Annotated in this window: 59 protein-coding genes and 1 tRNA gene (2 of these 60 cut by a window edge); 28 read left to right on the top strand and 32 right to left on the bottom strand. The window is 68.6% G+C overall.

What is annotated here, in order from left to right:
* Window positions 1-292: the end of a PQQ-dependent sugar dehydrogenase gene (locus ACZ5BU_RS30575; protein ID WP_465703897.1), read on the top strand. It extends 1751 nt beyond the left edge of the window; 292 of the gene's 2043 nt are visible here — the last part of the coding sequence; its start codon lies beyond the left edge, outside the window; it ends in the stop codon at window positions 290-292.
* Window positions 293-297: 5 nt separating this feature from the next.
* Here ACZ5BU_RS30575 and ACZ5BU_RS30570 read toward each other — a convergent pair whose 3' ends face one another.
* Window positions 298-1104 (bottom strand): zinc-binding dehydrogenase, encoded by an 807-nt coding sequence (locus ACZ5BU_RS30570; protein WP_465703896.1) that lies wholly within the window; start codon window positions 1102-1104, stop codon window positions 298-300.
* 138 nt (window positions 1105-1242) lie between these two features.
* Here ACZ5BU_RS30570 and ACZ5BU_RS30565 point away from each other — a divergent pair, with 138 nt between their 5' ends.
* Window positions 1243-1590 carry a helix-turn-helix domain-containing protein gene (locus ACZ5BU_RS30565; protein ID WP_465703895.1) on the top strand — a complete coding sequence of 116 codons (348 nt, stop codon included), beginning with the start codon at window positions 1243-1245 and terminating at the stop codon, window positions 1588-1590.
* Window positions 1590-2192 (top strand): mobile mystery protein B, encoded by a 603-nt coding sequence (locus ACZ5BU_RS30560; RefSeq protein ID WP_465703894.1) that lies wholly within the window; start codon window positions 1590-1592, stop codon window positions 2190-2192. The genes ACZ5BU_RS30565 and ACZ5BU_RS30560 overlap by 1 nt, the downstream gene beginning before the upstream one ends.
* A 77-nt stretch (window positions 2193-2269) precedes the next feature.
* Here ACZ5BU_RS30560 and ACZ5BU_RS30555 read toward each other — a convergent pair whose 3' ends face one another.
* Complete coding sequence (locus ACZ5BU_RS30555; protein ID WP_465703893.1) at window positions 2270-2779, bottom strand: NUDIX domain-containing protein; 510 nt, start codon at window positions 2777-2779, stop codon at window positions 2270-2272.
* A gap of 179 nt (window positions 2780-2958) precedes the next feature.
* On the opposite strand from ACZ5BU_RS30555, the gene ACZ5BU_RS30550 reads away from it, so the two are divergent.
* The 3 genes from ACZ5BU_RS30550 (at window position 2959) to ACZ5BU_RS30540 (ending at window position 8886) form a co-directional block, all read left to right on the top strand.
* A complete protein-coding gene (locus ACZ5BU_RS30550) occupies window positions 2959-5199 on the top strand; it encodes a PQQ-dependent sugar dehydrogenase (RefSeq protein WP_465703892.1) in 2241 nt (746 codons plus the stop codon).
* Window positions 5200-5295: 96 nt separating this feature from the next.
* The gene (locus ACZ5BU_RS30545; protein ID WP_465703891.1) at window positions 5296-5718 is read left to right on the top strand and encodes an iron chaperone; all 423 of its coding nucleotides are present in this window, start codon (window positions 5296-5298) and stop codon (window positions 5716-5718) included.
* A gap of 60 nt (window positions 5719-5778) precedes the next feature.
* Window positions 5779-8886 (top strand): AfsR/SARP family transcriptional regulator, encoded by a 3108-nt coding sequence (locus ACZ5BU_RS30540; protein ID WP_465703890.1) that lies wholly within the window; start codon window positions 5779-5781, stop codon window positions 8884-8886.
* Here the strand turns inward: ACZ5BU_RS30540 and ACZ5BU_RS30535 are convergent.
* A complete protein-coding gene (locus ACZ5BU_RS30535) occupies window positions 8870-9613 on the bottom strand; it encodes an ABC transporter permease (RefSeq protein ID WP_465703889.1) in 744 nt (247 codons plus the stop codon). The genes ACZ5BU_RS30540 and ACZ5BU_RS30535 overlap by 17 nt on opposite strands.
* Complete coding sequence (locus tag ACZ5BU_RS30530) at window positions 9610-10548, bottom strand: ATP-binding cassette domain-containing protein (RefSeq protein ID WP_465703888.1); 939 nt, start codon at window positions 10546-10548, stop codon at window positions 9610-9612. Before ACZ5BU_RS30530 ends, ACZ5BU_RS30535 begins: the two co-directional genes overlap by 4 nt.
* A 140-nt stretch (window positions 10549-10688) precedes the next feature.
* Here ACZ5BU_RS30530 and ACZ5BU_RS30525 point away from each other — a divergent pair, with 140 nt between their 5' ends.
* Window positions 10689-11363, top strand: coding sequence for a DUF4097 family beta strand repeat-containing protein (locus ACZ5BU_RS30525; protein WP_465703887.1), 675 nt, complete (start codon window positions 10689-10691; stop codon window positions 11361-11363).
* An 88-nt stretch (window positions 11364-11451) separates the two neighbouring features.
* Here ACZ5BU_RS30525 and ACZ5BU_RS30520 read toward each other — a convergent pair whose 3' ends face one another.
* Window positions 11452-12318, bottom strand: coding sequence for a helix-turn-helix transcriptional regulator (locus ACZ5BU_RS30520; RefSeq protein WP_465703886.1), 867 nt, complete (start codon window positions 12316-12318; stop codon window positions 11452-11454).
* Between the two features lie 125 nt (window positions 12319-12443).
* Between ACZ5BU_RS30520 and ACZ5BU_RS30515 the strand changes: the two genes are divergently transcribed.
* The 4 genes from ACZ5BU_RS30515 to ACZ5BU_RS30500 all read left to right on the top strand — a co-directional run bounded on the left by ACZ5BU_RS30515 (window position 12444) and on the right by ACZ5BU_RS30500 (window position 15926).
* Complete coding sequence (locus ACZ5BU_RS30515; RefSeq protein ID WP_465703885.1) at window positions 12444-13658, top strand: multidrug effflux MFS transporter; 1215 nt, start codon at window positions 12444-12446, stop codon at window positions 13656-13658.
* A complete protein-coding gene (locus ACZ5BU_RS30510; protein WP_465703884.1) occupies window positions 13643-14665 on the top strand; it encodes a zinc-dependent alcohol dehydrogenase family protein in 1023 nt (340 codons plus the stop codon). The genes ACZ5BU_RS30515 and ACZ5BU_RS30510 overlap by 16 nt, the downstream gene beginning before the upstream one ends.
* An 88-nt stretch (window positions 14666-14753) precedes the next feature.
* On the top strand, window positions 14754-15335 hold the full coding sequence (locus ACZ5BU_RS30505) for a hypothetical protein (RefSeq protein WP_465703883.1): 582 nt from the start codon (window positions 14754-14756) through the stop codon (window positions 15333-15335).
* 24 nt (window positions 15336-15359) lie between these two features.
* Window positions 15360-15926 carry a dihydrofolate reductase family protein gene (locus tag ACZ5BU_RS30500; RefSeq protein WP_465703882.1) on the top strand — a complete coding sequence of 189 codons (567 nt, stop codon included), beginning with the start codon at window positions 15360-15362 and terminating at the stop codon, window positions 15924-15926.
* A 9-nt stretch (window positions 15927-15935) separates the two neighbouring features.
* Here the strand turns inward: ACZ5BU_RS30500 and ACZ5BU_RS30495 are convergent, their stop codons facing one another.
* Entirely contained in the window at window positions 15936-17372 is a 1437-nt protein-coding gene (locus tag ACZ5BU_RS30495; RefSeq protein WP_465703881.1) for an MFS transporter, read from the bottom strand.
* Between the two features lie 110 nt (window positions 17373-17482).
* On the opposite strand from ACZ5BU_RS30495, the gene ACZ5BU_RS30490 reads away from it, so the two are divergent.
* Window positions 17483-17809, top strand: coding sequence for an ArsR/SmtB family transcription factor (locus ACZ5BU_RS30490; RefSeq protein ID WP_465703880.1), 327 nt, complete (start codon window positions 17483-17485; stop codon window positions 17807-17809).
* Between the two features lie 82 nt (window positions 17810-17891).
* Complete coding sequence (locus ACZ5BU_RS30485) at window positions 17892-18629, top strand: phosphotransferase (protein WP_465703879.1); 738 nt, start codon at window positions 17892-17894, stop codon at window positions 18627-18629.
* A 42-nt stretch (window positions 18630-18671) separates the two neighbouring features.
* Here ACZ5BU_RS30485 and ACZ5BU_RS30480 read toward each other — a convergent pair whose 3' ends face one another.
* A complete protein-coding gene (locus tag ACZ5BU_RS30480) occupies window positions 18672-19454 on the bottom strand; it encodes a maleylpyruvate isomerase family mycothiol-dependent enzyme (RefSeq protein WP_465703878.1) in 783 nt (260 codons plus the stop codon).
* 118 nt (window positions 19455-19572) lie between these two features.
* On the opposite strand from ACZ5BU_RS30480, the gene ACZ5BU_RS30475 reads away from it, so the two are divergent.
* Window positions 19573-20532 (top strand): GlxA family transcriptional regulator, encoded by a 960-nt coding sequence (locus tag ACZ5BU_RS30475; protein WP_465703877.1) that lies wholly within the window; start codon window positions 19573-19575, stop codon window positions 20530-20532.
* On the opposite strand, the gene ACZ5BU_RS30470 is transcribed toward ACZ5BU_RS30475, so the two are convergent.
* Window positions 20517-20882 carry a hypothetical protein gene (locus tag ACZ5BU_RS30470; protein ID WP_465703876.1) on the bottom strand — a complete coding sequence of 122 codons (366 nt, stop codon included), beginning with the start codon at window positions 20880-20882 and terminating at the stop codon, window positions 20517-20519. The genes ACZ5BU_RS30475 and ACZ5BU_RS30470 overlap by 16 nt on opposite strands.
* A 435-nt stretch (window positions 20883-21317) precedes the next feature.
* On the opposite strand from ACZ5BU_RS30470, the gene ACZ5BU_RS30465 reads away from it, so the two are divergent.
* Entirely contained in the window at window positions 21318-21899 is a 582-nt protein-coding gene (locus ACZ5BU_RS30465; RefSeq protein WP_465703875.1) for a P-loop nucleotide/nucleoside kinase family protein, read from the top strand.
* Window positions 21900-21919: 20 nt separating this feature from the next.
* Here ACZ5BU_RS30465 and ACZ5BU_RS30460 read toward each other — a convergent pair whose 3' ends face one another.
* Window positions 21920-22480, bottom strand: coding sequence for a GNAT family N-acetyltransferase (locus tag ACZ5BU_RS30460; protein WP_465703874.1), 561 nt, complete (start codon window positions 22478-22480; stop codon window positions 21920-21922).
* A gap of 375 nt (window positions 22481-22855) precedes the next feature.
* Here ACZ5BU_RS30460 and ACZ5BU_RS30455 point away from each other — a divergent pair, with 375 nt between their 5' ends.
* Window positions 22856-23395, top strand: a complete 540-nt coding sequence (locus ACZ5BU_RS30455; RefSeq protein WP_465703873.1) for a hypothetical protein — start codon at window positions 22856-22858, stop codon at window positions 23393-23395.
* 111 nt (window positions 23396-23506) lie between these two features.
* Here the strand turns inward: ACZ5BU_RS30455 and ACZ5BU_RS30450 are convergent, their stop codons facing one another.
* Together ACZ5BU_RS30450 and ACZ5BU_RS30445 are read right to left on the bottom strand one after the other, a co-directional pair.
* Window positions 23507-24157: a hypothetical protein gene (locus tag ACZ5BU_RS30450; protein ID WP_465703872.1), complete on the bottom strand. Its 651-nt coding sequence runs from the start codon at window positions 24155-24157 to the stop codon at window positions 23507-23509.
* A gap of 159 nt (window positions 24158-24316) precedes the next feature.
* A complete protein-coding gene (locus ACZ5BU_RS30445; protein WP_465704258.1) occupies window positions 24317-25144 on the bottom strand; it encodes a phosphotransferase family protein in 828 nt (275 codons plus the stop codon).
* Between the two features lie 349 nt (window positions 25145-25493).
* Here ACZ5BU_RS30445 and ACZ5BU_RS30440 point away from each other — a divergent pair, with 349 nt between their 5' ends.
* Entirely contained in the window at window positions 25494-26051 is a 558-nt protein-coding gene (locus ACZ5BU_RS30440; protein ID WP_465703871.1) for a dihydrofolate reductase family protein, read from the top strand.
* Window positions 26052-26210: 159 nt separating this feature from the next.
* On the opposite strand, the gene ACZ5BU_RS30435 is transcribed toward ACZ5BU_RS30440, so the two are convergent.
* From ACZ5BU_RS30435 to ACZ5BU_RS30410, 6 genes are all read right to left on the bottom strand, one after another.
* Window positions 26211-26283: transfer RNA gene (locus ACZ5BU_RS30435), tRNA-Ala, on the bottom strand.
* An 853-nt stretch (window positions 26284-27136) separates the two neighbouring features.
* Entirely contained in the window at window positions 27137-27781 is a 645-nt protein-coding gene (locus ACZ5BU_RS30430) for a histidine phosphatase family protein (protein WP_465703870.1), read from the bottom strand.
* Entirely contained in the window at window positions 27778-28224 is a 447-nt protein-coding gene (gene rsfS, locus ACZ5BU_RS30425; RefSeq protein ID WP_465703869.1) for a ribosome silencing factor, read from the bottom strand. Before rsfS ends, ACZ5BU_RS30430 begins: the two co-directional genes overlap by 4 nt.
* A 7-nt stretch (window positions 28225-28231) precedes the next feature.
* Window positions 28232-28843 (bottom strand): nicotinate-nucleotide adenylyltransferase, encoded by a 612-nt coding sequence (nadD, locus tag ACZ5BU_RS30420; protein ID WP_387665400.1) that lies wholly within the window; start codon window positions 28841-28843, stop codon window positions 28232-28234.
* Between the two features lie 20 nt (window positions 28844-28863).
* A complete protein-coding gene (locus ACZ5BU_RS30415; protein WP_465703868.1) occupies window positions 28864-29022 on the bottom strand; it encodes a hypothetical protein in 159 nt (52 codons plus the stop codon).
* An 87-nt stretch (window positions 29023-29109) separates the two neighbouring features.
* Window positions 29110-29238 (bottom strand): hypothetical protein, encoded by a 129-nt coding sequence (locus ACZ5BU_RS30410; protein WP_465703867.1) that lies wholly within the window; start codon window positions 29236-29238, stop codon window positions 29110-29112.
* Between the two features lie 143 nt (window positions 29239-29381).
* Here ACZ5BU_RS30410 and ACZ5BU_RS30405 point away from each other — a divergent pair, with 143 nt between their 5' ends.
* Window positions 29382-29831: an Lrp/AsnC family transcriptional regulator gene (locus ACZ5BU_RS30405; RefSeq protein WP_465703866.1), complete on the top strand. Its 450-nt coding sequence runs from the start codon at window positions 29382-29384 to the stop codon at window positions 29829-29831.
* Here the strand turns inward: ACZ5BU_RS30405 and ACZ5BU_RS30400 are convergent.
* On the bottom strand, window positions 29764-30963 hold the full coding sequence (locus tag ACZ5BU_RS30400) for an MFS transporter (RefSeq protein ID WP_465703865.1): 1200 nt from the start codon (window positions 30961-30963) through the stop codon (window positions 29764-29766). The two genes, ACZ5BU_RS30405 and ACZ5BU_RS30400, sit on opposite strands and share 68 nt — an antisense overlap.
* An 88-nt stretch (window positions 30964-31051) precedes the next feature.
* Between ACZ5BU_RS30400 and ACZ5BU_RS30395 the strand changes: the two genes are divergently transcribed.
* On the top strand, window positions 31052-31930 hold the full coding sequence (locus ACZ5BU_RS30395; RefSeq protein WP_465703864.1) for a winged helix-turn-helix transcriptional regulator: 879 nt from the start codon (window positions 31052-31054) through the stop codon (window positions 31928-31930).
* 76 nt (window positions 31931-32006) lie between these two features.
* Here the strand turns inward: ACZ5BU_RS30395 and ACZ5BU_RS30390 are convergent, their stop codons facing one another.
* Complete coding sequence (locus ACZ5BU_RS30390) at window positions 32007-32894, bottom strand: alpha/beta hydrolase (RefSeq protein WP_465703863.1); 888 nt, start codon at window positions 32892-32894, stop codon at window positions 32007-32009.
* A gap of 66 nt (window positions 32895-32960) precedes the next feature.
* On the opposite strand from ACZ5BU_RS30390, the gene ACZ5BU_RS30385 reads away from it, so the two are divergent.
* The gene (locus ACZ5BU_RS30385) at window positions 32961-33539 is read left to right on the top strand and encodes a PadR family transcriptional regulator (protein ID WP_465703862.1); all 579 of its coding nucleotides are present in this window, start codon (window positions 32961-32963) and stop codon (window positions 33537-33539) included.
* A gap of 11 nt (window positions 33540-33550) precedes the next feature.
* The gene (locus tag ACZ5BU_RS30380; RefSeq protein ID WP_465703861.1) at window positions 33551-34177 is read left to right on the top strand and encodes a 4'-phosphopantetheinyl transferase family protein; all 627 of its coding nucleotides are present in this window, start codon (window positions 33551-33553) and stop codon (window positions 34175-34177) included.
* Between the two features lie 15 nt (window positions 34178-34192).
* Here ACZ5BU_RS30380 and ACZ5BU_RS30375 read toward each other — a convergent pair whose 3' ends face one another.
* Window positions 34193-34780 (bottom strand): TetR/AcrR family transcriptional regulator, encoded by a 588-nt coding sequence (locus ACZ5BU_RS30375; protein WP_465703860.1) that lies wholly within the window; start codon window positions 34778-34780, stop codon window positions 34193-34195.
* Window positions 34781-34878: 98 nt separating this feature from the next.
* Here ACZ5BU_RS30375 and ACZ5BU_RS30370 point away from each other — a divergent pair, with 98 nt between their 5' ends.
* The gene (locus ACZ5BU_RS30370) at window positions 34879-35928 is read left to right on the top strand and encodes an aldo/keto reductase (protein ID WP_465703859.1); all 1050 of its coding nucleotides are present in this window, start codon (window positions 34879-34881) and stop codon (window positions 35926-35928) included.
* A gap of 19 nt (window positions 35929-35947) precedes the next feature.
* Here ACZ5BU_RS30370 and ACZ5BU_RS30365 read toward each other — a convergent pair whose 3' ends face one another.
* The 8 genes from ACZ5BU_RS30365 to ACZ5BU_RS30330 all read right to left on the bottom strand — a co-directional run bounded on the left by ACZ5BU_RS30365 (window position 35948) and on the right by ACZ5BU_RS30330 (window position 45860).
* Complete coding sequence (locus ACZ5BU_RS30365) at window positions 35948-37192, bottom strand: glutamate-5-semialdehyde dehydrogenase (protein ID WP_465703858.1); 1245 nt, start codon at window positions 37190-37192, stop codon at window positions 35948-35950.
* Window positions 37193-37384: 192 nt separating this feature from the next.
* Window positions 37385-38497, bottom strand: a complete 1113-nt coding sequence (gene proB / locus ACZ5BU_RS30360; protein WP_465703857.1) for a glutamate 5-kinase — start codon at window positions 38495-38497, stop codon at window positions 37385-37387.
* Window positions 38498-38501: 4 nt separating this feature from the next.
* Window positions 38502-40085: a GTPase ObgE gene (obgE, locus tag ACZ5BU_RS30355; RefSeq protein WP_465703856.1), complete on the bottom strand. Its 1584-nt coding sequence runs from the start codon at window positions 40083-40085 to the stop codon at window positions 38502-38504.
* A gap of 112 nt (window positions 40086-40197) precedes the next feature.
* Window positions 40198-40458 (bottom strand): 50S ribosomal protein L27, encoded by a 261-nt coding sequence (rpmA, locus tag ACZ5BU_RS30350; RefSeq protein ID WP_130381076.1) that lies wholly within the window; start codon window positions 40456-40458, stop codon window positions 40198-40200.
* A gap of 12 nt (window positions 40459-40470) precedes the next feature.
* Window positions 40471-40785 carry a 50S ribosomal protein L21 gene (gene rplU, locus ACZ5BU_RS30345; protein WP_141859825.1) on the bottom strand — a complete coding sequence of 105 codons (315 nt, stop codon included), beginning with the start codon at window positions 40783-40785 and terminating at the stop codon, window positions 40471-40473.
* Window positions 40786-40950: 165 nt separating this feature from the next.
* Complete coding sequence (locus ACZ5BU_RS30340; RefSeq protein ID WP_465703855.1) at window positions 40951-44370, bottom strand: Rne/Rng family ribonuclease; 3420 nt, start codon at window positions 44368-44370, stop codon at window positions 40951-40953.
* 155 nt (window positions 44371-44525) lie between these two features.
* Complete coding sequence (locus ACZ5BU_RS30335) at window positions 44526-45353, bottom strand: TIGR03936 family radical SAM-associated protein (protein WP_465703854.1); 828 nt, start codon at window positions 45351-45353, stop codon at window positions 44526-44528.
* Between the two features lie 12 nt (window positions 45354-45365).
* Entirely contained in the window at window positions 45366-45860 is a 495-nt protein-coding gene (locus ACZ5BU_RS30330) for an anthrone oxygenase family protein (RefSeq protein WP_465703853.1), read from the bottom strand.
* 287 nt (window positions 45861-46147) lie between these two features.
* On the opposite strand from ACZ5BU_RS30330, the gene ACZ5BU_RS30325 reads away from it, so the two are divergent.
* From ACZ5BU_RS30325 to ACZ5BU_RS30315, 3 genes are all read left to right on the top strand, one after another.
* Window positions 46148-46945: a lysophospholipid acyltransferase family protein gene (locus ACZ5BU_RS30325; protein WP_465703852.1), complete on the top strand. Its 798-nt coding sequence runs from the start codon at window positions 46148-46150 to the stop codon at window positions 46943-46945.
* Window positions 46946-46984: 39 nt separating this feature from the next.
* Window positions 46985-47863 (top strand): prephenate dehydratase, encoded by an 879-nt coding sequence (locus tag ACZ5BU_RS30320; protein ID WP_465703851.1) that lies wholly within the window; start codon window positions 46985-46987, stop codon window positions 47861-47863.
* A 180-nt stretch (window positions 47864-48043) separates the two neighbouring features.
* Window positions 48044-49024 carry a GNAT family N-acetyltransferase gene (locus tag ACZ5BU_RS30315; protein WP_465703850.1) on the top strand — a complete coding sequence of 327 codons (981 nt, stop codon included), beginning with the start codon at window positions 48044-48046 and terminating at the stop codon, window positions 49022-49024.
* Between the two features lie 9 nt (window positions 49025-49033).
* On the opposite strand, the gene ACZ5BU_RS30310 is transcribed toward ACZ5BU_RS30315, so the two are convergent.
* Complete coding sequence (locus ACZ5BU_RS30310; RefSeq protein ID WP_465703849.1) at window positions 49034-49330, bottom strand: hypothetical protein; 297 nt, start codon at window positions 49328-49330, stop codon at window positions 49034-49036.
* A complete protein-coding gene (locus ACZ5BU_RS30305; protein WP_465703848.1) occupies window positions 49327-49938 on the bottom strand; it encodes a DedA family protein in 612 nt (203 codons plus the stop codon). Before ACZ5BU_RS30305 ends, ACZ5BU_RS30310 begins: the two co-directional genes overlap by 4 nt.
* Window positions 49939-50143: 205 nt before the next feature.
* On the opposite strand from ACZ5BU_RS30305, the gene ACZ5BU_RS30300 reads away from it, so the two are divergent.
* Window positions 50144-51460 carry an HAD-IA family hydrolase gene (locus ACZ5BU_RS30300; RefSeq protein WP_465703847.1) on the top strand — a complete coding sequence of 439 codons (1317 nt, stop codon included), beginning with the start codon at window positions 50144-50146 and terminating at the stop codon, window positions 51458-51460.
* A 46-nt stretch (window positions 51461-51506) separates the two neighbouring features.
* Window positions 51507-51878 carry a hypothetical protein gene (locus ACZ5BU_RS30295; RefSeq protein ID WP_465703846.1) on the top strand — a complete coding sequence of 124 codons (372 nt, stop codon included), beginning with the start codon at window positions 51507-51509 and terminating at the stop codon, window positions 51876-51878.
* Between the two features lie 18 nt (window positions 51879-51896).
* On the opposite strand, the gene ACZ5BU_RS30290 is transcribed toward ACZ5BU_RS30295, so the two are convergent.
* Complete coding sequence (locus tag ACZ5BU_RS30290; RefSeq protein WP_465703845.1) at window positions 51897-52523, bottom strand: ComEA family DNA-binding protein; 627 nt, start codon at window positions 52521-52523, stop codon at window positions 51897-51899.
* A 270-nt stretch (window positions 52524-52793) separates the two neighbouring features.
* Here ACZ5BU_RS30290 and ACZ5BU_RS30285 point away from each other — a divergent pair, with 270 nt between their 5' ends.
* Complete coding sequence (locus ACZ5BU_RS30285; RefSeq protein WP_465703844.1) at window positions 52794-53705, top strand: hypothetical protein; 912 nt, start codon at window positions 52794-52796, stop codon at window positions 53703-53705.
* Window positions 53706-53710: 5 nt separating this feature from the next.
* Here ACZ5BU_RS30285 and ACZ5BU_RS30280 read toward each other — a convergent pair whose 3' ends face one another.
* Window positions 53711-54614: the final stretch of a TIGR03960 family B12-binding radical SAM protein gene (locus ACZ5BU_RS30280; RefSeq protein WP_465703843.1), read on the bottom strand. Its footprint extends 1028 nt past the window's final position; 904 of the gene's 1932 nt are visible here — the last part of the coding sequence; its start codon lies off the right edge, out of view; it ends in the stop codon at window positions 53711-53713.

Genomic DNA, 54614 nt, shown 5'->3' with positions numbered 1-54614 from the left:
ACCGAAGCGCACCTGGCCGACGTCCCAGGCCGGCCCGAGCGGGATCGCGATCGTCAACGACTGGATCTACATCGCCGGCGTCACCGGTGAGCAGTTGTGGGTCACCAAGATCAACTCGGCCGGCAACGGCGTCGGTACTCCGCAGGCACTGTTCTCCGGTCGTTGGGGCCGCCTACGAAGCGTCACCCATTCCCCGGACGGCGGGCTCTGGCTCACCTCCACCAACGACGACAAGAACGGCGGCACACCGTCAACAATCGACAACGTAATCGTCCGCCTGAAGTTCTCCTGACGCGGTCAGGGCAGCAGCAGCGTCTTGCCGACCGTCCGGCGATCCTCGATCGCGGCATGCGCTGCTGTTGCCTCTGACAACGGGAAGGTCTGCCCGACGGTGGGAGCGATCCGGTACTGCGCCAACTCGTCGAGCGCCCGCCGGGTCAGCTCCCGCCACTCGCCCGGATCCGGCTGGAAGATGCCGACCAGCGTCACGTCGTCGCGATCCTCGACCGGCGCGGTGAAGTCACCACTCGCCGCACCATACCCGAGGAACCGGCCGCCCGATCTGGTGATCCCGTACGCGGCCCGGCCGATCGCACCGCCGGTGCCGTCGAAGACCACGTCCACCGGCTCCAGCCCGTCGGCCCAGTCCGGCGCCGAGTAGTCGACCACCTCATCGGCACCGAGTTCCTTCGCACGCTGCAGCTTGGCCTCCCCGCGAGCAGCGGCGACGACCGTCGTACCGGTTGCCGAGAGCAACGGGATCAACCAGCTGCCGAGGCTGCCCGCGGCGGCCGTCACCAATACCCGCTCACCCGCCACGGCCTTGCCCCGCTCGAACTGCGCGAAGGCCGTCGACCCGTCGTGCAAAGCCGCCAGCGCCACTCCGAGCGCCACACCGTCCGGCACCTCGAAGACTTCCGTCGCCGGTACGACAGCCTGCTCGGCATATCCACCACCGTTGTACGTCCCCACACCGCCGGTGCCCGCGATCACCCGCTTGCCGATCCACTCCGCGTCCACACCGGCTCCCACCGAGCGCACCACTCCGGCGACGCCGGCTCCAGGCACGAACGGCGGCTCAAGCGCGAACCGAACAGCCCGCACGTCCCACCACATCCTCGACTCGACAGACCTCCGACGCTAAGACCTCACCTTTAGTTGAGGTCAAGCCGAGCGATAAGTACGGGCTGGCCTGCGATGAGATATCCTGTGACAGTACCGTCACATTGGAGGGAGCCGGAGATGGCGATCGGCCAGATGCGGGAGCTCGGCGCGGAGGTGCGGGCCGAGCGCCGCCGGCGTGGCCTGACCCAGGCTGAGCTGGCCGCCCGGGCGGGCGTCTCGCGCGAGTGGCTCGGCCGGCTCGAGAACGGTGCTCGCCGGCTGGAGGCCGACAAAGTACTCGGCGTGCTGCGTGTGCTGGACTTCAGCGTGCTCTCCCAGAACGAGCAGCCGACCCAGGAAGACGTCGCGAAGGCGCAGAAGATCGCCTGGACGATGGGACTGGAGGCGCAGCCGATCTCCGACCAGGGCTTCCAGCGGGTGCTCCGCAAGATCGTCGAGCATCGGCTTGCCCGGCCTGCCGCCTGATGGAGCTCGGCGGATCGGCAGACGGGCAGACTCCGGTCGACGCCGATGACGCCCAGTACCTGACCGAGGAGTACTCCTGGATCTCCACCCGGGAGGAGTTGAACGACGCCGAAGCGGCGAACATCGCCGACGCGGTGCTCTGGCTGGGCGACCAGCAGCCGACGGCGGACGACGTATTGCAGCATGCCTTCCTCCGGGAGTTGCACCGGCGGATGTTCGGGGACGTATGGACCTGGGCCGGGAAACCGCGGCAACGCGACACGACGATCGGCATCGCACCCGCACGTATCCCGGAGGAGCTGCACCTGCTGCTCGGGGACGTGACCTACTGGATCGAGCGGAACACCTATGAACCATTGGAGATCTGTGTCCGGTTCCACCACCGTCTTGTGTTCGTTCATCCGTTCGTGAACGGCAACGGCCGCCATGCCCGGCTGATCGCCGGCGCGCTCGCCGAGTCGCTAGGTCTTGGTTCCGAGGCGTTGAGCTGGGGAGCCCGGAGCGGCGCTGCCGCGAGCACCGCGCGATATCAGTACCTCGACGCCTTGCGGACCGCGGACGCGGGCGACTACACACCGCTCCTCGCCAACGCCGTCAGCTGATCACACCTCCGTCAAGACGAACTGCCTGCAGCACGAATGAAACCCTGCCGCGCCGAACGGCTTCGGGATGTGCGGGATCAGCGGGGGTGGCCGAAGTCGGCGTAGGTGGGGGTGCCGGTGGTGAGGGATTGTTGGGCGAGGGTGAGGCGGCGGGCCATTGAGGGGCGTAGGTGGGGGGTGGCTTCTTCGAGGGTGAGGAAGTGGTGGGAGCGGGCTTCGGTGGGGTCGAGGGTGAGGAGTGGGGTGTCGAGGACGCCGCCGTCGAAGATGAAGGCGAGGGAGTCGGTCCACGGGCCGTGGGCGGGGACCCAGTCGACGACGAGGAGGCGGCCGATCTCCAGGTCGAGGCCGATCTCCTCCTTGACCTCGCGGCGGCAGGCCTCGTACGGCGACTCGTTGGGCTCGACGACGCCGCCGGGGATGTCGAGGGTGGGTTTGTAGGTCGGCTCGAGGAAGAGGATGCGGCCGGCGCGGTCCCGGATCAGCGCGCCGCCCGCGGCGGTCTTGCGCGGGAAGCGGGCAGCGATCCCGGGGTTGAACTCCTTCTCCGGCTCACCCTCGGCGGCGAGATCGTCCTGTCGGTTCACACCTCCAGTGTCGTCCAGAGCGACCGGCTGGTTGCGGGCAGCTACCCCCTCGACGGTTGGCGCGGGGCATGCTGCAATGAGCGGACAGCGCGCGGAGGGGTCTGAAGCGCTGACAAGTGGGGGGCGAGATGTTGCGTCTGGGTAGGACTACGCGCGGGCGGATCAGCATAGTGGCCGCGATGCTTCTGTTCGCGGCGATACTCACGCAAGGCGCGGCCCGGGCGGAGACGTTGCCCGCCGGGTTCCGCGACTCCGTCGTCCTGAGCGGGCTGACCAACCCGACGGTGCTGCAGTTCGCGCCGGACGGGCGGATCTTCGTCGGTCAGAAGAACGGCGTGATCAAGGTCTTCCAGAGCCTGACGGATACCAATCCGGTCACTGTCGCCGACCTGTCGACGCAGGTCGACGACTTCTGGGATCGCGGCCTGCTCGGCCTCGCCGTAGCACCCAACTTCCCCACCGATCCGTACATCTACGTGCTCTACGCGTACGACGCCGCGATCGGCGGCACCGCGCCGCGCTGGAACGACGGCTGCCTGACACCGCCCGGCCCGACCACCGACGGCTGCATGGTGTCGGCCCGGCTGTCCCGGCTGCAGATCAGCGGCAACGTGATGACCGGTACGGAACAAGTACTGATCAACGACTGGTGCCAGCAGTTCCCCAGCCACTCGATCGGCACGCTGCTGTTCGGGCGCGACGGCTACCTCTACGCCAGCGGTGGCGACGGGGCCAGCTTCAACAACGTCGACTACGGTCAGTACGGCGCGACGTACACCGGCGACCAGGCAAACCCCTGCGGAGATCCGCCGGGCTCGGCCGGTACTGCGCTGACTCCACCGACCGCGCAGGGTGGCGCGCTGCGTAGTCAGAGCGTCCGCCGTCCGAGCGGTCCGGCGACCCTCGACGGCGCCATCCTCCGCGTCGACCCGACCACGGGCGCCGGCGTACCCGGCAACCCGTTCTTCTCGTCGACGGATCCGAACGCGCGGCGGATCGTGGCGTACGGCGTACGCAACCCGTTCCGGATCACGCAGCGCCCGGGGACCGACGAGCTGTGGATCGGCGATGTCGGGTGGAACACGTGGGAAGAGATCAACCGGGTGGTGTCGCCGACGACAGCGTCCAACTTCGGCTGGCCTTGCTACGAGGGCACGGACCCACAGGGCGGGTACCAGGGCGCCGGGTTGTCCCTGTGCTCGTCGCTCTACTCGACTCCGGGTTCGGTCGTCGCGCCGTACTACACCTACAACCACAGCGCCTGCGTGGTGAACTACACCGGCTGCCACACCGGCGGCTCGTCGATCACCGGGATCGCGTTCTACCAAACCGGATCGTATCCGTCGGCGTACAACGGCGCGCTGTTCTTCGCCGACCACACCCGGGACGAGATCTGGGCGATGCTGCCCGGTACGAACGGCTTGCCGGATCCGGCCAGGCTGCAGTCGTTCGTCGGTGTCGACTCGACGGGGGCCGCGGCCGGGCATCCGGTCGACCTGAAGATCGGTCCGGGCGGCGACCTGTTCTACGTCGACATGGAGAACGGCGCCGTACACCGGATCACCTACACGGCCGCCAACCAGCCGCCGACCGCGGCGTTCACGGCGACCCCGTCGAGCGGAGCCGTCCCGCTGACAGTGAACTTCGACGGCACCGCGTCGTCCGATCCCGAGGGTTCGCCGCTCAGCTACTCGTGGGATCTCAACGGCGACGACACGTTCGGCGACGCGACCGGCGCGACTGCGACGTACACCTACAACACGGCGGGGACGTACCACCCGAGCCTCCGCGTCACGGACAACCACGGAGCGACGGACACGACCTCCGTCACGGTGACGGCCGGCAACACCGCCCCGACCGCGGTGATCGACACCCCCAGTCCGAGCCTGACCTGGAAGGTCGGTGACCGGATCGACTTCAGCGGCCACGCGACCGACCAACAGGACGGGACGTTGCCAGCGTCCGCGCTGAGCTGGAAGCTGACGCTGCAGCACTGCATCACGCCGTCCGACTGCCACGCACACGACCTGCAGACCTTCAGCGGTAGTTCGGGATTCTTCAACGCACCGGACCACGCCTATCCGTGCTGGCTCGAACTGAGTCTGACCGCGACCGATTCCGGAGGCCTGTCCTCGACGACATCGGTCCGCCTTGACCCGCGGACCGTCGTACTGACGTTCCGGACCACTCCGGGCGGCCTCAACCTGACCAACATGGTCGTCAACGAGGCACCGCGCTCGACCCCGTTCTCCGTCACCGTCGTCGTCGGCTCGGCGAACTCGGTCAGCGCGCCGTCACCACAGCAGTTCAACAAGTTCACGTACAACTTCTCCTCGTGGTCCGACGGAGGTCCGCAGAGCCACACGATCACCGCACCGGCGGTGAACACCACCTACACCGCGGTCTATCGCAAACGCTGACTCTTCGTCGGTTCTCCGATCGATCAGGATTCGAGAAGCGGCAGGTGCCGGGCAGCTCCTAGTGTTTGGAGCACCGACGAAGAGAGAGGCAGTCCGATGGCTACCACGAAGGCGAAGTCGTACGACGGGTTCACCGCCGCCGAGCGGGACGCGATGAAGGAGCACGCGAAGGACCTGAAGAGCAAGGAGGACCCGGCGGAGGCGCAGCTGGCGAAGATCGCGACCATGGCGGACGGCGACCGCGAGATCGCCGCCCGGCTGAACGAGCTGATCCTCGAGGCGGTGCCGGAACTGACGCCGAAGCTCTGGTACGGCATGCCCGGCTGGGCCAAGAACGGGAAGCTGATCTGCTTCTTCCAGGACGCCGCGAAGTTCAAGTACCGCTACGGAACCCTGGGCTTCAGCGACAAGGCCCAACTCGACGACGGCGACATGTGGCCCACCTCCTACGCCATCACCAAACTGACCCCGGCCCTCGAGAAGAAGATCGTTGCCCTGGTCAAGCAGGCCACCCGCTGACCGTCGCCGACCCCGTGGCCGAGGGGTTCGGCGGCGCGGAGGCGTGGCAAAATCTGGCGGGTGCTGATTGGGATGCTGGGGTCGTTCGAGGTACGTGGTGACGACGGGGGCGTCGTCGACGTGCCGGGGGCTCGGCTGCGGGGGTTGTTGGTCGCGCTGGCGCTGGATGCGGGGCGGGTGGTTCCGAAGGGGACGCTGGTCGACTGGATCTGGGGGGAGCAGCCGCCGGCCGACGCGGCGAACGCGTTGCAGCGGCTTGTCTCCCGGCTGCGGAAGGTGCTGCCGGTCGAGGGGAACACGGACGGTTACCGGCTGCGGATCGACCCCGACGACGTGGACGCCGTACGGTTCGAACGCCTCCTGACACAGGCACGCACCAACCAGGACGTCCAAAAGCTCCGCGAGGCGCTCGCACTCTGGCGTGGGGCTGCGATGCAGGACATCGGGCTCACCGAGAGCGGCGCGTTCGACGCCGCAGTCACGCGGCTCGACGGCCTGCGGCTGGCCGCGATGGAGGACCGGTACGACGCCGAGATCGCGCTCGGCAACGGCGCCGACCTGGTCACCGAGCTGACCGACCTGGTCGCCGCGCACCCGGTCCGGGAACGCCTGGTGGCCGCCCTGATGCGCGCGCTGGTCGCCTCCGGCCGCGACACCGAGGCGCTCCGCGTGTACGAGCGCACCCGCGAAACCCTCGCCGACGAACTCGGCGTCGACCCCTCCCCCGAACTGTCCGCGCTGCATGTCGCCCTGCTCAGAGGCGAGCTGGTACGGCGCGACGAGAAGCGCAGCACCAACCTGCGCGAGGAGCTCACGACGTACGTCGGCAAGGACGCCGACGTCCGTACCGTCCGCGACCTGATCGCCGAGCACCGCCTCACCACGCTGATCGGGCCGGGTGGATCGGGCAAGACCCGCCTGGCGACCGAGACCGCCCGGACCGTCGTCCGCGACTTCCCCGACGGTGCGTGGATGGTCGAACTCGCCGCGATCGGCGCGGACGGGGACGTGGCGCAGGCGACGCTCGGCGCGCTCGCGCTGCGGGACGCGCTGCTCGGCGACGTACCGGAGACGGATCCGACCGACCGCGTGATCGCCGCCCTCCGCGAGCGGGCGATGCTGCTGATCCTGGACAACTGCGAGCACGTGATCGACTCGGCCGCCCGGTTCGCGCACCGGGTACTCGGCGAGTGCCCGCGGCTGCGGATCCTCGCCACCAGCCGCGAGTCGCTCGGCATCACCGGCGAGGCGCTCTGGCCGGTCGCACCGTTGGTACTCCCAACGGCAACGGCGGACTCCGCCGAGATCGGCGCCTCCCCGGCGGTACGGCTCCTCCAGGATCGCGCGAGCGCCGTACGTGCGGACCTCGCTCCGGATCCCGCGACGATGGCGCGGATCTGCCGCGCGCTCGACGGGATGCCGCTGGCGATCGAGCTCGCGGCGGCCCGGCTGCGCACGATGTCGCTCGAACAACTCGCCAACCGTCTCGACGACCGCTTCCGGTTGCTGACCGGAGGCAGCCGTACGGCCCTCCCCCGGCACCGCACGCTCCGCGCGGTGGTCGACTGGAGCTGGGAGCTGCTCTCCGACGCAGAGCGCGCGGTACTGCGCCGGCTGTCCGTCTTCGCGGGAGGTGCCGGCCTGGAGCCGGCCGAGCACGTCTGCGCCGGTGGAGAGGTGGAGTCGTGGGAGGTCCTCGACCTGCTCACGGCGCTGACCGAGAAGTCGCTCGTCGTCACGAAGGACGACCAGCGGTACCGGCTGCTCGGCACGATCAAGGAGTACGCCCAGCAACGTCTCGAGGAGGCGGGCGAGACCGACACGACCAGGCGTACCCATCTCGTCTACTTCACCGAGCTGGTCGAGACCGCGGACCCGCACCTGCGCCGCGCCGAGCAGCTCGACTGGCTGGCGATCCTCGAACCGGAGCACGACAACATCGCCGCGGCGATGCGGGCGGCGATCGCGGCCGGCGACGGCGTCGGCGCGATGCGGCTGGCTGCGGCGGCCGGCTGGTACTGGTGGTTCGCCGGGCACAAGGTCGAGGGCAACGAGTTCCTGCTCGCGGCGCCCCTGCTCCCGGGCGAGGTACCGGACGAGGTCCGCGCCGTGGTGTACGCGTTCGTCACCGGGATCATGTCGTCGGGCCGCGGCCGCGACCAGTACGACGCGGAGGAGTGGATCCGGAAGTCGGCCGAGATCAGCCGCCGGATCGACAACCCGCACCCGGCCGTGACGATGTCACAGGCACTGGAACGCCTGCTCGACGGGCCCAGTTCGTTCGTCGCGGCGTTCGAGGAGCTGCTGACCGAGGACGATCCGTGGGTGCGGGCGTTGGCGCGGCTGCAGACCGGGAAGATGAGGATCATGCTCGGCGACGGCGATCTGGACGCGGACGTCGCCCTGGAGACCGCACTGGCGGAGTTCCGTTCGATCGGCGAACGCTGGGGTATGTCGTTCGCGCTGACCGAGCTGGCGGACAGGCTCGCCGTCCGCGGGCAGTTCGCCGAGGCCTGCGAGTACTACGAGCAGGCGGTCGCGGTTGCCGCGGAGGTCGGCGCGACCGAGGACGTCGTACGGATGCGGTCGCGGCAGGCCCAGCTGTACTGGCTGGCGGACGATCAGAAGGCGAGCGCAGCCGCGATGGAGGAAGCGCAGCAGAAGGCGGAGCGGGTCGCCTGGCCGGAGGCGCTCGTCGAGCTGGCGCTGTCCAAGGCGGAGCTCGCGCGCTGGGAGGGTGACCCAGAGGAGGCCCGCCGGCAGCTGGACCGCGCGACGGCCATGCTCGGGCGCGACGCGGAAAGTCCCAACCTGCGGGCGATGATCGAGGACCAGCTCGGCTACCTGACCGCGGATCCGGACGAGGTCTGGCAGCACCGGAGCGCGTCGTTCCAGGCGGCGGCCGAGGGCGGGCACGTCCCCGGTATCGCGCAGATGCTGGTCGGGATCGCGGACCTTGCCTTGCGCACCGACCAGGACGAGCAGGCCGCACGGCTGCTCGCCGCCAGTGCCGCCGTCCGCGGGCTGCCCGATCGCTCGAACCCGGACGTGGCGCGGAGCGAGCAGGAAACGCGGCGCCGCCTCGGTGACGCGAAGTTCACCGAGGCGACGGAGGAGGGCCGGCAGGCGAGCTGGCGAGAGCTCGTCGAGGTCACGCTCGCTTCTTGAACGTCGAGGTCGCCCAGATGTAACCGACGACCGCGATCCCGAGGCACCAGGCGAACGCGGCGATCAGGTCGCCGGTGTGCGGTGCGCCGTTCAGCAGGCCGCGCAGCGACTCGATGATCGGCGTGAACGGCTGGTACTGCGCGAACTGCTTCACGCCCGGGCCCATCTTGTCCGCCGGCACGATCGCGCTGCTGAAGAACGGCAGCATCACGAGCGGTACCGAGGCGAGCCCCGCGGTCTCCGGGCTCTTCGCGAACAGCCCGAGCGCGACGGTCAGCCACGCGGTCGCGATGCCGAGCAGTACGACGAGACCGATCACGCCGAGCCACTGCATGAAGCTCGCCGACGGGTCGAACCCGAGCGCGAACGCGACCCCGATGATCGCGGCGATCGCGATCAGGTTGGTCAGCACGCTGGCGATCACGTGCCCGGTGAGGACCGCGCCGCGCGGCACGTCCATCACCTTGAAGCGGTTGATGATGCCCTTGGTCATGTCGGAGTTCACCGCGGTCGCCACCGCGCCGAGCCCGTAGCAGACCGCCAGCAGGAGCATGCCGGGCGTCGCGTAGTCGACGTACGGTACGCCGACGCTGAAGGCGTCACCGAGCATGTAGACGAACATCAGCATCACCACGACCGGCATCAGCACGGCGTTGAACACCGACGTCGGGTTGCGGGCGATGTGCTTGAGGTTGCGGCGCAGCATCACCATCGAGGGGTTCTTCATTTCGCGACTACCTCCGCGGTGTCGTGGCCGGTCAGGGCCAGGAATACGTCATCGAGATCAGGGGTGTTGACGGAGAACTCGTCGGCGTTCAGCGAGTACTCGTCGAGTCGGTCGAGCAGGGTGCGAACGGACCGGGTACCGCCGTCGCTGGGGACCCGGAGCGCGAGCGCGTCGTCGTCGCGGGTCGCGTCGGGGAAGATCCGGGCGGCGGTGTCGAGCTCCTCGATCGAGCCGAACCGGAACCGGACGTGGGTGCCGGGGAGCTGCCGCTTGAGCTCCTCGGGGGTGCCCTCGGCAACCAACCGGCCTTTGTCGAGGACCGCGATCCGGTCGGCCAGCTGGTCGGCCTCGTCGAGGTACTGCGTGGTGAGGAAGATCGTCACGCCGTCGGCCAGCAGTTCGCGGATGATCGTCCACATGGTCCGCCGGCTGCGCGGGTCGAGACCCGTGGTCGGCTCGTCGAGGAAGATGATCTGCGGGTCGCCGACCAGCGTCATCGCGAGGTCGAGCTTGCGGCGCATACCACCGGAGTACGTCGCCGCCGCCTTGTCCGCGGACTCGACCAGGTCGAACCGCTCCAGCAGATTGTCGACAATCCGCTTGTCGACGTTCGCCGGGCTCAGATCCACCATCAGCTGGAGGTTCTCGCGGCCGGTGAGCAGCTCGTCCACGGCCGCGAACTGACCGGTGACGCCGATCGCGGCCCGGACCGCCTTGGCCTCGGACGCGACGTCGTGGCCGGCCACCCGGACCGTACCGCCGTCGGCCTTCGTCAACGTGGTGAGCACGTTGACCGTTGTCGTCTTGCCGGCCCCGTTCGGGCCGAGCAGGGAGAAGACGGTGCCCACGGGGACGTCGAGGTCGATGCCGTCGAGCACGGTCTTGTCGCCGAATGCCTTGCGCAGTCCTGTGACCGCGATCGCCGAAGTTGTCATGGGACAACCTTCGGCAGGACCCCTGACACGCACCTGACACGCCGCCTACACCGTGCCGCCCCCGTGTCAGAGCCGGTCGCAGGGCCTTGTCAGCGCGCTCGGCCAGTGTTGCCGGTACCAACGATTCTGGGAGCGATCACATGTCTACCTTCGACACCCCCGCACCGATCTCCGCCGCGATCGACATCATCTTCGGCACCATCACCGTCCGGGCGGGCGACCGGACCGACACTGTCGTCGAGGTCCGCCCGGCCGACCCGTCGTGGGACCTCGATGTGAAGGCCGCCGAGCAGGTGGTGGTCGAGTACGCCGACGGGAAACTGCAGGTCAGGCACCCGAAGCTGCGCTCGATCTTCAGCAAGCGGTACGGCGCGGTCGAGGTCCTGATCGAACTACCGGCCGGCTCCGACCTGCAGGGCTACACCGCGAAGGGCGACTACGTCGTCGAGGGCCGGGTCGGCGCCTGCGAGCTGAAGACCGCGAACGGCGACATCCACGTCACCGCCGCCACCGGCAACGTCCGTGCCAAGTCGGCCACCGGCAACGTCACCGTCGACGAGGCAGCCGCCGAGGTCCACGTCCGCACCGCCAACGGCGACATCCGCGTCGGCACCTGCGGCACCGGCCCCGTCGACCTCTACACCGCCACCGGCGAGGTCGCCGTCACCGTCCCCGCCGGCACCACCGCAGCCTTGGACGCTCGTACGTCGGTCGGCCGCGTGTTCAACCACCTGGACAACACGGACGCCGCACCCCGCACCGTCCCGGTTCGCGCCCGCACCCACGGCGGCAACATCACCCTCACGCAGGCGTGATGCGGGGCCGAACGACAGGAGGTATCCCGCTGCTGGCTAGTGCACCTGAGCGTGGATGCATCCACGCGTACACCGTCCCGCAGGTGCACTACCTGTTGCTCGGCACGCTCTTGGCCAGCGAGCCCAGCAACTGGAGCTTCTCCGCGGACGGTGAGCCGGGCTCGGCTGTGTAGAGCATCAGGATCAGACCCGGCTCGGCGGTCACCGCGAGTTCTTCGTACGCGAGCGTGAGCTCCCCGACCTCGGGATGGTGGAACCGCTTCGTGCCGGCGCCGTGGGTCCGGACGTCGTGCGAGCCCCACAGCCGGCGGAAGGTCTCGCTCTGGGTGGACAGTTCGCCGACCAGATCCTGCAGCCCGCGGTCGTGCGGATCGCGGCCGGCCTCGGCCCGCATGATCGCGACACACATGTGCGCGAACAGGTCCCAGTCGGGGTAGAAGTCCCGCGACGCCGGATCGAGGAACTGGAACCGGGCCAGGTTCGGGGTCCGGCCGCCCTCCCCGATCACCGGCGAGTAGAACACCCGCCCGAGCGCATTCGTCGCGAGCAGGTCCTGCGCGGGGTTGCGGACGAACGCGACCCCGTCGGTGATTGCCTCCAACGCCCATTGCAGGCTCGCTCGCGAGGTGGTTGGTGCGGCCGGACGACGGCGGCGCCGCCCGGAGGTCGGGATGCCGTCGGCAGCCCGGGCGAGGTCGAGCAGGTGCGCGCGTTCGGTGTCGTCGAGCCGGAGCGCCTGCGCGATCGCCTCGAGCACCGCGGACGAGGCCCCGGCGATCGCGCCACGTTCGAGCTTCGCGTAGTACTCGATGCTGACTCCGGCGAGCATGGCGACCTCGTGCCGCCGCAGCCCGGGCACCCGCCGCCGGCCCACGTTCGGCAGTCCGACCTCCGACGGCGTCAGCTTCGCCCGCCGCGAGGTCAGGAACTCCCGCACCTCGGCCTTGTTGTCCATGTCATCGACAGTACCGGCGGCGGATCGGGCGAGGGATGTACTGCTGGTACACCTCTCGAGCGGGCCTTCTTCGCGGTGATTCCCGGCGCTTGCATGGAAAAGCAAGAGCTGCCGAGAGGAACCAGATGACCCTGACCACCGGGCACGCGCCGGCACCAGCCGGACCAGCCGCACCTGCGCTGACCACGACCGTACTGGCCACGGTCGTGCTGATCACCGCGATCGCCCCGCTGGCCACCGACATGTACGTCCCCGCGTTCCCGCTGGTCGCCCACGACCTCGACGCGAGCGCGACGGAGGTACAGCTCACGCTGACGACCTTCTTCGTCGGCATGGCGCTGGGTCAGCTCGTCGGAGGGCCGTTCTCGGACCGGGTCGGCCGGCGGCGTCCGCTCCTCGTCTCGTTGCTGGTCCTGACCGCGGCCTCGGCGCTGTGCGCGTTCAGCCCGTCGATCGGCGTGATGATGATCGCCCGGCTGGTCCAGGGGTTCAGCGGCGGCTGGGCGATGGTCATCGCGCGTTCGGTCGTCGTCGACCTGACCTCCGGCGCCCGGCTCGTTCGGACGATGAACCTGGTCTCCGGGATCGCGGGCGTCGCGCCGATCGCCGGTCCGCTGCTCGGCGCGGCGATTCTGCAACTGTCGCACTGGCGCGTGTCGTTCTGGGTGATCTCCGCGCTGGCCGCGCTCATGGTGGTGACGGTCGCGGCCCGCGTACCGGAGACAGTCCGCGGCGAGCCGGCGCGGTTCAGCAATCAGGTACTGCGGAACCGCGGCTTCACCGGCTACCTGGTCGTGTTCGCGTTCTCGATGGGCACGATCTTCGCGTACGTCGCCACGTCGGCGTTCGTACTGCAGTCGATGAACGGCCTCTCCCCGGTCCAGTACTCGGTGGACTTCGCGCTCAACGCAGTCGGTCTGACGATCGCCACGCTGGTCGCGGCGCGGCTGGCTGATCGGGTTCCGACCCGCGCCGTCGTCCTCGCCGGGCTCGCAGCGACCGGTACCGCCGGCGCGGTCCTGCTCGTCGGCGCGGTTTGGTTCGGTATGCCGCTCCCACTCGCGCTGATCGGGTTCTTCGTACTGATGAGCGCCCAGGGTCTGGTCGGCCCGAACGCCGGAGCGCTGGCCTCGGCGCAAGTCCCCGACCAGGCCGGCACCGGCTCGGCCGTGCTGGGTTTCCTGCAGTGGTGCATGGCCGGGGTCGTCGCTCCACTCGCGGGCCTCGGCGGCGAGCGGACCGCCGTACCGATGGCCGCCATCGTGCTCGCTCTCACCACCCTTTCCCTCCTTGCACTGATCAGCAACCAGAAAGGTTCCCTCCCATGCGTGGAGTCATGATGTACGGACCCGGCGACGTCCGGGTCGAGGACCGGCCGGACCCGGTCCTGCAGCAACCGACCGATGCGATCATCCGGCTGAGCGCGACCTGCGTGTGCGGCTCCGACCTGTGGCCGTACCGCGGTCAGGACAAGCTCGACGGGCCGACGCCGATGGGGCACGAGTACGTCGGGGTCGTCGCGGAGATCGGGTCCGCGGTGACCACCGTGCAGCCCGGTGACTTCGTGATCGGCTCGTTCTTCGCCTCCGACAACACCTGCGAGATCTGCCGGGCCGGCTACCAGTCCCGGTGCGTGCACGCCGAGCTGATGGGTGCCATCGGCACCCAATCCGAGCTCGCCCGGGTACCGCTCGCTGACGGCACGCTGGTCGCCGTTCCGGGTACGCCCGACGCCGACCTGGTCCCGTCCTTCCTGGCCGCTTCCGACGTACTCGGCACCGGCTGGTTCGCCGCGGTCGCCGCCGAGGCCAGGCCGGGCAAGACGGTCGCGGTCGTCGGTGACGGCGCGGTCGGCCTGCTCGGCGTACTCGCCGCCAAGCAACTCGGCGCCGAGCGGATCATCGCGATGAGCCGGCACGAACCGCGGCAGCGGCTGGCGTTGGACTACGGCGCAACGGACATCGTCACCCAACGCGGGGACGCGGGTGTCGCGCGGATCAAGGAGCTCACCAATGGGTACGGCGCACACAGCGTCATCGAGGCCGTCGGCACCCAGGAGTCCATGATGCAGGCGATCCGCTCGACGCGTGCCGGCGGTCATGTCGGTTACGTTGGTGTCGCCCACGATGTGAGCCTGCCCGGCGACGAGCTGTTCTTCTCCGGCGTCCACCTGCACGGCGGACCGGCGCCCGTACGCCAGTATCTGCCGACTCTGATCGACCTGATCTCCCGCCGCGAGATCAACCCCGGCAAGGTCTTCGACCTCACCCTTCCGCTGGAGGACGCAGCCAAGGCGTACGAAGCCATGGACCAACGCCAGGCAATCAAGGCGTTGCTACAGCCCTGACCAGCCGAGCCCCGCCAGCCAACTGGATGACGTCGGTGTACTGCTCGAACTGACCGCAACCGGCCGTACCCACTGGCAGGATGTCCCGATGAGCTACCTTCGCAGCTTCGCACCGTGGATCATCTACGCGATCGCCACCACCAAGCTGGACTGGCGGCTGTGCGCGCTGATCGGCCTGGTCATCGCGGTCGCTCTCGTCGCGTGGGAGCTTTCCGCCGGCAAAGGGCTCGAGTCGATGGTGATCGAGGTGAGCGCCGCGGCGTTCTTCGCGCTGGTCAGCCTCGTCGCGTTCGCCCTTCCCGACGCGCCGCTGCACGAGCACCTGCTGGCTCTGTCGTCGGCCTGGCTCGCGCTGACCGCGTGGGGTTCGCTGGCGATCCGGCAGCCGTTCACGCTCGGTATCGCGCGGACGATGGTTCCGCGGGAGATCTGGGACAACCCGGTGTTCCGCCGTACGAACGTCATCATCACGACGGTGTGGGCGATCACCTTCACCGTCGAAGGCATCGCCGCCGCCGTCATCACCGCGGCCGCGCCGCACCTGGTCACGCCGATCGTCATCCTCCGGATCGCCTCGTTCGCCGTCCCGGCCGTCTTCACGGTGCGCTACTCGAAATACGTCCGCGCCCGCGCTGTCGAATCGGCCAACGAGAGTTCGTTGCAGGGGTAAAGCCAACCCGGAAGGACGACCAGGATGTACACCTTCGATGTTTTCAGCAGCTTGGACGGTTTCGGTTCGCACAGCGGCGACTGGGGTGGGTACTGGGGCAAGCAGGGGCCGGAGTTCTTGGAGCACCGGCTCGAGCAGTACCGCGAGGATCAGCGCCTGGTCCTCGGCGCCACCACGCATCGAGTGAACGCGATGCTGCTGACCGGCGACGTCGCTACGTACGACCCGTGGATCCGGCGGATGCGGGAACTGCCCACCACGGTCATCTCGTCCACTCTTCAGGAACCGCTCGACTGGCCGGACGCGACCGTCGCCTCGGGCGATGCCGTCGAGGTGGTACGCCGGCTCAAGGCGGAGTCCGACGTACCGCTGCGGTCGCACGGCAGCCTGTCGCTGAACCGGGCACTGCTCGCGGCCGGTCTGGTCGACCGGATCCAGCTGACCATTTTCCCTGTCATCACAGGACAAACCGGCACCGACCCGGTCTTCGGCGGCGCGCTCGACTTCGACCTCGAGCTACTCGAATCGCGCACCTTCGACGGCAACACCCAGGAGCTGATCTACCGTCCGACGGTCCACGTCACGCAGTGAGGCCGGCCGTCAGGAACGCGACCATGCGACGGGCGTCGTACCGCTCGTCGTCGGTCGCACCGATCCCCGCCTGAGCAGCAGCGCGGTGACAGCAGCCATCACCACGACCAGCGCGACACTGACCCAAACGACGAGCTCGGCGGCCGCCGCGTAGCCCCGCGCACCGGCCGGATGGTTGCCGAGCGCACCGAAGAAGACAGTCCCGAGCACCGCCAGACCGGCGGACCCGGCGAACTGCTGGGTGGTGTTGAGCGTCCCGGACGCGACTCCCGCCTGCTCGGGCTGCACGTCTGTCAGCGCGACACCGATCAGCGCCGGCAGGATCAGCGTGTTCCCCAGTCCCAGCAGGGCGAGCGTGATCGCGAGCCACACCACACCCGCCTCGCTGTGCAGGGCGACCGCGAGAGCGACAGTACCCAGTAGGTCGATCGCACAACCGACCAGGATCACGCGCGCGGCGCCGTACGCAACGATCCACCGCCGGCCGGCCAGCGGGGCGACGATTCCCGCAAGCGCCATCGGCGCGAAAGCCAGTCCTGCTTGCAGCGGAGACAGGCCGAGCCCGTTCTGCAGCAGCAGGCTGATGACGAAGATGCTGCTGGAGAAGTACGCCATGAACGCGATGCTGACGACGAGGCCGGCGCGGAACGTGCCGACACCGAACAGCCGTACGTCCAACAGCGGCGAGCCGCCACGAGCGAGCAGCCGCCGTTCGTACGCCACCGTCAGCACCGCTGCCGGGATCGCGGCGATCAGCAGCACCCAGCACCAGACGGGCCACCCCTCCTCACGACCGAGAACCAGCGGCACGAGCGCGAGGCCGAGCGCGCCGGAAACTCCGACGACACCGACCGGATCGAGCGATACCTCGCGACGCGGCTGGGCCTTCAGTACGCGCGCCGCGACGGCCAGTACGACGATGCCGACCGGCAGGTTGAGCAGGAAGATGACGCGCCAGCCCAGCCCGAGTACGTCGGCGTTGAGCAGCAGACCACCCAGGACCTGGCCGAACACCCCGCTGACCGCAGCTGTGACGCCGAACCACGCCAGCGCCTTCGGCCGGGCGGCCGGTGCGTAACCGCTCACGATCAGCGCCAGGATCTGCGGCACCATCATCGCAGCGGCCAGCCCCTGCAGCAGCCGGGCGGCAACGAGTTGGATGGGCGATCCGGCCAGCCCGCAGAGCACCGAGGCGATCGTGAACGCGGCCATCCCGAGCAGGAACATCCGGCGATGCCCGAACAGGTCACCGAGCCGCCCACCGGTGACCAGGCCGGCGGCGTAACTGAACGCATACCCGCCGACGATCAGCTCGAGCGCCGCCTGGCCGGCGTGCAGTTCGCGTTGCAGCGAGGGGATCGCGACGTTCACGACATTGAGGTCGAACCCGTACATGAACAGCGCCGCGAGTACGACAGGAAGCACAGCGCGCCGAACCGATGACATGAGCGTCTCCAGGTGGTCGATGGGTGTTCGATGATCTTCGATGGCGTCGAACTTTATCGAACACTTCGACAAACGTCGACATGTTCTCCGAAGTGACCTACGATGAACCGGTGAGCGCAACCACGACAGACGGCATGCACCCCGAGGTGTCCGAACTCGAACTCACCAAGGTCCTGGCGGCCCTGGGCGACCAAGGCCGCCTGCTCACGGTCCGGGCCCTGGACCGCCTCGGCGAATCCGACTGCACCCGCCTCCAGGCCGACGCCGGCCTGACCATGAGCCGATCGACCTTCTCCCACCACCAGAAGGTCCTCCGCGAAGCCGGCATCCTGCACGCCCGCATCCAAGGCTCGCAACGGATCCTCAGCCTCCGCCGAACAGACCTCAACACCCGCTTCCCCGGCCTCCTCGACGCCGTCCTCAACCCGCCGGCCTGACCTCAAGATCAGCCATCCCTCGCTGTGCTCTCACGGGATAAAACTGGGTGACGTTGTCGAGCGGTCCCGTGAGAATGGCGGCGTGGATGAGGTTCAGGTTGTTGTTGCTCACAGCGAGCGGACGACGTTGCGCGTCGGGGACACCTTCCTGAAGGTCGACGCCGACGATGGCAACCTTGAGGTCGAGGTCGAGGCGATGCAACTGGCGCCGGTACCGACGCCGGAGATCCTCTGGCGGAAACCGCATGTCCTCGCGCTGAGCGCCGTACGAGGGACTGCTCTCGGTGTACTGGGTGAGCCGTCGCCCGCGTCGCCGGACGCCTGGGCCGCGGCCGGGGCCGCCGTACGGAAGTTGCACGAGGCACCGTTACCGCCGTGGTCCGCTCCGGCCGGCGAGGAGATCGCCGCGGAGCTCGACCGTGAATGCGACTGGCTGATCGCGAACGGCGTACTCCCGGCCGACCTGGTCAACCGCAACCGCGAGGTCGCGGAGCGGGCGTTCCGGCCGTGGAAACCGGTGTTCGCGCACGGCGACCTGCAGATCACCCACATCTTCACCGAAGGCGACGAGGTCACCGGGATCATCGACTGGTCCGAGGCGAGCAAGGGCGACCCGATGAACGACCTGGCCGTCCTGACGCTCGGACACGAGGAATGCCTCGACGACCTGCTCGCCGGCTACGGCACCGATGTCGACGTGGACGTGATCGAGGCCTGGTGGTCGCTACGCAGCCTCCGAGCCTCCCGCTGGCTGATCGAACACGGCTTCGACCCGAACACCCCCGGCGCCGAGTTCGACGTACTCCGCGCCCGAATGTGACGCCGAGCTCGGGTGGCTTGCCAGCGGGCAACTCGGTGGTGGTCAGCCGCTGACGTGCGCGGTGTTGTCGAGCCAGTGCTGTGCGAGGTCCGCGTCGCCGTCGACAGTGATGTCGCTGCCGGTCAGCGGAACCCGCCGAGTCAACGTCAGCAGCAGCGATCGGGCCGGCCCGGTGATCGTCACATCGGCGTGCTCAGTTCCGGTTTGCAGCGCCGCCCCGTCAGGCCGTCGTACAACGAACCAAGACCCGGCGTCCGTAGCCTGCCACCGCAGAACCTGCCCGTCGCCGCGGATCGCTTGCGCGGACTCGGGCCGCTGCATCGTCCAGGTAGGAGAGGTGAGCATCGCCAGGTGGTTGCTGATCAGCGCGGCCGCGACCTCGGCGTCGACATCGACGGAACGACCCGCCGCGACGGCCGCGTCGAAGCCGTGGACGACCGCCTCGTTGACCTGGCCGGTCAACCAGAACTGCCCTCCCGTCCGCTCGTCCCCCGCCGCGTTGAACACCGGCGCTTCGAGCGCGTCGTCGGCGAACGCCTTCACGAGGCGTTGCGCGGACTCCGCCAGCCACCCCGTCCACTCGCCCGGGTCAACGGGCATCGCGACCACCTCGGTCGGCAACTGCGTGGGATCGGTGATACGCCGTTCGACGATCTCCGCCACCCAGTTCTGGGTCTGGCCGACGTGCTCGACCAGGTTGGTGACGGTCCACTCCGGAGCTGTCGGCACCGCAGCATCCGGTCCGGCCGCGGCGGCTGATTCCGCCAACTGCCGGGTGTGTTCGGCGATCGCGCGCCGAGCGTACTCGGGCTCGAGTTCGGTCATCCACCTGTCCTTCCGACAACGTGAGCTTCGCGGCCACCGTACGCGACGTCGAGGGGCGTGGCTGGATTCCTGGGATACGGGTCCTACCGGCCTCGTCGGATCGCAGTACGGTGGGCGCATGCTCGCGCACCGGGTCGTGGTCGTCGGGTACGACGACGCGGAGCTGGTCGACATCGCCTGCGTCACGACCGCGCTCGCGCTGGCGAACCGGCTCGGCGCCGCTCCGCCGTACCGGGTTGTACTCGCGACCGTCGGCGGCAAGGCGGTCCGCTGCGAGACCGGGCTAACCCTGCAGGCCCAGGCCCGGCTCGAGACGATTCGGCGCGTCGACACCTTGATCGTCTCGGGTGGTTCGGGCCATCGGGCGGCAGCCCGCGACCAGGAACTCGTACGGCACGTACGGCGGCTCGCTGCCGGTGCCGGGCGGATCGCCTCGGTCTGTACCGGCGCGACCGTACTCGCCGCGGCGCACCTGCTCGACGGCAAGCGCGCGACGACGCACTGGCTGTATGCCGCCGAGCTCGAACGGTCCTACCCCGACGTCCAGGTCGACTCGTCACCGATCTTCGTCCGTGACGGCGCCGTCGCGACCTCCGGCGGCGTAACCGCGTCGCTCGACCTGACGCTGGCGTTCATCGAGGAGAACCACGGCGCCGAACTCGCACGGTGGGTCGCGATGGGCATGGTCACCTACCTGCAGCGGCCCGGGAACCAGGCGCAAATGAGCATGTTCACCGCCGCGCCGCGACCGGACCACGCCGGCGTGCGGACGGTGACCGACTACGTCCTCGCCCACCCCGACGCGGACCTCAGCGTCGCCGCGCTCGCTGCCCGCGCGGGCGTCAGCGCCCGGCAGCTGACCAGGCTCTTCCGCGAGCACACCGGCGAATCACCCGCCAACGCCGTACGCCGGATCCGGCTCGAGATCGCTGCCCGCCTGGCGACGACGACCGACCTGCAACTGTCACAGATCGCGCGCCGCTGCGGATTCAGCTCGGCCGAGACCTTGCGGCAGGCGTTCGCGGCCAAGTTCGGGGTGAGTCCGCGGACGTTCCGGCAGACTCAAGCTCGCGCTTGACGTGACACGGCAACGGCGAACGCTGCCGTGAACGCCAGATGCACCACCACGAACACCCGCGCGAGATCACGCGAATCACCGGTGGCAATCCCAACGACATCGTTGGCAGCGACAACGCCGAACCCGACGAGATTCGCCAACAACACCGGGCCACTCGCCGCCCCACGCGTCAGCCAGTTCAGCAACGCGATCCCCAGAAACGGCCCACCAAGCAGCCTGATCAACGCAAGCAGTTCAGGCGATGCATCCACCGGCACAGCACCAACACCGAACTGCGCCGGCACGATCAGCAATGCAAGACCGACCGCACCGAGGTAAACAGCCGCAGCAGTAAGCAGGTACTTAACCATCTCCACATCCTGCAGCCCAGAACCGAACCACAACCGCCCCACGTCCGAAATCCTGGCCTACCTGTCCGCGTCGAACCGCCTGCCCCACAAGCTTCCCGCAGACCTCTCCGGTCCTCTGGAAATCGCCGCACACCGGGCCTTCTGGTCCACCCAGTTGCCACCAGCAACCACCCCGTCAACACCACGTGGCACCTCCCCCAGCTCCCACCGCGAACGACTACTAAGCGGCGATTCATGAGCGACGACAAGACACGCCTCCGCAAAGTCCTCGCTGACTTCCTCACCACCCCACCGCCCGAATCGCGACGCTCGCCGCCGCCACCCGCTCCCTCCGCTTCGCCCACGCGGGTGAGCTGAACCAGCAATCCCCGTACGCCAGCTCACCCACGAGTTCATCGAACGACTCCGACCAGAACACGCGACCATGTTGCTAAGGTGGCTCGCCACAAAGGCGTGGAGGTTTCGAACACGATGTTCCTGCTACAGATGTCAGGTGTTCCCGGCTCGGGGAAGTCCACCGTCGCCGCCCACGTCGTCGCCACTCAGGGCGCGGTCGCCGTCGACTACGACGTCATCAAGTCCGCAATCCTCGAGGCCGGCTTCGACCTCACCGCGAGCACCAAGGCCGCGTACGAAGTCATGTACGCCCAAGCACGCCACGTCCTAACCCAAGGCCACCCAGTAATCATGGACAGCCCGTGCTTCTGGCCGAGAATCCTGACCGAGGGCATGGAAATAGCCAGACAGCACAACGCGACCTACAAGTACATCGAGTGCCAGCTCCACGACCTGAACCTCCTCGACAAGAGACTCGCTCAACGGCCGCGACTACGAACCCACCGCCGAGGCGTGAACCAACCACCACCGGACCTAGGCAACGACCTGGTCGACGGCGAGGCGTTCTTCCGCGACGCAATGAACCGCACGCAACGCCCCTCGGACAACTACCTCCAACTAGACATGCACCGCCCACTGTCCGACGTCCTATCCGACGTCGACACCTACCTGAAGCCATAGCCGCTGTGCCGGCAGCACTCTCAGGCTGTGGGCCATTCTTCACGGAGCATGGCGTACTTGAGACTGTCGTGCCAGGTGCCATCGCGATGTAGCGCTGTACTGCGGCCATGTTCCTCGCGGCGCATTCCCACCCGTTCCATCAGCCGCCAGGATGAGGTGTTATCGGCGAAGCATCCCGCGTGGACACGCCGCACCTTGAGCGTGTCGAAGCACAACCCGACCGCGGCGATCACCGCCTCGGTGGCATACCCACGCCCGCCGTACTCCGGGTCGAACATCCAACCAAGCTCGGCCTCAAGACCTTTGGCGCGCGCCGCAACATCCATCTGCGCCCAACTGTCGCGCGGCATGATCATGATGTGACCAATGGTCGTAGACGCTAGGCGCACCATAACGTGAGTCGTGTTGCTCGCCTCAGCATCCATTGCTTCCCGGAGCTTGTCACGTGATCGCGGCGCCCACCCGAGCCACTGCTGGACCTCCGGAAGCCGTTCGAATGCCCACAGTGCGTCCAGATCGTCTGGCATATACGCACGCAGGGACAGTCGTTCAGTGTGTATTGGCCACTCGATCGACGTCACCTCCGAGAGAATAGCCAGAGCCAACGGCGCTTGGCCTAGCCACTCGGCGCCGACCGACAGACGACGCCTCCTCGGAGGACCGCTGCAGTGACCGAGACCATGCCCGAAACCGCTAGTCACTCAGTTAGTCACTCAGGTCATGGAGAGGCCGGTCGCCCGAGGTGGGAAACCAGCGGTGAGCTTAGAGCCAGCCTCCTCGTAGACGACGCCGGTAATGCCTGAAATGTAACGAGAAATCAGGGCAGGGTTCGGAGGCCCGTCGACGCGGCCGCCTTCGCTGTTCGGTACTGGACTTGGTTGACGTCAGCTCCGGACTTCGTGACAACTGCGGATAACCATTGGTGCATGTGTAAGCGCGGCGTCACCCTGGATGACATGCATCTCACCTTCCAGCATGATCCGCGCGGCGAGAGCCTTACGTTGATCCAGCGGGCGGACGGCGCAGTCTTCACGCTTTCGTCGTATACACGCAAGTGGCGCGTACCGCATGACCTCTCGCATGCGGTGACCGAGCGGGAGCTTGGCATCGCCGACGGAATCTTCGGCGTGATCGCGGCGGGCGCGGTGTTCTCCACGATGACTCAGATCGAGGGGAAGGCGCGCTATGACGCGAAGGTCCGTAGTGACCGCATCTTGAAGGCCGCTAAGGGTGTCGGTATCAGTGAGGCGATCGCGGCGGTCATCCATGAAGCCGTCGAGAAGCGCCTGCCGACGCCGTTCGCTCAGGTGCGCGAGAGTTGGGGAGTCATCTCTCAGGATCCTTGTCCGTACCCGGACGAGGACATCGATCGCGCTACTACGGTGCTGCGCGAACTGGGCGAACAGTGGAACGCAAGCCCCGAGCCCCTGGAGTTCCCGTGGCCGGCCAGGCTGCGGGCCACAGACCCTAAGAATGCGCGAGTCCGGACGCACTAAGACCCCAGCCGGACACACTCCCGCCACAGCCTGGCTGTCTGCCACCATCTCTCTATCAAGGGTGGACGATTATGTGTCAAGCGCAAGGGAGACGGTGCCCACGTGTGTGCTTCACCTGGCTGGGGCCTCCGGGTGGCTGCCCCACGCCTTGAGCACCTGATCCCTCACTTGGTTCGACTCGAAGGAGACGTTGCGCCACGGCACACCGAGTTCGGGAAGGGTGCTCCAGAGGTCATCCCAGCTCCCCGGCGAAAGGGTTCGCCCGCTAGGAGAGATGCGGACTTCGAACCGGCGATGCCGGCGCATTGGTCCGCAGATCATTGCGGTGGGAGTCGAGGGCGTCCGCCAGACTGTCGTTCGGCCGGGTGAAGGTCGCGCTTCCAGGTAGGCGTCGGCCTCCTCGGCAATCCAGCGGTCGAGATCTTCGATGCCGTAGTCGGAGTAGTCCACCGTGTCGTACATGTCGTCGAGGTCGACGAACACCTGGCACCGCGCATCGCCATCGTGGCCAATGTTGGTGTGTGCCCAACGGACGAGTTCACGTGCACTGAACTCGTTGCGTTTGAAGCGGTGGAGCACGGCGGCAAGGGCTCCCCGTTGAGCGTTGACTACCAAGGCGTCCTCCATCCCCAACTCGTGGAGCGTGTCTTCGATCAGCGGCTCGAGAACGAACTGCGAGTCTCGCGGAGAGGCTCCGGCGAGCTCTCGAAGTGTCGGCGAGTCAACACCGGCTACGAGACACCGCACGGCGGCATCGATCACGTCATTGACAGTGCCAGGACTGAGGCGCCAAAGACTGACAGCGTCTGCCAACAGTGCAGTGGCTTCATCTCGGGCGAGGTCCGGCATGGCGCTCATCTTGCCCCTTCGGACATGCTCGTCGCACCAGCTTTCTGGTGGCCAACACACGGAACCCCGCAGTTATCCGAGGCGCTGTAGCGCGGTCTCGATAGCGACCTCGACGCGGGAAGTCATGCCGGGCACATCGACGGGACGGCGCCCAGCGACCTGTTCGCGGATCCACTTCGACCCGCTGCCGTCGTAGTGCAGCAGGGCATACAGGTCCCACCACGGATCGAGAGTCACCCCGGCGATCGACTCGTACAGCGACCGAAGCTGCTCCGCCCAGTCGGGCGAGTAGAGCGCCGCCAAGTATCGCCGACAGTGCCCGACGTCGATCGCGCGCGAGCCCCGATGGATGGAGTTCCAGTCGGTCAGCCCAGTGATCCTTCCCCGCGACCACAGCATGTTGACGGGCAGGAAATCGCAGTGCAGGAAGGCGGCAGTGTCCTTCGGCGGCGGCGCCGACATGACACCGAACGCCGCCTTCCACACGGCTGGCTTCTGTGCGTCGACCGGTACCTTGAACCCGTCCCGAGGAGCGATCCAGGAATCCGTCCACGGTCTGAACGTCTTCGCGGGGAGATCGAGGGAATGCATCAAGACGGCAAGCTCCGCGATCCTCGTCAGCCACGACCGAGGCTCCGCTGGATTGAGGTGAACACGCCCCGGCAACCGTGTCATCACCAACGATGGCGCGCCTCCTGTGGCAGCGCCAGCAACATCAGTAGCCAGGACATCCGGGACCGGGAGCCCGCTTCCGGCCACCACGCCAAGGTTGGCGATCTCCTTCTCCAAGGCTCCCTGCAGGTCGAGCCCGCCCGGGTACTGCCGCAGTACGACGAACGTTCGCACTCCACGTCGCTCGACAGTCAGCCGATTCACGGCAGAGCAGACGCCACCGGTCATTCGGCGATGGCCGACGACGCGACTACCCGGACCCATCGACGCCGCAACCCAGGCGAGCGTCTCCGCGGAGGGCCGTCGCTGCCTGAACCCGCCATCCCTCCAGTCGCCGTCGGCCATGAACGCGACCCTATTCGTCACGGTCCTGCGGCGACAAAGGTTTTCTAACCCGCCAGAGGTAGCGACCCGGCTGCTGGATGACCGTCACCATACGGAACGGTTCGCGATGGAGCAGACGTGCGAGATGGACTCGGTACGCGGGGCTGCTGCGGCCTGAGGCTACCTGGCCCTTCACCGAGGCGGTGCGCCGAACGACCGACGCGCCGCCGTAGTCGCGCTAAGCTCGCCGGACATGGGACTCCTCACCTTCAGCCTCAACCTCACCCTGGACGGTTGCGTCGACCACCAGGAGGGGATCGCCGACGACGAGACGCACGCCTTCTACACCCGTCTCATGGACGAGAGCGGGGCAATGCTGTGGGGTCGCGTCACCTACGAGCTGATGGAGAGCTACTGGCCGGCCGTCGCCCGCGGCGACGAGGAAGCGCCGCCGGCCATGCGCGAGTGGGCGGTCAAGCTGGAGGCCAAACCCAAGTACGTGGTGTCCTCGACGCGCAAGGACTTCCCGTGGACGAACAGCCACCACATCGCCGGCGATCTGCGCGAAGGCGTACAGAAGCTCAAGGACGCAACCCCAGCCGGAGTCCTCCTCGGAAGCGGCAAGCTCGCGACCGAGCTCGACCGCCTGGACCTGATCGACGAGTACAAGCTGCTCGTCCACCCCAGGATCGCCGGCCACGGCCCGACGCTGTACCAAGGCGGGCTGCCCGCCACGCGCCAGCTCGAACTGCTCTCGGCAGAGCCGCTCCACAACGGCGCGGTAGCCATGCACTACCGCCGCGCGCAATGATCACAGGACTCCATCGCCGCCCGATCACCGGCAGCGCAGCGTCCTCCTCGCACTCCGCGCCGAACAACTCCTCGAAGGCAAGGAACTCCCGGAGACGTGACCTCCCAGGTCATGCAAGAGGCCGGCCTCCCTAATGGAAGACCGGCCTCTGACCTGCGGTGGAGCTTAGGGGATTCGAACCCCTGACCTCTTCCATGCCATGGAAGCGCGCTACCAACTGCGCCAAAGCCCCGCGGTGTCTTGCGACTCCGAAAGCTTAGCGGATGAGCGCCTGCAAAGAAAAATCGGTTCCCTCGTGGGGTTGATGTGGTCCAGGACACCTCGGTGCCGCGGTGTCTGTGGGGCCTGCTGATCACGGTACGTCGCCTCATCGCGCGGCTCAGCGCACAAGCGAAACCGTCCGCAAGGCGGCGAAGTCACCGTCGTTCGCGTGGTGTTGTGCGCGCTGCGTCGGACGGCTGGCAGGTCTATTGGGAAGGCTGGCGCGATGCAACCTGCGGGCGTCGGAACATGCCGCCATCGGCGGCGGTTCGGTTCGCGGCAGGCGGGCCCGTTGCCCGCGGAGAACTGTCACTCTGGTGCAGCCCGCACCGAGGCTGCTCGCTTCGCCGGATCCCCCGGCTACGGCACGTGCCGCGCGCCGCCGGGGCGGCCAGCAGGTAGCCGCCGCGAAGGGGTGACCCTGGTCGTCTTCACCCGTCGCGGACGACGGAATGCCCGGCGGGGACCGGTCGGCACTACCAACCCGCCACTTCGCCGGTACCCGCACACCGTATTACCTGCTCGCGCGCCGCCGGAGGCGGCGAACAAGCCAGCCGCCGCGGAGCGGTGACCTTTCTACGGTCCGCGCGGTAGGCGCCGCCACTTCGCCAGTAGCCGCGCACGGCAGTACCAGTTCGCGCGCCGCCGGAGGCGGCGAACAAGCCAGCCGCCGCGGAGCGGTGACCTTTCTACGGTCCGCGCGGTAGGCGCCGCCACTTCGCCACTAGCCGCGCACGGCAGTACCTGCTCGCGCGCCGCCGGAGGCGGCCAATAGACAGCCGCCGCGGAGCGGTGTCCTTTGGGCGGTTCCTCAGATACGTCGTTCAGCGTTGGGGGTCGTCGCTCATTACTGGCTCGGGGAGGGAGCCGGCGTTCCATTCTTCGATTCGCCAGCCGTGGCGGCCGGGGAGGAGGGAGACCCAGTTGCAGTTGGAGAGGCCGCCGAATGCGGGCCAGTTCGCCTGCGGGATGCCGAGGTACAGGCAGATGCCTACGCGCGCGGCGAGGCCGTGGGTGGCGATGACGATGGTGTCTTCGGCGGTGCCTTCGGCGGAGATGCGGGTCAGCGCGTCGGCGAAGCGGGTGGCGACTTCTTCGACGGTTTCGCCGTTGGAGCCGCGGCGTTGGGGTTCGCCGGCGCGGATGCGGGCGGCGGCCTCCGGGTTGATGGCGGCGAGCTCGGTCATGGTGAGGCCGGCCCAGTCGTCGACGTCGATCTCGCGGAGGGCTTCGTCGTACTCGATCTTGAGGCCCGTCAGCGCGGCGAGTTCACCGGCGGTGGCGGCGGCGCGTTGCAGGTCGCTGGCGAACAGGCGGGTGGGGGCGAGCGACGCTAGGCGGGCGGCGGCCGCGCGGGCCTGGCCCACGCCGACCTCGTCGAGCGGGATGTCAGCCTGGCCCTGGATCTTGTCCTGCAGGTTCCACTCGGTCCGGCCGTGGCGCCAGACGATCAGCCGTCCCGCGGTCATTCAGCAGAAGCCGAAGCCGGGCCGGAAGCCGAAGCCGAGCCGGACGGGCCGACACCAGGAGCAGGAGCAGCAAGAGAGCCGTCAGCAGCAGGCAGCGGAATGACCGGGCAGTCCCGCCACAGCCGCTCCAGCGAGTAGAAGGCGCGTTCCTCGTCGTGCTGGACGTGGATCACGATCTCCAGGTAGTCGAGCAGCACCCAGCGCCCCTCGCGCGCCCCCTCCCGGCGTACGGGCTTGGCGTCGAAGTCGACGCGGAGCTTCTCCTCGATCGCGTCCACGATCGCGCGGACCTGGCGGTCGTTGGAGGCGGACGCGACCAGGAACGCGTCGGTGATCGCGAGCTGCTCGGACACGTCGAAGGCAAGTACGTTCTCGGCCTTCTTGTCGTGGGCCGCTTCCGCGGCCGCGGTCAGCAGCTCGATAGCGCGTTCACTGGCAGGCATACAGGTCCTAACGGTTGGTGTAGAGCTCACGCTTGGCGATGTACTGGACGATGCCGTCGGGCACCAAGTACCACGTCGGGTTGCCCTTGGCGACCCGGGCGCGGCACTCGGTCGACGAGATCGCCAGCGCCGGTACCTCGAGCAGCGTGATCCGGTCCATCGGCAGCTGGTCGAGCGGTAGTTCGAGCTGTTCGGTACCGGGCCGGGTACAGCCGACGAACTGGGCGAGCTTGAACATCTCGTCCACGTCCCGCCAGGTGAGGATCTGGGCGAGCGCGTCGGCGCCGGTGATGAAGAACAGTTCGGCGTCCGGGTACAGCCGGGACAGGTCGCGCAGGGTGTCGATCGTGTACGTCGGCCCGGGCCGGTCGATGTCGACCCGACTGACCGAGAACCGCGGGTTGGACGCGGTCGCGATCACGGTCATCAGGTATCTGTCCTCGGCCGGGGAGACCTTCCGGTCCGACTTCTGCCAGGGCTGGCCGGTCGGTACGAAGATCACCTCGTCGAGGTCGAAGTACGACTGCACCTCGCTGGCCGCGACCAGGTGCCCGTGATGGATCGGGTCGAACGTGCCACCCATCACGCCGATACGTCGGATCCGCTCCACAGCAGCCACGTCAGCCCTTCACGACAGCCTTAGCTGTGCGGCCGGCCCTTGCCCATGATGACGGTGACGGCCAGCAGCAGCAGGAACACAACCATCGCGAAGGCGCCGAACCACCACTTCGAGATGTGCGAGGCGTCGACCGCGGCCTCTTGAACGACCGCGATCAGCGGCACAAGGTGCATTTGCATGAGGCAGAGCCTATCTCGTGACCGCCGGGACGACAGCGACCGGTGGCACCGGAACACTCACGGGGCACACCGGTCGCGGAAGATCGGTCAGCGGTTGCGGGCGGTACGGGTCAGCAGCCGGCGCCAGGTGGACGGTACGGCGTGCGCACGGCGGGCCTGTGCGGCCTGCCGGTGCCGCTCGTCGATACGTGCGCGGGCAACATCGGGGGTGATCATGGTTCCTTCACTGGGTCGTACGGCGGAACCGGGGTGGACTATCCCCGGTACCTCGAATTATACGTTAAGCACTACGCTCCCACAAACGAATTAAAGGCACAGAGCATTCCTAGCCTTGGAATCTGCGGTGAACAGGAGGCATCATGGACGCGATCGACCGGCAGCTGATCGAGGCGCTGCGGCTGAACGGGCGCTCCAGCTGGGCCGAGCTCGGCCGCGAGGTCGGCCTGTCCGGCCCGAGCGTCCAGGAGCGGGTCCGCCGCCTCGAGGAGCGCGGCGTACTGCTCGGCTACCGGGCCGTGGTCGCCCCGGACCAGGTCGGCCTCGGGACGAGCGCCCTGATCGGCCTGTTCCAGCGCGACGACGCGGAGACCGACGACGTCGTCGAGCAGGTGCGGGAGATCCCCGCGGTCGAGGACTGCTGGTTCGTGGCCGGTGACCAGGAGCTCGTCGTGAAGGTCCGGGTCGCCGACGTGACCCAACTGGAGGCGGTCGTCGGATCGCTGCGCCGCGTGAACGGTGTGGTCAGGACGCGGACGACGGTTGTGCTGTCGACTCGCTGGGAAGGGCGTCCCGCGCCACTGCCCGAGTGACCAGCAGTACGGCGGCAGCCGCCAGCGCGAGGCCTGCGGCGACCGGATAGAGCAGTCGCGGCGCGTGCTGGTACGTCGTACCGCCGATCGCCGGCGCCAGGAACATCCCGCTGATCGACGCGGCGGCGTACAGGCTGGAGTACCGACCGACCATCCCCTCTGGCGCGGCGTCCGCGACGTGTGCGGTGGCGGTCGGCTTGTAGAGCATCTCCCCCGCAGTCATCACCGCGATCGCCACGGCCGCGCCCGCGAGGACCGGCCAGACGCCGATGACCGCCAGGCCGACACCGATGCACGCGAAGCCCGCCGCGATCACGCGGGTCGCGGTGTGGCCGCGCAGGCGTACGGCGAGCGGCGCCTCGAACAGCACGATCACCACGGAGCTCGCGCCGAGGAGTACGCCGTACGCGACGGCCGGCGTCCCCGCATCGCGCAGCAGCAGCGGCATCGTCGCGAAGATCTGCCGGTACATCGTGTCCACGACCACGATCGTCGCCAGCACGATCAGGACCGCGCGATCACGGAGTACGGTCGTCCACAATCCGGTTGTCGACAATCCGACCGTGCGCCGGGCGTTCGGGACCCAGCGCCACACGATCGCGGCCATGATCAGGCTGGTGACGGCGTCGACGACGAAGACCAGCGTGAAGTCGTACGTCGCGAGCAGACCACCCAGGGGCGGGCCGATCGTGAAGCCGGCGTTGGCGGCGGTGCGGGACAGCGCGATGCCTTCGCGGCGGCGTTCCGGCGGGAGCGAGATCGTGACCAGGGCGCTGAGGTTCGGTCGGCCGGCTCCGCCGAAGAGTCCCGCCAGTGCAGCGACGGCGGCGAGGGCCGGACTCGGTGTGAACGGCATCGCGATACAGCTGACCGCCCAGAGCAACTGGCTCGCGAGGGCTGCGGTACGGAGGCCGAAGCGGTCGCCGAACCACCCGCCGCCGAGGTTGCCGCCGACCAGGCCGACGCCGTACGCCGCCGCGGCGAAGCCGGCCTGTTGCGCCGACATACCGCGGTTCTCGACCAGGTACAGCGTCAGGTAGACCCAGGCGAGCGCGCCGGCGCCGTTGACCAACTGGCCGACCATGACGGCCTTGAGCCAGGTGGGAAGTTCCGCGATCCGGCGCCAGTACACGTCCCGCCCCTTTGCAGTATAGTGAGTTCCTGTTGGGAACTTACTCGGCCCATCGGTCGGGTGGCAACCGGAATCGGAAGGTGCGGAGATGCGGCGGAGCAGCTTCTCGCCGGAGCCGGACTGTGCGATCGCGCAGTCCCTCGGCGTCATCGGCGACGGTTGGGAACTGCTGATCGTCCGCGATCTGGCGCGCGGGCTGTCGCGGTTCGACGAGCTCGCGGAGTCGCTGCACATCTCCCGGAAGGTGCTGACCGAGCGGCTCAACGGGCTTGTCGACAGTCGGATTGTTGACAAAAGGGCGTACCAGGACCGGCCGACGCGGTACGCGTACGAGCTGACGCCGCGCGGCCGTGCCCTGCTTCCGGTCCTCGTGGCGCTGCAGGACTGGGGCGATCGGTGGCTGCTCGGCGACGGGTCGCTCACTGGGACGAACACCGCCGACGAACCGCCGGCGCAACGGCTGCACGAGCTCGTCGGGCAGCGCATCCCGTACGTCGGTCTGCGGTCGACCGCGGGTACCACGGTTGACGTGGTGGATGCGGACGCGCGGACGACCGTGCTGTTCGGGTATCCGGCGACCGGGCGGCCGACGCCCCTGCCCGACGGGTGGGAGGACATCGCCGGGACGACGGGCTGCACGTTGGAGAACCGGTTGTTCGCCGAGCGGTACGGCGAGTTCGTTGACCAGCGGATCGCTGTTCGTGGGGTGAGTACGCAGCGGTCTGACGAGCAGCGGGCGTTTGCTCAGGCGGAGGACATCCCACACCTGCTGCTGTCCGACCTCGATCTGGAGCTGGCGGCGGCGCTGCGGCTGCCGACGTTCCGGGCGGGTGGGTACGAACGGTTGAAGCGGGTAGTCCTCGTCGTCGGCGCGGACCGCGTCGTGCGGGCGGTGCGGTATCCGGTGACGGATATCGCGGACACGGTCGACTGGGCGTTCGCGACGGCTTCGTTCACGACTGCTTGAGTCACGACTGCTTGAGTCACGACCGGTTGAGCCACGACTGCCCGAGGCACGACTGCCTGATTCACGACTGCTTGATTCACGACCGCTTGAAGAACGCCTTGACGTCTGCGGCGATGCGGCGGACGGCCTCGGGCTTGCCGGTCGGGTTGACGCCGCCCGGATCGGAGGACGAGCCGTGGTCGTAGCCGTCGTACTCGATCCGGCGAACGTGCGGGAGTACCTTCTCCAGCGTCGCGCGGCCGGGCTCGAGGCCGGGCAGACCCTTGGTACCACCCATGAGTAGTACATCGGCCTCGACGGTGCGGAACTCGTCGAAGGTGCCGCCGAGCTCGGCGACGATCGTGCCCTCGGCGTGGATCGTCGGCGCCAGCTGGCGCATCGTGATCGTGCCCGGGTCGGCCCGGCGTTCTTCCTTCGACATCATCTTCTCGGTCATCCAGCGCAGCATGCCGCGCGGCATCACCTTGAGGAACGCGGGCGCCATCTCGAAGCCGAACATGCTCGTCACCATCGCGCCGGCCAGATCGCCGCGAGCGACCTCCTGGTCGAAACGGACGAGCCACTCGCGGTGCGGCGTACCGTCGGCGACGATCGCGGGCTCGTAGAGGGCGATCTGCTCGAGGTTCTGGAGGGTACGGGCGGCTTCGAGGACGACCGCTCCGCCGGCGCTTACGCCGAAGGCGCGTTCGGCGCCGGCCGCGGTGAGAACGGCGTCAAGGTCCTCGACCTCGGTGCGGACGCTGTGGTCCGGGCGGTGCGGGCCGGAGAGTCCACGGCCGCGGCGGTCCGGGAGGTACACGGTGAACTCGTCGGCCAGTGCCTCCGCGAACAGGGTGTGGCTGCGGGCCGACTCCATGCTGCCGTGCAGTACGACGACGGCCGGGCCTTGGCCGGTCTTGTAGTAGCCGATCTTGGTGCCGTCGTTCGAGGTGACGGTGGCTTGGGTCAGTTCTGCTGTCGTCATAGGATCGATAGTTACATGGAGTCTAGTTACATTGCAACTAGTTACTTTGTCGCTTAGAGTGAAGGGGTGACTTTTCGACGCTCAACGCTGGCTCTGGCGATCCTCGGGCTGCTGGAGAACGGGCCGCTGCATCCGTACGGGCTGCAGCGGCTGATCAAGCAGTGGGGCAAGGACCAGGTGGTCAACGTCGGGCAGCGGACCAGCCTGTACCGGATGATCGTGCGGTTGGAGGATGCCGGGCTGATCACGGCCGGCGCGACCGAGCGGGATGAGCGGTATCCGGAGCGGACGGTGTACCACCTGACCGACGAGGGGCGCGAGGTGTGTCGCACGTGGTTGTCGGAGATCCTCACGACGCCGCGGAACGAGTTTCCGGAGTTTCCGGCGGGGCTGTCTTTCGTGATGCTGCTGCCACCTGATGCTGCGGGCGAGTTGCTAGGTCAGCGGCGAGAGTTGCTGACGAAGCGGATCGGGGAGCTACAGCTCGAACTTGGCTCGAAGGTGGACGGCAAGCCGATCCCGCGGTTCGCGCTACTCGAGACGGAGTACCAGGTCGCAGTCACAGTCGCCGAAGCCGAGTGGATCGACAACGTCCTGCACGACCTGAGCTCCGGCAAACTCACCTGGACCCCTGGCCCGGCGTGATGGGATCACACGTGGAGGTTTGGTGGGCGGGTGTCGGTGAGGCTCGGGACGAGTTCATGGCGGACCTGGACGAGGTCGAGCGAGGGCGACTGGCCGCCTACGTCCGGGACGTCGACAAGGCGAGGTTCCTGCTCGGGGTGACGATGGTGCGCCGGGTGCTGGCCGCGCGATTTTCGTTGCCCGCGGCAAAGATCAGGCTCGATCGGAGCTGTCCGGAGTGCGGGAAGCCGCACGGGAAGGTACGGGCCGCCGGGGTCGAGTTGTCGGTGACGCACTCCGGCGAGCTGGTCGGGATCGCGGTCGCGGATCGGCCGGTAGGGCTCGACGTGGAGCGGGTGGATCCGGAGCTCGACGTCGACGGACTGGCCGGGATCGTGTTGGACGCGGACGAGCGCCGCGAGCTGAACCGCCGTACCGGGATCGAGAAGGTGCGGGCGTTCACGGAGTACTGGACCCGGAAAGAGGCCGTCGTCAAGGCGACCGGCGAAGGGTTGCGAGGAGATTTGCGGGCTGCAGCGCCGGCCGGGATTCACGTACTGGAGCTGAACGTCGGGCCGGACCACCGCGCCTCCCTCGCCATCAGATCCCCCGAACGCCCGGTGGTGCACCTGCACAACGCGACACACCTCCTGAGCTGACAATCCACCGACGAGTCAGGTCCCGCTCGGCGGTTCCGCCTGCAGCCCGGTGAACACCGTCTCGATGATCCGTCGCCCCTGGACCACACCCGCGTCGGTGGCCGGCAGGCGCCAGAGAAAGCTCATCAGCATGATGATGTCCGCGGGATCGTGACCCGGCGCGATCGTGCCCTCGGCGACGCAAGCCTCGACGAGCTTCCCGACGGCCGCGGTCGTCGGAGCCCACGAAGCACTGATCGCTTCCTGCGCCGCCGCACTGTGCAGCGCCTCGCCGAGGCCGTGCTTGATGCGGATGTATGCACAGAGCGTCTCGAACCACTCGATGAAGGCGGCCTTCGCGGAGGTCTGCCGAGCCAGCACCTCGTCGACAGCGGTCGTCAGGCGCTCGATGTCGTGCTCATAGGCCGCGAGGATCAGATCCTCGCGCGTGGGGAAGTGCCGGTAGAGCGTCCCCGGCCCGACCGCTGCGCGTTTCGCGACCTCGCTCAGGGTCACCGCAGGATTCTCGGCGAACAGTTCGTGGGCGGCCTCGATGATCGCCACCCGGTTGCGCGCGGCGGCTTTGCGCTGTGTGCCGTAGGTGGCCGGCGGTTCGTCGGTCATGACTCGATGATGCCTCCTGATTGACTTGCGGAGGATCCTCCGCTAGTTTCGAACTCGCGGAGAATCCTCCGCAATTCGATCTTAGCTGAGAAGGACCCATGGATTACGTGAAGCTCGGCACGACCGGCCTCGACGTCTCTCCGATCGCGATCGGCGCGATGACGTACGGCGAGCCCGACCGCGGTCACCCGGTCTGGTCACTGCCCGAGGAGGACAGCCGGCCGCTCATCAGGCACGCCCTGGAGACCGGGATCAACTTCTTCGACACAGCGAACATGTACTCGAACGGCTCGAGCGAGGAGATCCTCGGCCGGGCGCTGAAGGACTTCGCGAACCGCGACGCCGTGGTCGTCGCGACCAAGCTGCGCCATCCGCTACGTCTCGGCCCGAACAGCCGGGGCCTGTCACGCAAGGCCGTCATGACCGAGGTCGAGCACTCGCTGCGACGGCTCGGTACCGACTACATCGACCTCTACCAGGTGCACCGCAACGACCACAGCACGCCACTGGAGGAGACACTGGAGGCGCTCAGCGATCTCGTCAAGGCCGGCAAGGTCCGCTACCTCGGCGCCTCGTCCATGCACGCGTGGGAGTTCGCAAAGGCTTTGCATCTGCAGCGTGAGCACGGCTGGGCCCGCTTCGTTTCCATGCAGGACCACTACAACCTGCTGGCCCGCGAAGAAGAGCGCGAGATGATCCCGCTGTGCCTCGACGAAGGCGTCGGCACGATCATCTGGTCGCCGCTGGCTCGCGGTCGCCTCGCCCGGGCCTGGAACGACGCCAGGTCGACGGCCCGCGCCGAAACCGACGGCGCCTACGCCGACGCGCTGTACGCGCCCACCGAGGAGGCCTCGAACCACGCCATCGTCGACGCCGTCGGCCGGATCGCCGAGGGCCGCGGGGTGAGCCGCGCGCAGATCGCCCTTGCCTGGCTGCACAGCCAGCCGGTTGTCACCGCCCCGCTGGTCGGTGCCGGCTCGATCCAGCAGATCGACGACGCGGTCGCATCACTCGAGATCGAACTCACCGACGACGAGGTCCGTGCACTCGAGGCGCCGTACACGCCCCGCTACGACTGGCAAGGCATCTCCGACGAGGCGGAGCTGGAAGCCATCCGCGCCCGCGTCCCCGGCATGGCCCTGAAGTAGCGCGAGTGGCCCCCCGGGCTCAGGTGCGGAGCTGGCCTTCGCCGATGACGATGTACTTCGTGGACGTCATCTCCGGTAGGCCCATCGGGCCGCGGGCGTGGAGTTTCTGGGTGGAGATGCCGATCTCGGCGCCGAAGCCGAACTCGCCGCCGTCGGTGAAGCGGGTGCTCGCGTTGACGACGACTGCCGCGGAGTCGACGGCCTGGGTGAAGCGACGGGCCGCGGATTGTGAGCGGGTGATGATCGCCTCGGTGTGACCCGAACTGTAGCGGCGGATGTGCTGCACCGCCGCCTCCAGCGAGTCGACAACAGCCGCGGAGAGATCGAGCGAGTTGTACTCGGTGCCGTAATCGTCCTCGGTCGCCGCAACAACATCCTTGCCCGCAGCAACCACAGCCGGGTCGCCGTGGACGGTTACGCCGGCTGCGGCCAGCGCGGGCAGGGCGCGGGTGAGGAAGTCGTCGGCTACGGATGCGTGAACGAGCAGGGACTCGGCCGCGTTGCAGACGCTCGGGCGTTGGGTCTTGGCGTTCAGGAGGATGTCGAGCGCGAGGTCGAGGTCGGCATCCGCGTCGACATAGACGTGGCAGTTGCCGACACCGGTCTCGATGACCGGCACCGACGACTCCCCCACGACCGTCTGGATCAGCCCGGCGCCGCCGCGCGGGATCAGTACGTCGACCAGCCCGCGCGCCTGCATGAGTTCCTTCACCGCGGCCCGGTCCGTCTGTACGCCCTGTACGACGTCGGCCGGTAGGCCCGCCGACTCCGCGGCGTCCCGTAGTATCGCGATGATCGCCTCGTTGGACGACGCCGCGGAGGACGAACCGCGCAGCAGCACCGCGTTGCCGGACTTCAGGCAGATCCCCGCCGCGTCGGCGGTCACGTTCGGCCGGGCCTCGTAGATGATCCCGACCACGCCGAACGGGACGCGTACCTGGCGGAGCTCGAGACCGTTGGGCAGCGTGTACCCGCGGACGACCTCGCCCACCGGGTCGGTCAGTCCCGCGAGCTGCTCGAGCCCGGCGGCCATCCCGTCGACACGCGCCGGATTGAGCGCCAGCCGGTCGACGGTGGACTCCGGCGTACCGGCCTCCCGCGCCGCGGCGACGTCGACAGCGTTGGCCTCGACGATCGCATCCGTGTTCGCCCGCAGCGCCGCCGCCATCGCGTGCAGCGCCGCGTCCTTGGTCGCCCGGGAAGCGTCCGCCAAGGCGTACGACGCCTCGCGCGCCCGCCGCGCCAACTCGATGATCTCACTCACCTACTCATCGTATGACCCCGCGCAGGAACGGGTGGACGCAGATCTCACCAGACGACCCATGCGGACCTGCACCACTCATCAACCCGGGAACCGGCACCGAGCTCAGGCGTGGACGCCGGCCACGCGACGCCTCCGGCGGAGGTTAGTGAGTGCTGGACGTCCGCGGCCGCGGCGACGCCCAGGCAAGCTCCCTCACAGCAGCACCAGGTCATCGCGATGGACGACCTCGCGTTCGTACGCCGCGCCGAGCTCGCGGGCCAGGTCGCGGGTCGAACGGCCGAGCAGGCCCGGGAGTTCGGACGCGTCGTAGTTGACCAGCCCGCGGGCGATCGTCACCCCGGACGGCGACACCAGGTCGACCGGATCGCCGGCCGAGAACGTCCCTTCCACCGCGGAGATCCCGGCCGGGAGCAACGACGCCCGCCGCTGCGTCAACGCCCGTACAGCCCCCTCGTCCAAGCGCAGGATCCCCTGCCCGGACGTCGCGTGCGCGAGCCACAGCAGCCGGGTCTTCCGGCGCCGGCCGGTCGGGTGGAAGAGGGTGCCGACCACCTCACCGCGAAGCGCCTCGCCGACCCGTCCGGCCGAGGTGAGGATCACCGGAATCCCTGCCTCGGTGGCGATCGCGGCCGCCTCGACCTTCGTGTGCATACCGCCCGTACCGACGCCGGACGCCCCGGTCTTCCCGATCGCCAGCGGTTCGAGATCGGCGGCGCCGCGGATCTCGGTCACCATCGACGTACCGGGTTTGCGCGGGTCGCCGTCGTACAGGCCGTCGACGTCGGACAACAGCAGCAACAGGTCGGCGTGCACGAGGTGACTGGTCAACGCGGCCAGCCGGTCGTTGTCGCCGAAGCGGATCTCGGTCGTCGCGACGGTGTCGTTCTCGTTCACGATCGGTACGACGCCGAGCTCGAGCAACCGCGCGAACGTCCGGTACGCGTTGCGGTAGTGCGACCGCCGCGTGACGTCGTCGACCGTGAGCAGCACCTGCCCGACCCGCAAACCGTGCGCCGCAAAGGCATCGGAGTACCGCGCCATCAACAGCCCCTGGCCGACCGAGGCCGCAGCCTGCTGCGTCGCGAGGTCCCGCGGTCGCGTGCGCAGGCCCATCGGCGACAAGCCGGCCGCGATCGCGCCGGAGGACACGAGGACGACCTCGGTGCCCTCGACCCGCCGCGCCGCGATCGCGTCGACGAGCAACCGCAGCCGTTCCAGGTCGATCTTGCCGCGCTGGGTCAGCGACGACGAGCCGACCTTGACGACGATTCGCGTGGCGTTCGACGCCTCCGCGCGATGCTTCATGAAATCAACCGTTCTGGTCGAGATCCTCCGCCGCGGCCAGCTCGCGCGCTTCCTTGCGCGCCTGCTTCGCCGCCGCCTGGGCCGCTCGTTTCGCCTCGGCCGGGGACAGGTCGACCTCGTCGCTGTCCCAGTTGCCGCCGTACTCCGACCAGTCCTCGGCCCGCTCCCCCTCGCGGAAGGCGTGGTACTCCGAGTCCTTCTGCTGCCGCCGCTGCGCCGCCGGGCGGGCCTCCTCGAGCCGGTGGTCCTCACCGCGCCGGGCGAGGATCTCGGCACCGGCCTGGACGTCCGGCGCGAAGTCGAAGACGATCGCGTTCGGACCGTCGCCGATCACGACCGCGTCGCCCGGTTTCGCACCGAGCTTGACCAGTTCCTCCTCGACGCCGAGCCGGTTCAGCCGGTCGGCGAGGTAGCCGGTCGCCTCCGCGTTCGCGAAGTCGGTCTGCTTCACCCAGCGCTCAGGCTTCTGGCCCTGGACCAGCCAGCCGCCCTCGTCCGGCAGCTGCTTCACCTTGAACTCGGGCCCGCCCTGCACCTGCGGCCGGATCACGATCCGCGTGGTGTCGGGCTTCTCCTGCTCCGCACGACGTCGTACGACGATGTCGGCCATCGCGAACTTGAGCGCCTCGAGACCCTCGTGCGACGCGGTCGAGATCGGGAACACGCGGTACCCGCGCTGCTCGAGCTCGGCCTGCACCATGTCCGCGATCTCGCGGGCGTCCGGTACGTCGATCTTGTTCAGGGCAACGAGTCGCGGCCGGTCCTCGAGCCCGCCGTGCGCCGTCAGCTCCGCCTCGATCGTCTCGAGGTCGCTGACCGGATCGCGGCCCGGCTCGTACGTCGCGCAGTCGATCACGTGGACCAGCGCCGCACAGCGCTCCACGTGCCGCAGGAAGTCGTGCCCGAGCCCGCGGCCCTCGCTCGCACCCTCGATCAGGCCCGGTACGTCGGCCACCGTGAACGTGGTGTCACCGGCGACGACGACGCCGAGGTTCGGAATGAGGGTGGTGAACGGGTAGTCGGCGATCTTCGGGCGGGCCCGGCTGACCGCGGCGACCAGCGACGACTTGCCCGCGCTCGGGAACCCGACCAGGCCGACGTCCGCGACGACCTTCAGCTCGAGGACGAGCGTACGTTCCTCGCCGTCCTCACCCAGCAAGGCGAATCCAGGCGCCTTGCGCGAGCTGCTCGCCAGGGCCGCGTTGCCCAGACCACCCTTGCCGCCTTGGGCAGCAACGAATTCCGCGCCCGGTCCGACGAGATCCGCGAGCACGACGCCATCCGGAGTGCTGATGACTGTGCCGTCGGGGACCGGCAGGACGACGTCGCCGCCGTTGCTACCGGCCTGGTGATCACCCTTGCCCTGGGCACCATTCGTGGCGGTGCGGTGGCTGGAGCGGTGGTAGTCGACGAGCGTGGTCACCTCGGGGTCGACGCGCAGGATCACGCTGCCGCCGTCGCCGCCGTTGCCGCCGTCGGGGCCGCCGAGCGGCTTGAACTTCTCCCGGTGCACCGAGGCGCAGCCGTTTCCGCCGCGTCCCGCGGCGACATTCACCGTCACGCGGTCGACGAAACTGGGGATTGCCATCGGTGTTCTCTACTTCCTGCAGGAGCCAAGTACTACATACACAGCAAAAGGGCGGGTGCGCGGTATTCCGCGACCCGCCCTTTGACAGAGCTTCGTGAACCGGGTGGCGGTGTTACTCCGCCGGAGCCGGGACGATGTTGACGACGCGGCGGCCGCGCCGGGTGCCGAACTCCACGTGGCCCTCGGCCAGCGCGAACAGCGTGTCGTCGCCGCCACGACCGACCAGGTTGCCCGGGTGGAAGTGCGTGCCACGCTGACGGACGATGATCTCGCCGGCGTTGACCAGCTGACCGCCGTACCGCTTCACGCCGAGGCGCTGGGCGTTGGAGTCACGACCGTTGCGGGTCGAGGCCGCTCCCTTTTTGTGTGCCATTTGGTAATCAGCTCACTTCTTCGCGTCGATCGCGGTGACCTTGACCTGGGTGTAGTGCTGACGGTGACCCTGGCGCTTGCGGTAACCGGTCTTGTTCTTGTACTTGAGGATGGTGATCTTCGGGCCCTTGGTGCGGCCGAGGACCTCGGCCGACACGGCCACGTTGGCCAGCGCCGCAGCGTCGGCCGTCACGGTGTCGCCATCGACGACGAGGACCGCGGGCAGCGACACGGTGTCGCCGACCTGATCGGTCAGGCTGTCGATCTCGATGACATCGCCGACGGCGACCTTCTGCTGGGTGCCGCCACTGCGCACGATCGCGTACACCGTGGATCTCACTCTCTGCTGGATCGGAAAACTAACGGGGGCCTGCACAGACCTGGCGGCCCACACAAACATGGCACGCGGAAGGCGCGCCGACGCTCAAGTTTACGGGTCCCGTCACAGACGGGTCAAACTGGCTTCCCCGGCCACGACGGGACCCATGTCACATCAGCTACCGGTGGTGACGAGCTCCGACGGCTCGGTCGCGTCACCTTCGGTCGCGGTCTTGCTCCGGCTCCGGCTGCTGCGCCGCCGCCGGGTGCTCTTCGACGTACCGTTCTGCGCCGCCTCAGCCTGAGCCGGTTCAGACTCGGCCGGCACCTCCGCGGCCTGCGCGGCCTCGGGGGTGGGGAAGCCGGTGGCTTCCGGGCTGACGTGCTGGTCGGTCTCGGCGGAGACGGGGTAGCCCGTCGGTTCCGGCGTACCGGTGCCGTCGGCCGGCGTACCGGCGTCCTCGTCCTTCTTGACCGTGGCGGCGGCGATCTGGGCGAGCTTCTGGGCGGCGTCGGCGCTGTGGTGCGACGCTTCCGGCTCGGGCGTCTGCTGGTCGTCGTCACCCCGGCCCCGGCCGCGGCGGCGGCGCGAGCTCTTCCGGCTGCTCTCCTCCGCCTGCGCGGCGGGCTTGCCGTGGTCCTGACCGTTCTGCTGACCGTTACCGTTCTGTCCGGCCTGGGCGCTCTGCGCAGCCTGTCCGGCCGGGGTGTTCTGTCCGGCCTGGCCGTTGCGCCGGCGGGACTCCTTCGGCTCGTCGTGCAGGATCAGCCCACGCCCGCCGCAGTGGTCACAGTTCTCGCTGAACGCCTCGAGCAGACCGGTACCGATCCGCTTTCGGGTCATCTGGACCAGACCCAGCGACGTCACCTCGGCGACCTGGTGCTTGGTCCGGTCCCGGCCCAGGCATTCAACCAGCCGGCGGAGCACGAGGTCACGGTTCGACTCGAGCACCATGTCGATGAAGTCGATCACGATGATGCCGCCGATGTCGCGGAGCCGGAGCTGCCGGACGATCTCCTCGGCCGCCTCCAGGTTGTTCTTGGTGACGGTCTCCTCGAGGTTGCCGCCGGAACCGGTGAACTTGCCGGTGTTCACGTCGACGACGGTCATCGCCTCGGTCCGGTCGATGATCAGCGAGCCACCCGAGGGCAGCCAGACCTTGCGGTCCAGTGCCTTCTTGATCTGCTCGTCGATCCGGTAGTTCGCGAAGACGTCGCCGTCGGAGCTCCACTTCTCGACCCTGTCGGCCAGGTGCGGCGCGACGCCCTCGACGTACTCCCGGACCTGGTCGTACGCGCGGTCGCCGGAGATCACCAGCTTCGCGAAGTCCTCGGTGAACAGGTCCCGGACGACGCGGATCAGCAGATCCGGCTCGCCGTACAGCAACTGCGGCGCCTGGCCGTTCTTGGACTTCTTCTCGATGTCCTCCCAGGCGGCCTGCAGGCGGCTGACGTCGGAGGTCAGCTCCTCCTCGGACGCACCTTCGGCGGCGGTCCGGACGATCACGCCCGCCTCGTCGGGGACGATGTCCTTCAGGATCGTCTTGAGCCGGCTCCGCTCGGTGTCGGGCAGCTTGCGGCTGATACCGCCGTTGCCGCCGCGCGGTACGTACACGACGTACCGGCCGGGCAGGCTGATCTGGTTCGTCAGCCGGGCGCCCTTGTGGCCGATCGGGTCCTTGGTCACCTGGACCAGGACCGCCTGGCCGGACTTGAGCACCTGCTCGATCTTGCGCGGACCGTTGGCGCCACCAAGGGTGGCCCAGTCGACCTCACCGGCGTACAGCACCGCGTTGCGGCCCTTGCCGATGTCGATGAACGCGGCCTCCATGCTGGGCAGTACGTTCTGCACGCGGCCGAGGTACACGTTGCCGATCAGCGAGGTCTGCTCCGCCGTGGTCACGTAGTGCTCGACCAGGACGTTGTCCTCGGAGACCGCGATCTGGGTCAGGTCCTCACGGGACCGGATCACCATCGTCCGCTCGACCGACTCGCGGCGGGCCAGGAACTCGGCCTCGGTCACGATCGGCGCGCGACGGCGACCGGCGGCGCGGCCCTCGCGGCGGCGCTGCTTCTTCGCCTCGAGACGGGTCGAGCCCTCGACCGCGGTGATCTCGTTCACGGTGTTCTTGCTGCGGGGTTCACGGACCCGTACGACGGTCTCGTCCGGGTCGTCGGCCGCCCCGGCGCTCTCCTCGCCCTTGCGGCGACGACGGCGGCGGCGCCGGCGGGACGAACCGCCCGCGGCCTCGTCCTCCTCGGCGTCCGCCGAACCGTCCTGGTCGGCGTCGTCCGCCTGAGCGTCGGCGTCCTCGTCCTGCTCGTCGTCGGACTGGTCGTCGGCGCCGTCGTCCGAGCCGTCCGCGTCACCGGTCTTGCGACGACGGCGCCCACCGCGGCGACGGCGCCGGCGACGAGTCCCCTCGCCGCCTTCCTCGCCGTCCTCCTGCGCGTCGGCGAGGTCCGCGTCGGCCTCGGCGTCGGTCTCGGTGTCGTCGGCAACGGTCGCGTCGGCCGGTGCGTGCTGCTGGTTGTCGGTCCGGTTCCTGGAACGGCGGCGGCTCCGGGTGCCCGGTGCGGTCTCGCCGTCGGTCGTCGCTTCGGCGGACTCGTCGGTCGTGCTCACGGCCTGCGGCTCGGCCTCTGCGGCGGCCTCGGTCGCGTGGACCTCGGTCTCGCGGGCCTCGGTGTCACGTGCCTCGGTGTCGCGGCCGCGGCGGCTACGGCTGCGACGGCGGGTGCCGGTCGGCTGCTCGTCGTCGCCCGGCGCCGGGGTGGCGTCCGCGGTGGACTCGACCGGGGCAGCCGGCTGAGCCGCCGTCTGGCGGGACGCGGCCTGCTGACGCGCCGTCTGCTGCGATGCGGTCTGCTTGGGAGTATCGGTCGGCGCCTGGAACAGCACGGCCGCCGGGGCGGCAGCGCGCCGACGGGTACGGCGGGTGCCGGTCTCCTCGGCCGGGGCCTCGACGGAGGCCTCGGCGGTCGCGCCAGACCCGGTGTCAGCGGATGCGGTCGGCTCGGCGGTCTTGGTGGTACGACGACGCGAGGTGCGCTTGCGGGCGGCCGAGCCGTCCGGCGCAGCGTCGGCGCTCCCGGCGTCGGCGGCGTCTGCGACAGGGGCGCCGGCAGGCGGGAAGTGCGCCGCCGGCTGGTCCGAGGTCGCGGTCTGGGCCGTCTTCTTGGTGGTGCGCTTGCGGGCGGCCTTCTTCGCGGGCGCGGCCTCGGCGACCGGGGCCGGGTCCGCAGCTGCGGTCTCCGGGCCGGATTCGTCGGTCAGCTGCGGGAAGATGTCCTGCGAGGCAACCTTCTTCGCGACGCGCTTCGCGGTCTTCTTGGCGGGCGCCTTCGCGGCTGCCTTCTTGGCCGGGGCCTTCTTCGCGACGGCGGCCTTCTTGGCGGCCGTCTTCTTCGCCGGGGTCGCGTCCGCGGCCGGTTCGGCGGCGGGCTCGGGCTCGGCGGTCTTCTTCACCGCGCGCTTGCGCGTCGTGGTGGCGGTCTTCTTCGCAGCTGCCGTCTTCTTCGCGGTCTTGCGGGCGGCGGGCTGGGCGGGGGCAGCCGCGGTGGCTGCTTCGTTGGTCGGCTCGTTGTCGAGCATGTAGTGCGGTCTCCTCAAGCCCTGCGGCGCGTCCCCGACCCCTGTCACGGGTCCCGGGCGCCGGCCGTAAGGCGGTCACGGTTCGCCACACGTGGCCCTGGAAACTGCCCGGGCCGCGGCGTGGCGGAAGCCTGCTGGATCCGCTCCGCCCGCGCTCAGGGCACAGAGGGAGCGGCGGCGTCGCCCTCCGCTGTGTGCGTCTGGCGGGGACCTGCCTGGCCGGTCGCGGTCGCCTGGTTGGCGTCGCGGTCACGAGCGAGCGGGTCTTCCACCGTGCCGGTGTCCGTGGTGAGCGGGCCCTGGGCGAGCCTGGTCAAAAGAGCCGGGCCCGTCACCGTCAGCGTCGCTACCTCGAGCACACCGGCGAGAACGTCGTCGGGTCTCACGGCCGGGGTTCCGTGCCGTAACACCACTTGCAGTATCGCACACGTCTCAACCGGCCCCGGTTCACTCGCGACGGTGAGTCGGAGAACAGCAGCCCGACAGTCGAACGAGCGAAGTCCCCGTTTGGTCATGCGCTCGACCAGGATTTCCTCCCGGGCGAGGAACGCCTCGACCGCCGCCGCGGCCGCCCCGGGATCCGTCCCCGGTAACGCGATCCGCCACTCGCTGGCCTCCAGCCGCTCGGCCAGCGCGCCCGGCCCGGCGACGACCACCTCGAGTACGTCGAGCCCGGGCGGCAGCGCCTCGTCGAGGGCGGCCCGGACCTGTTCGGCGTCCCGTTCCTGTGTGAGCGAGATCTCCAAGTACTCCGCTTCGGAGGCGGCCCCGGTCGGCGCGGCTCCGGCGTACGAGATCTTCGGGTGCGGGCTGAACCCGTGCGAGAACGCCACCGGCAGCCCGGCCCGCCGGACGGCGCGCTCGAACGCCCGCTGGAAGTCCCGGTGTGAGGTGAATCGCAACCGTCCACGCTTGGCGAAGCGCACCCGCAGTTTCTGTACGGCGGGCAGCTGCTGCGACGGCGGAGCTTGAACTGGTGGCACAACCGCATTGTGTCAGGCGGCGGCCTTGCCGGTCAGGAACAGGGCCCAGCCGAGGAAGCCGAACGACACCAGCGCGAGCACCGTGCGGACCAGGTTGTACATCGTCCACTTCGCCTCGTCGAACGCCGCCCGGACCGCGGCGGCATCGATCGTCGCGGGATCGCCGGCCGCCTTCATCGCGTCGTTCAGCGGGACGTTCACCGCGATCGTGACGATCATCGAGATCAGGTACAGCACGAACGCGACCGCGATCCACGGCAGCGCCTTCTGCTTCAGGCTGACCACGCCGGCCAGCAACGTGAACAACAACGCGCCGACGAACCCGAGGCCGAGGAACAGCGGGTTCACGATCGCCCGGTCGACCGCGGTGAACGCGCTCACGAAGGTCCTGTCGTCGGTCTTCCCGAGGCCAGGCATGAACGCGTTCGCGTAGATCCCGTACACGCCGGCCACCAGGCCCGTGGTCATCGTGGCCGCCATCAGCGCCGCCACCCGCAGTCCGTTCATCTCACTCCTCCAGTACGGCGGGACGTCCCCGCACCAGAAAAGTTAGAAGTTCCGGAGCGCCGGGAACATGTCGGCGAGACTCAGGTCCATGTCCGCCCGGCTCAGACTCGCTTTGCCCGGATTCCGCGTGCGTACCGCTGTTGCCGGGGGCAAGAATCTGCCGGCGCCGTGAGTGGCTTACCGAGGTCCGCGGCGGAGTGTGAGGAGTTCCCGCGGGGCGAGCTGGCCCCGAACCGGGCCGTCGTGCGGCATCATGTGATTTCGGGGAACGTGAGGAAAGGACTTCGATGACGGAACCGGCACAGTCGCCGCGGCGGGAGCCGGACCCTGCGGTCGTGGATGCCGGGGACGGCGACGGCAAGGGCATCTACTGGGTGCTGAAGAACGTGGTCGTCGGGCCGCCGGTGAAGCGGATCTTCCGGCCGAACGTGATCGGCGCGGACAACATCCCGGACACCGGCGCCGCGATCATCGCGAGCAACCACCTCTCGTACTCGGACTGGATCTTCATGCCGCTGGTGCTCCGGCGCCGGGTCACGTTCGTGGCGAAGTCCGACTACTTCACCGGGGCCGGGATCAAGGGCCGGTTCCAGCGCGGGTTCTTCAAGGGCACCGGGCAGGTGCCGATCGACCGCTCCGGCGGGTCGGCGTCCGAGGGCGCGATGCGGGCCGGGATGAAGGTGCTCGAGCGCGGCGAGCTGTTCGGGATCTACCCCGAGGGCACGCGGTCGCACGACGGGCGGCTCTACAAGGGACGTACGGGCGTCGCGCGGCTTGCGCTGGAGGCGAAGGTGCCGGTGATCCCGTGCGGCGTGATCGGTACCGACGTGGTCGCCCCGCCCGGGAAGATCGTCGCGTCGTTCGCCTCGCCGACGGTGAAGTTCGGCGAGCCGCTGGACTTCTCCCGGTACGAGGGGATGGAGAAGGACCGGCTGATCCTGCGGGCCGTCACCGACGAGATCATGTACAAGATCATGGAGCTGTCCGGGCAGGAATACATCGACATGTACGCCACCAAGGCCAAGGCGCTCGAGGGCCGCGCGGTCACCGGCGCACCGGAGAAAGTCCGCAAGACGGACACCTGATCCGGTCCTTGAGATCTCCGAGGTCTACCCTGGGAGATCGTGGACGGACCGATCGCTTATCAGGGTGAGCCAGGCGCCAACTCGGCGATGGCGTGCACCGACATGTTCCCCGAGCGCGAGCAGATGCCGTGTACGACGTTCGAGGACGCGCTCGAGGCGGTCAGCAGCGGGCGCGCCGGGCTGGCGATGATCCCGGTCGACAACTCGATCGCCGGGCGGGTCGCGGACATCCACCACCTGCTGCCCGAGTCCGGGCTGCACATCGTCGGCGAGTACTTCCTGCCGATCCACTTCCAGCTGCTCGGGGTTCCCGGTACGTCGCTGGACCAGATCAGGACGGTCCGCAGCCACGTGCACGCGCTCGGGCAGTGCCGGAAGATCATCCGCGAGCACGGGTGGTCGACGGTCGTCGCCGACGACACCGCCGGAGCGGCGCGGGAGGTCTCGGAGCTCGGTGATCCGACCGTGGCGTCGCTGTCGCCGCGAGCCGCCGCCGAGTTGTACGGCCTGCAGACGCTGGCGTCCGACGTCGAGGACGAGCACCACAACACGACCCGATTCCTGGTGCTGTCGCGAGAGCCTGAAGTACCGCCGGTGGGTTCGGGGCCGGTCATCACGTCGTTCGTGTACCGCGTCCGGAACGTGTCGGCCGCGTTGTACAAGGCGCTCGGCGGGTTCGCGACGAATGGCGTGAACATGACCAAGCTGGAGTCGTACCAGCTCGGCGGCATGTTCTTCGCCACCCAGTTCTACGCCGACATCGAAGGCCACCCCGAGGAGCCCAACGTGGCCCTCGCCCTGGAGGAACTCGCCTTCTTCTCAGTAGAGGTCCGCATCCTCGGCGTCTACCCCGCCAACGAGTTCCGCTCCCAAATAGCCGAACCAGCCGCCAACCGAGCCCTTCGCCCCCACCACTAGTCCGCCGCGCTGACCTCGCGGACGAGTGGGCTGAGCTCGGCTGGGTCGCCCGGTACTGCGGCACCGGCCACACCTCCTGGGGTCTGGGGACAGGCTATTGCCTGTTCGCAGTGACCATTGCTTGTTCCCGGATGGGTTATTGGGGGGTGGGCGGTGGCGGGAGCCACTAGGGTCCTCGGCATGGAGATTGTGAGTGTGGACGGCCGGGATGCCGACGTGTTTCGGCGGTTCTACGACGTGAAGTTCGGGGTGCGGCGGGAGGAGTTGGAGTTTCCGCCTGGGTTGGGGGTTGAGGAGGCCCGGGTGGTGATGGCCGGTACGCATGCTGATGTGCGGGCCGAGGGGCTCGGGGTGGTGGACGGGGACGAGTGGCTCGGGATCGCCTGGCTGGACTGGTGGTTGGTGGGGAACACGGACACCGTCGACGTGGAGCTTGCGGTGGTGCCGGAGTACCGGCGGCGTGGGGTGGCGAGCCGGCTGCTGGAGGCGGCGATCGGGAAGGCGCGGGCCGAGGGGCGGAAGATCGTCTCGGGGACGAACATGGCGGGCGATCCGGTGACGGGTGAGAGTTCGGGTACGGCGTTCGCCCGGGCGCGCGGGTTCGAGAAGAAGCACGCCGAGCTGCATCAGGTGGTCGAGCTGCCGATCGAGGGGCTCGTCGAGCAACCGGTCGACGGGTACGAGATCGTCCAGTGGCGCGAGCACGCGCCGGACGAGTGGATGGACCAGTTCGTCGAGCTGCTCAGCGGGATGAGCGAGGACGTACCGACCGGCGACCGTACGGACAAGCCGGTGCGCTGGACTGCCGAGCTCGTCCGTGACGCCGAGGCCCGGCGGGTTGCGCAGGGGCGCTTCACGTACACGACAGCCGCCGTCCACACCGCCTCCGGCGAGCTGGCGGCGTACACCCAGATGGGCGGTACGCCGGAAACCCCGGAGCGCCTGAACCAGTACGACACGTACGTACGCCGCACGCACCGCGGCAACCGCCTCGGCATCGCCGTCAAGGCTCCGAACCTCCGCGCTCTCCAGGCCGGGGTCCAACTTCCCGCCGTACTGCACACCTGGAACGCTCCCGAGAACACGCCGATGATTGCCGTCAACAACAAACTCGGTTTCCGCCCGGTCGCCCAACGCACCACCTGGGAACGCGAACTCTAAAGCCGCGTACTACGTATGGCGGGCCAAGTACCAGGTGCCGGCGACAGTGACGCCGATCAGGAAGACGGCGGAGAGCTCGTCGCGGAGTTCGCGGCGAACTTCGTTGTTGTCGCCGGCGCAGTCGGCCAGGTGGTGCAACGCCTGGGAGCGGGTCGCCAGGTGGTGTTCGCCGGCGCAGAGGACGACCTCGGTGCCGACCGTGTGGATCTGGCCGCGGTGTTCGATGGCGTCCGGGAAGACCCATGCGAGCAGGACGACGAGGGCGCTGACGGTCAGCACCAGCCAGGCAGCCATCTTCCGGGTCACGAGGCCCGCTCCTTCCGGTGCCGCCGTACCCGCCACACCACGATCGCGATCACGACGATGCCCGCGACGACGAGCGCCGCGGCCCGGCCGAAGGTCTTCTCGACGCGGGCGTACGAGTTCCCGGCCAGGTACCCGAGCAACACAACGGCAGTCCCCCACACGATCCCGCCGGCCGCGTTGAACGCCAGGAACTTCAGGTACCGCATCCCGGACATCCCTGCCAGCGCAGGCATCGTCGCACGGAAGAACGCCACGAACCGTCCCAGGAACACCGCCGTACCGCCCCGCTCGGCCAGCTGCTTGCGCGCCGCCTCGAGCCGATCCTTACGCCGCGCCACCAACCGGCTGCCGAGGATGCGCGGCCCGAAGAACCGCCCGACCTCGTACCCGACCGTGTCGCCGACGATCGCCGCGGCGATCACCACCACGAGGATCAGTGGCAACGCGGTATGCCCGAGCGCCGCGGTGACTCCCCCGAGTACGGCGGCGGTCTCCCCCGGCAGCACGAACCCGACGAACAGCGCGTCCTCGGCGAACACCAGCAACCCGACCATCCCGTACACGGCGATCCCGTGCAGCCCGAGCAGCCAGCCCGTCAGACCTTTCATGACAGCAGAACCACCCGCATCCGCGCTCCGGCGAGCACCCGGATGCTCGGCAGGGCCGTGTACGGACGGGTCTCGTGAACCGCGTGCACGATCGGTTGGCTGGCTGACACAGCGAACAGCGTCGCACCCCCGCCGCTGATCGCCGCAACCACCCCCGCCACCACGCCGGAACGCCGCTCGAGCTCGCTGTTCTAGGCTGACACTCATGTGGAGCCCGAATGCGCGTGACGTTGGCGGACTTCCGACCCGGTACGGCGTGCCGACCCGCTCGCGGGCCCTCGTACGGACCGATGCGTTCGACGCCGCGGCACTGGACGAACTCGAGGCGATCAGGCCGGGGCTCGTTCTGGATCTGCGGTCCGATTGGGAGCTGAAGCAACCACATCCGCTAGACGGCACCCCGGCGTACCGGCGAATCCCCTGGATCGACCCGGAGGCCGAGCGGCTGCGTGATCCGGATGCCGAGCCGCGGCTGCTCGACGTCTACCGCAACAGCCTGACGCGGAACGCCGCCCACATCCGCCGGATCTTCGCGGCGATCGCGGACGCGCCCGCGGACCGGCCGGTCGTCGTCCACTGCAAGGCAGGCAAGGACCGCACCGGTCTGACGGTCGCGATCCTGCTCGAGTTGGCCGGCGTACCGCGCGCCGAGATCGCCGCCGACTACGCGATCAGCGAGGTCCACCTCGGCACCCAGGACGGACCCGAGTTCGCCCGGACCCGCCCGGAGACGATCCTCGGCTCGCTCGACCACCTCGACTCGCTCGGTGGCGTCCGCGCGTACCTGTCGAGCCTCGGGCTGACCCCGGCGCAGATCCACCGGCTCGCGACGCGCCTCGTACCGGCCGACGCCGAGGCGATCGTGTTCGACTTCGACGGCCTGCTGATGGACACCGAGACCACGATGGTCGAGAGCTGGCAGGCCGAATGGGCGCACCACGGCCTCGAGCTCGACCTCAGCACCTTCTGGCCCGGCCACGGCGGCAACGTCACCGAGGACCGGTACGACGTACTCGCCGCGGCGGTCGGCGCCGGGTTCGACCGGTCCGCGAGCCACGCCCGCCGCCTCGCGCACCGCGACCGCCTGCACGCCGGCCTCGACTTCCGCCCGGGGATCCGCGCGTGGATCCGCGCCGCCCGGGACCTCGGGCTCAAGGTCGGCATCGCGAGCAGTTCACCCCGTGAGTGGGTGGTCGGGCATCTCGATCGCGTCGGCGCGGTCGGGCTGTTCGACCAGATCGTCACCGGCGACGAGGTCGCGACGCACAAACCGGATCCGGCGATCTACGAGCTGGCCCTGCAACGCCTCGGCGTACCGTCGGCGATCGCCGTCGAGGACACCCCGCACGGCGTCGCGGCAGCGCAGGCGGCCGGGATGTACGCGGTCGCCGTACCGAATCCGTACGTCGAACCGGCCGCTGTCGCCGACGCCGACCTCGTTCTGAGCAGCGCTGACGAACTCTTGCTCAGCGAACTGCTTCTTTCGGCCCAGCCGAAAGGGTCGACGCCAGTAACCAAGTGACCTAATCTGCTGCCCTTCGGTAAAATTCCAACTGGAGGGAACGCTTATGCGGAAGCTTGCTGGAATGCTGGTGGCGACAGCCACAGCCGCCGCCGGACTGGTCGCGGGAACGCCGGCCGCACACGCCTCGACGACCGCCTGCGACCTCGTCACCGCGAAGTCCGTCGGCTACTCGGCCCTGATGCTGTACGTCGCCGTCGGCCTGGAGGGCTGCTCGAACAGCGTCACCGAAGTACGCGTCGAACTCCAGAAGGGTCCGAGCGCCGCCGGACCGTTCACCACGGTCGCGGAGACGTACGCATACTCCGGCGGCGGCGCTTGGTTCGACGAGGGCACCGGCTGCGGCTACTACATCGGCGTCGCCCACTGGCAGGACCAAACCGAGACAACCCCAACCCCGGCGTACTACTGCAACTGACCTGCGATCGACGGGCGGTCACTCGCCGAGGAACAGGAAGTACTCGGCGAGGCGTTCGGCAAGACCCAGCGGGAGCTCGGCGAACACGCTGAGCTCCTCGACGGAGCTGTACGGACCACGAGCTTCGCGCAACTGCACCACACGCTCGGCCAGCTCCGTAGTCATGCCGGGCATCCTGGCGAGCACCTCGGCCGGAACGCTGTTCACGTCGACCAGGCCACCGTCGTCGAAGGTTCGCAATCCGTCGGGACGCCCGATCCGCAGGTCCCGGGCCATACCCGGATCCTCGGCTGCGATCGCGCGGGCCTGGGCTCGCAACCCACGACGTACCTTGGCGGCCTCCATCGCCGCCTCCATCGCGGGATCCTGGGGCTCCGGGCGCGTGCGGAACACCGAGGAACGGCAGACGAGGGCGTGGGCCGTCCCCACCAGCCAGACAGTGGTCAAGACCACGGACGCACTGTCCTCGTCCAGGACGAAGAGACCCAGCACGACCAGCACCGTGTAGACCGCCGCGGCGATCGCGAGCTGCCGGGATCGCACCCGCTGTGCGGCCAGGAGAAATGTCACCGGGGTAGCCAGCCCGAACGTGACGAACGGCGAGATCGCCCAGAACCAGCTGATGACCTGCGTCCTGGTGTTCATCCGAGCCGGACTCCGCTGAGCCGCGGGAACGCGGCTGGACGTGGTTCTCATGATGTCCCCCTCCGACACCTTGTTAGATACGTCCCGGGCCTGCGGAGTTTCGCCGTACCGCCGGTGATTTCCTGTGTCCGGACGGACACGAACGGCGAATCGCAACTTCTGCCGCGGGAACGGCATCGACCAGTGCAAGAGCCTGCTGCGGGAGGACGGCGCGGAGTCCGTCTCCTGGGGCGACCGCCGGCGGCACGGAGTCCGGTGGAGGACAGACAGATGAATCGAAAACAGCGAGCTTGGGCGATTCTGGGGGTAGCAACGCTTCTGGCGACCGGAGGGGTGCCGGCAGGAGCCGCTACGCAACGGACCACGACCACCGCTGCGGTCTGCAGCCTGCGTCTCGGGTCGGTCGACCCGGCCGGGAATCTGGTCTCCCAGCAGGTCGTGGCCAACCGCCCACCGACGATCTCCAGTGACGCGCCGAAGCTGCCGGTGTACGCGGCCGGAAAGGTCAGGCTCAGCAGTTCCGCCGTCGTCAGGCCGACCGAGCTCGGTCTCCAGATCGAGAACTACGTGGTGATCGGTGACGTGATGTACCACAGCGTCGCCCGCACCGGCGCCGACGGACGGCTGGACCCGAAGCATCCGCCGGTGCTGACCCGGGTGGGCGGCGGCTGGGGAAGCTTCATCGCCTTCGAGCGGTCCGTCCGGCCCGGTTATTCGATGATGTACGGACTGCGCAACGACGGCGCCCTCTTCAGGTGGCTGACCCGGCCCGACGGCGTCTGGCACCGGGCCGGTTCGTTCCCCGGGTACGGCGGCTTCAAGTCGATGGCCTTGATCAGCAAGACCAGCACGTACGACACCTTCCTGATGAACAGCTACAGCGGAGCGCTCTACACCCAGCATCTGCCGGTCAGCTCGCCGTTCACCGGGGTGGTGAAGATGGTTCGGCAGCGGACCTGGCAGGGCTTCGAGTCACTCGTGGCCGAGAAGTGCGGCCGCTACGGCACGCTACTTGTTGCCATCGACAACGACACGCACACCGGCTACCTGTACGCCGTCGGACACGCGAACGGCTTCGCCACGGTCATCCAGCAAGTCGGCAGGATCCCGGCAGCCCTCGGCGATCCCGCCTACTTCCGGGTCGTCCCGACGCCCGAACCATCGCCGCTGTTCGGCGAGTAGGCGTTTCAGACGACGGAGAGTGGCAGGAGCTTCTTGCCCGTGGGGCCGATCTGGATCTCCGTGCCCATCTGAGGACACACGCCACAGTCGAAGCAGGGGGTCCAGCGGCAGTCTTCTACCTCGATGGCGCCGTCTTCTTCGAGGGAGTCCTGCCAGTCCTCCCACAGCCAGTCGCGGTCCAGGCCCGAGTCCAGGTGGTCCCATGGCAGGACCTCGGCGTACTCGCGTTCCCGGGTCGTGTACCAGGCGAGGTCAACGGGCTCGTCCGCGAGCGCGCGTTCGGTGCACTCGACCCAACGGTCGTACGAGAAGTGCTCGCTCCAGCCGTCGAACCGGCCGCCGTCGCGCCAGACCGCCTCGATCACGCGGCCGACGCGGCGGTCGCCGCGGGACAGCAGGCCCTCGATAATGCCGGGCTTGCCGTCGTGGTACCGGAAGCCGATCGCCTTCGCGTAGTTCTTGTCCGCGCGGATCGCCGCACCGAGCTTCGCCAGCCGCGCGTCGGTCTCCTCGGCGCCGAGCTGGGCGGCCCACTGGAACGGCGTGTGCGGCTTCGGTACGAACCCGCCGATCGACACCGTGCACCGGATGTCGCGCCGCCCGGCCGCCTCCCGGCCGGTCGCGATCACCTTCTTCGCCAGGTCGGCGATCGCCAGCACGTCCTCGTCGGTCTCGGTCGGCAGACCGCACATGAAGTACAGCTTCACCTGCCGCCAGCCGTGGCTGTACGCCGCCGCGACCGTACGGATCAGGTCCTCCTCGGTGACCATCTTGTTGATCACCTTGCGCATCCGGTCCGAGCCGCCCTCGGGCGCGAACGTCAGCCCGCTGCGCCGGCCGTTGCGGGAGAACTCGTTGGCCAGCGTGATGTTGAAGGCGTCGACCCTTGTCGAAGGCAACGACAGGGAG

The organism is Kribbella sp. NPDC031520 (genome assembly GCF_055580825.1).
The sequence above is the reverse complement of the archived record's forward strand: the minus strand, read 5'-3'. Positions and strand labels throughout refer to the sequence as shown.

What these genes read in the sequence shown, in the direction of transcription:
- ACZ5BU_RS30525 (WP_465703887.1), top strand. Translation starts at nt 10,689, where the DNA reads ATGTCTACCTTCGACACCCCCGCACCGATCTCCGCCGCGATCGACATC.
- rsfS (WP_465703869.1), bottom strand. Translation starts at nt 28,224, where the DNA reads ATGCCTGCCAGTGAACGCGCTATCGAGCTGCTGACCGCGGCCGCGGAA.
- ACZ5BU_RS30390 (WP_465703863.1), bottom strand. Translation starts at nt 32,894, where the DNA reads ATGACGACAGCAGAACTGACCCAAGCCACCGTCACCTCGAACGACGGC.
- ACZ5BU_RS30505 (WP_465703883.1), top strand. Translation starts at nt 14,754, where the DNA reads ATGAGCTACCTTCGCAGCTTCGCACCGTGGATCATCTACGCGATCGCC.
- ACZ5BU_RS30445 (WP_465704258.1), bottom strand. Translation starts at nt 25,144, where the DNA reads ATGACCGGTGGCGTCTGCTCTGCCGTGAATCGGCTGACTGTCGAGCGA.
- ACZ5BU_RS30565 (WP_465703895.1), top strand. Translation starts at nt 1,243, where the DNA reads ATGGCGATCGGCCAGATGCGGGAGCTCGGCGCGGAGGTGCGGGCCGAG.
- ACZ5BU_RS30430 (WP_465703870.1), bottom strand. Translation starts at nt 27,781, where the DNA reads ATGACCGCGGGACGGCTGATCGTCTGGCGCCACGGCCGGACCGAGTGG.
- ACZ5BU_RS30455 (WP_465703873.1), top strand. Translation starts at nt 22,856, where the DNA reads ATGCATCTCACCTTCCAGCATGATCCGCGCGGCGAGAGCCTTACGTTG.
- obgE (WP_465703856.1), bottom strand. Translation starts at nt 40,085, where the DNA reads ATGGCAATCCCCAGTTTCGTCGACCGCGTGACGGTGAATGTCGCCGCG.
- ACZ5BU_RS30300 (WP_465703847.1), top strand. Translation starts at nt 50,144, where the DNA reads ATGTGGAGCCCGAATGCGCGTGACGTTGGCGGACTTCCGACCCGGTAC.
- ACZ5BU_RS30375 (WP_465703860.1), bottom strand. Translation starts at nt 34,780, where the DNA reads ATGACCGACGAACCGCCGGCCACCTACGGCACACAGCGCAAAGCCGCC.
- ACZ5BU_RS30470 (WP_465703876.1), bottom strand. Translation starts at nt 20,882, where the DNA reads ATGGTTAAGTACCTGCTTACTGCTGCGGCTGTTTACCTCGGTGCGGTC.
- ACZ5BU_RS30515 (WP_465703885.1), top strand. Translation starts at nt 12,444, where the DNA reads ATGACCCTGACCACCGGGCACGCGCCGGCACCAGCCGGACCAGCCGCA.
- ACZ5BU_RS30325 (WP_465703852.1), top strand. Translation starts at nt 46,148, where the DNA reads ATGACGGAACCGGCACAGTCGCCGCGGCGGGAGCCGGACCCTGCGGTC.
- ACZ5BU_RS30370 (WP_465703859.1), top strand. Translation starts at nt 34,879, where the DNA reads ATGGATTACGTGAAGCTCGGCACGACCGGCCTCGACGTCTCTCCGATC.
- ACZ5BU_RS30530 (WP_465703888.1), bottom strand. Translation starts at nt 10,548, where the DNA reads ATGACAACTTCGGCGATCGCGGTCACAGGACTGCGCAAGGCATTCGGC.
- ACZ5BU_RS30550 (WP_465703892.1), top strand. Translation starts at nt 2,959, where the DNA reads ATGCTTCTGTTCGCGGCGATACTCACGCAAGGCGCGGCCCGGGCGGAG.
- ACZ5BU_RS30545 (WP_465703891.1), top strand. Translation starts at nt 5,296, where the DNA reads ATGGCTACCACGAAGGCGAAGTCGTACGACGGGTTCACCGCCGCCGAG.
- ACZ5BU_RS30480 (WP_465703878.1), bottom strand. Translation starts at nt 19,454, where the DNA reads ATGACCGAACTCGAGCCCGAGTACGCTCGGCGCGCGATCGCCGAACAC.
- ACZ5BU_RS30475 (WP_465703877.1), top strand. Translation starts at nt 19,573, where the DNA reads ATGCTCGCGCACCGGGTCGTGGTCGTCGGGTACGACGACGCGGAGCTG.
- ACZ5BU_RS30330 (WP_465703853.1), bottom strand. Translation starts at nt 45,860, where the DNA reads ATGAACGGACTGCGGGTGGCGGCGCTGATGGCGGCCACGATGACCACG.
- ACZ5BU_RS30405 (WP_465703866.1), top strand. Translation starts at nt 29,382, where the DNA reads ATGGACGCGATCGACCGGCAGCTGATCGAGGCGCTGCGGCTGAACGGG.
- ACZ5BU_RS30295 (WP_465703846.1), top strand. Translation starts at nt 51,507, where the DNA reads ATGCGGAAGCTTGCTGGAATGCTGGTGGCGACAGCCACAGCCGCCGCC.
- ACZ5BU_RS30495 (WP_465703881.1), bottom strand. Translation starts at nt 17,372, where the DNA reads ATGTCATCGGTTCGGCGCGCTGTGCTTCCTGTCGTACTCGCGGCGCTG.
- ACZ5BU_RS30500 (WP_465703882.1), top strand. Translation starts at nt 15,360, where the DNA reads ATGTACACCTTCGATGTTTTCAGCAGCTTGGACGGTTTCGGTTCGCAC.
- rpmA (WP_130381076.1), bottom strand. Translation starts at nt 40,458, where the DNA reads ATGGCACACAAAAAGGGAGCGGCCTCGACCCGCAACGGTCGTGACTCC.
- proB (WP_465703857.1), bottom strand. Translation starts at nt 38,497, where the DNA reads ATGAAGCATCGCGCGGAGGCGTCGAACGCCACGCGAATCGTCGTCAAG.
- ACZ5BU_RS30510 (WP_465703884.1), top strand. Translation starts at nt 13,643, where the DNA reads ATGCGTGGAGTCATGATGTACGGACCCGGCGACGTCCGGGTCGAGGAC.
- ACZ5BU_RS30440 (WP_465703871.1), top strand. Translation starts at nt 25,494, where the DNA reads ATGGGACTCCTCACCTTCAGCCTCAACCTCACCCTGGACGGTTGCGTC.
- ACZ5BU_RS30410 (WP_465703867.1), bottom strand. Translation starts at nt 29,238, where the DNA reads ATGATCACCCCCGATGTTGCCCGCGCACGTATCGACGAGCGGCACCGG.
- ACZ5BU_RS30315 (WP_465703850.1), top strand. Translation starts at nt 48,044, where the DNA reads ATGGAGATTGTGAGTGTGGACGGCCGGGATGCCGACGTGTTTCGGCGG.
- ACZ5BU_RS30305 (WP_465703848.1), bottom strand. Translation starts at nt 49,938, where the DNA reads ATGAAAGGTCTGACGGGCTGGCTGCTCGGGCTGCACGGGATCGCCGTG.
- ACZ5BU_RS30285 (WP_465703844.1), top strand. Translation starts at nt 52,794, where the DNA reads ATGAATCGAAAACAGCGAGCTTGGGCGATTCTGGGGGTAGCAACGCTT.
- ACZ5BU_RS30560 (WP_465703894.1), top strand. Translation starts at nt 1,590, where the DNA reads ATGGAGCTCGGCGGATCGGCAGACGGGCAGACTCCGGTCGACGCCGAT.
- ACZ5BU_RS30290 (WP_465703845.1), bottom strand. Translation starts at nt 52,523, where the DNA reads ATGAACACCAGGACGCAGGTCATCAGCTGGTTCTGGGCGATCTCGCCG.
- ACZ5BU_RS30395 (WP_465703864.1), top strand. Translation starts at nt 31,052, where the DNA reads ATGCGGCGGAGCAGCTTCTCGCCGGAGCCGGACTGTGCGATCGCGCAG.
- ACZ5BU_RS30340 (WP_465703855.1), bottom strand. Translation starts at nt 44,370, where the DNA reads ATGCTCGACAACGAGCCGACCAACGAAGCAGCCACCGCGGCTGCCCCC.
- ACZ5BU_RS30415 (WP_465703868.1), bottom strand. Translation starts at nt 29,022, where the DNA reads ATGCAAATGCACCTTGTGCCGCTGATCGCGGTCGTTCAAGAGGCCGCG.
- ACZ5BU_RS30520 (WP_465703886.1), bottom strand. Translation starts at nt 12,318, where the DNA reads ATGGACAACAAGGCCGAGGTGCGGGAGTTCCTGACCTCGCGGCGGGCG.
- ACZ5BU_RS30535 (WP_465703889.1), bottom strand. Translation starts at nt 9,613, where the DNA reads ATGAAGAACCCCTCGATGGTGATGCTGCGCCGCAACCTCAAGCACATC.